This window comes from Ruegeria sp. AF5, assembly GCF_056541905.1.
In genome coordinates this window covers 57672-112918 of the sequence record NZ_JBQFYZ010000006.1, presented here as the reverse complement: position 1 = coordinate 112918, position 55247 = coordinate 57672, and the positions used below count along the sequence as shown (strand labels likewise).

Genomic DNA, 55247 nt, shown 5'->3' with positions numbered 1-55247 from the left:
CGCACCTTGTCGTTGCTGTCCGCCTCTTCCAGCGCGGTACACAACTCACCCAGCAACTGGGAGTTCAGCGCATTCAACGCATCCGGTCTGTCGAGTTTGATTAAGGCGACGTGGTCTTCGATTTCGACGATGATCGTCTCAAAAGCCATGAGAAAAAAGCTTCCGGTTGTTCCGTTCAGTTACGAGTCCTTACCACGCGAATTCTCTGGATCAAGCTATCTTTGGCATTGCGCACAGTAGAAGGATGAGCGACCGGACTGGGTGATTCTCTGGATCAGACCAGTGCAACCTTCGGTGCGGCAGGGCTTTCCTTCGCGACCGTAGACATCAAAGCTGTGCTGAAAATATCCAAGTTCTCCATCAGCTTGGCGGAAATCCCGCAGGGATGATCCGCCTGCTTCGATCGCGTCCTGCAACACCCTCCGAATGATGGGAACCAGCGATGCGACACGTGCCGCAGATATTTGCCCTGCTTTGCGACGTGGCGACACCTTGCCGCGATAAAGTGCCTCGCAAACATAGATATTCCCCAATCCGGCAACGATTCCCTGATCCAGCAGAGCTGATTTGACAGGGGTATTCCTGCCTTTGAATGCTTCAATCAGGTGTTGCTCATGGAAATCATTACCCAAGGGCTCTGGTCCCAGAACCGCCAGAAGCTTGTGATCTTCGGCCGTGGCTGTGGGCAGTAGGTCCATCGCCCCGAACCGGCGTGGGTCGTTAAAGGTGATACGCGCCCCGTTGGCCATGTGAATAACAACATGGTCATGTTTCTCAGCGGCAGGATGTTCGCGCAGGAAATGACCCAGTGGGTCCCCTGACACCGTCATTCGCCCCGACATCCCCAGATGTATCAACAAGGTCTCGCCACTGCTGAGATCGGCCAGGATGTATTTCGATCGCCGCCTTAACCGATCCACCCGCTGCCCGGTCAGCCGTTCTGCCATGCGTTCGGGGAATGGCCAGCGCAGATCGGGGCGGTTCACATCGGCGCGTTCTATCACCATGCCCTCCATCGCGGGAGCAAGACCCCGTCTTACTGTCTCGACCTCGGGCAATTCTGGCATTACAGGGCTCCTATTCCAAAGGGCCGCATTGTGCCCCGCTTCCAGAGCCCTATAACAGAAGCGAAATTCGACAAACGGCAAGGCTTATGTCCGACAACAGCGACAACACCACTCATTTCGGGTTCGAAACCGTACGCGAGGCTGACAAGGCCGGGCGCGTGCAGGGCGTGTTCAACTCGGTCGCCTCGAAATATGACGTGATGAACGACGTCATGTCGATGGGTATCCACCGGGTCTGGAAAGACGCGATGATGGACTGGCTGGCACCACGCCCCGGTCAGCGTTTGCTGGATGTTGCAGGCGGAACCGGTGACATTTCCTTTCGCTTTCTGAAACGTGCAGGCTATGGCCATGCCACGGTTCTTGATCTGACAGAACCCATGCTGATCGAAGGCCGGCAACGCGCAGAAGCCGACCAGATGGCCGACAGCCTGAACTGGGTGGTGGGCGATGCCATGGCCCTGCCATTCGAAGACAACACCTTTGACGTCTACACGATTTCTTTCGGCATCCGGAACGTGACCCGCCCGCAAGAGGCCCTGAACGAAGCCTTTCGCGTGCTGAAACCCGGTGGCCGCCTGATGGTACTGGAGTTCAGTCAGCTTCCCAATGACGGGCTGCAGAAGCTCTATGACCTCTACAGCTTCAATGTCATTCCACGCATGGGAAAGCTGATCGCGAATGATTACGACAGCTATCAGTATCTGGTGGAGTCGATCCGCAAGTTCCCCGATCAGGAAACCTTCCTGAACATGGTCCGAACTGCTGGCTTCGAAAACGCCAAATACCGCAATCTCAGCATGGGTATCGCCGCGCTGCATTCCGGCTGGAAGATCTGACGCATGCGTGGTCCCCACAACATCATCCGCCTGATCCGTACAGGCGCAACGCTTGAGCGCACCGGTGCCATGAACGTGGTCCTCGACGCGTTCGAGGCGCCAAGGGCTATCCGGTTTCTTGCCCACGCTCTAGGCAAACCGTTTTGGTGGCTGGGGTACAAGGGCGACCCGGAAATGCCGCCTGCAACACGTGCACTCACCGCTTTGGGCCCGGCCTACATCAAGTTTGGTCAGGTGCTTTCGACGCGCCCGGATGTAGTAGGCGATGAACTGGCTGTGCAACTTCGTGTTTTGCAGGACAAGCTGCCGCCGTTCTCGAAAGCCGTGGCTTTGGCCGAAGTGGAAAAGGAACTGGGGCAGCCTGTTGCCGAGATATTCTGCGATTTCAGTGAACCCATTGCAGCCGCGTCCATTGCTCAGGTCCACAAAGCCAAACTTGTTAGCACGGGCGAGGATGTCGCCGTCAAAGTTCTGCGCCCAGGGATTGAGCGCGCATTTCGCAAGGACGTGGACGCGTTTTATTTCGCCGCTCGCATAGTCGATTTGTTTGCGCCCGGTGCTCGCCGATTGCGTCCGATGGAGGTCATTGAACATTTCGATGGCGTTGTACGGGGCGAACTGGATCTGCGTCTGGAAAGCGCTGCCGCCTCGGAATACGCGGCCAACACAAAAGACGACACAGGGTTCTGGCTGCCGCCCGTCTTGTGGTCACTGTCGGCACGGCGCGTGATGACACTCAGCTGGGCCGACGGTGTTGCATTGGGTGAAAATGACGCACTGGACGCCGCAGGCCACGATCGCCGCGACCTGGCTGAACGTGTGCTGCGTCTATTCCTTCTTCACGCCTTGCGCGACGGCTATTTCCACGCCGATATGCATCAGGGCAACCTAAAGGTCGCCGCCAACGGTGACATCATCGCTTATGATTACGGTATCATGGGCCATATCGACGAATACACGCGCCGGGTCTATGCCGAGATCCTGTTCGGTTTCATCCGCCGCGACTACAAGCGCGTGGCCGAAGTGCATTTCGAAGCCGGTTACGTTCCTGCACATCAGGACGTCGATGAATTCGCCCGCGCCCTGCGTGCGGTTGGCGAACCGATCTTCGGTATGGATGCCTCGCATATTTCGATGGGCCGTTTGCTAAGCTATCTGTTCGAAGTGACAGAGCGTTTTGGCATGGAGACACGTACCGAGCTGATCCTCCTACAGCGCACGATGGTCGTGGTTGAAGGTGTTGCCCGGTCACTGGATGACCACATCAATATCTGGGAAGTCGCCCGCCCCGTGGTCGAAGATTACATTAAACAATCCATCGGCCCGCGCGCCGCGCTTCGTGACTTTGCCAAAACCGCTTTGGTTCTGGCACGCTTTGGTCCGCGCCTGCCGACATTGGTCGAAAACGCGTTGATTGCACAGACACACAAAGAAGAACCGGAAAACTCGGGTCTTTTGCCAAAAATCCTGCCAGCCGCTCTCGGTGCAGTTGCCGGCGCAGCCATAGTTTTGTTGATCACGACACTCGGCTGGTTGTGATCCGCAAGCTTCATCTGGCTGAAAACATCCTCGGGGGGAATCGCGCCTTGCGCGATGGGGGGGCAGACAGCCCCCCTTGCCCAAACCTGGATCAGAGCCGCTCGATGGCAATGGCTATCCCCTGACCGCCACCAATACACATGGTGATCAACCCTTTTGATCCGCCTGTGCGCTCCAACTCATAAAGCGTCTTCATGGTAATGATGGCGCCCGTCGCACCGACAGGATGCCCCAGCGCAATCGCACCTCCATTCGGGTTCACCTTCGCTGCATTCAACCCAAGCTCCTGGTTGACTGCCAGCGCCTGCGCGGCAAATGCTTCGTTGCTTTCGATCACATCAAAGTCTTCCGCCGACAAACCCGTCTTCCTGAGCAGGTTTTGCACGGCCGGTACCGGGCCAATACCCATGACTTCGGGGCGCACGCCAGCATGTGCATATCCGATCACGCGCGCTTTTGGCTTCAACCCGGCCTTTTCCGCCGCTTCCGCCGTTGCCAGCACCATCGCCGCCGCGCCATCGTTGATGCCCGAGGCATTGCCCGCCGTCACACGCCCATCTTTCTTGAACACTGGTCGCAACCCGGCCAGCGCATCTGCGGTTGTCGCTTTGGGATGCTCATCAACTTTGAAATCCACCATGTCGCGCTTAACCTTCACCTGAACGGGCACGATCTGGCTTTCGAAATATCCGGCTTCAATTGCGGCTGCCGCGCGGGTCTGGCTGGTCAGGGCGAAGTCATCCATCTGTTCACGGCTGATCTGGTGTTCATCGGCAACGTTCTCGGCCGTCACACCCATGTGCCCTGTGCCAAAGGGGCAGTTCAACGCACCCAGCATCATGTCCAGCGAAGTGACATCACCCATTTTCGCGCCCCAGCGCGCCTGTGGAACAATGTAAGGGCTGCGCGACATGCTTTCTGCGCCACCTGCCACAGCGAAATCGGCATCGCCAAGCATCAAGGACTGCATCGCCGACACGATCGCCTGTGCGCCCGAGCCACACAGACGGTTTACATTCATCGCAGGGGTGCTGTTCGGAATCCCGGCCTGCATCGCGGCAACACGCGACAGGTACATGTCCCGAGGCTCGGTATTGATGACGTGGCCAAACACAACATGCCCGATTTGCGCACCTTCTACCCCTGACCGTTCCAAGGCCGCTTCGGTGACCACCGTCGCCAGATCAATGGGGGCGGTTGACGCAAGCGCGCCACCGAAAGTTCCAATCGCGGTGCGCGCACCATCCAGCAATACGATGTCTGTCATGTCTTTCTCCTCTTGGAATCGTCGTCAGTATGCACATGCAGCATGATCCTGTCCTATAGGACGTGCCGTCACGGATGGAATTGACAAGCCGGGTCCCAACACGCATGGATTCCGTCATGACGGAGAACACAGACGATATCCTGAACCTTTTGCCTGCTCGCCTGAAAGAAGCACGCCGGGCCAAAGGACTGTCGCTGGAAGCAGTCGCAAACCTGAGCGGCGTATCCAGGTCCATGGTAAGCCAGATCGAACGCGGTGAAAGCAGCCCGACGATCTCGACCCTCTGGAACCTGACCCGTGCATTACAGGTGGATTTTGCCGGTCTTCTGGAAGGATCAAAAGCCAGTGATCAGATCGAGGTGCTGCGCGCGTCCGAAGTGCCCAGCATCGACAATATGGGGCAGAACTGCCGCATTCGCATCCTGTCCCCACCGGAAGAGGCCGGTGGTCATGAGGTTTATGATATCGAGTTCGACAAAGGCGGGGCCTTGAACAGCCAGCCGCATGCGCGCGGCGCGCGTGAGCAGCTGACCGTGCTGGAAGGCGCCGTCAAAGTTAAATCGGGCAGTGCCGTGTCGGATCTGAGCCAAGGGGACACCGCCCGCTATGCCGCGGATATCGTGCATTCCATCTCAGCCAAAGAACCAGCGCGGGTGTTTTTGATCGTAAAGAACGCCTGACGTCAGCAAATTTCCGCCTTCACGGAAAATTTTCCTGTATATTGAAATTCCCCTATTTGGGAAATTCATCCGCTATGTTAGATGTGCGACTCAGTTGAACGGAGGTCGCCATGGCAGATGCATTCCTGTCCCACATCACGGACACACTCGCACAGATCGAATCCGAGGGGCTGTATAAGCGCGAACGAATGATCACCTCGCCTCAGGGCGGTGAGATTACGGTGGGCGGCAAACGGGTGATCAACCTGTGCGCCAACAACTATCTGGGTCTTGCGGATCACCCCGCGCTGATCGAGGCCGCAACAAATGCGATGGGTCCGAAAGGATTCGGCATGGCCTCGGTCCGGTTCATCTGCGGAACACAGGATATTCACCGTGAACTGGAACAGCGGTTGGCGAAATTCCTGAACAAGGATGATGCGATCCTGTTCGCGGCCTGTTTTGATGCCAATGGCGGGTTGTTCGAACCGTTGCTGGGGCCTGAAGATGCCATCATTTCGGACAGTCTGAACCACGCCTCTATCATTGACGGGGTGCGGCTGTGCAAGGCCAAGCGCTATCGCTATCTGAACAATGACATGAATGACCTTGAAGCGTGGCTGAAGCAGGCGCGCGAGGATGGCGCGCGTCATATCATGATCGCAACCGATGGCGTGTTCTCGATGGATGGCTATCTGGCCAACTTGCCGAAAATTCGCGAACTGGCTGATAAATACGATGCCATCGTCATGGTCGATGATTGCCATGCAACAGGCTTCATCGGGCCGCGCGGCGCCGGAACACCGGATCACTTTGGTGTTGGTGTCGACATTCTGACAGGAACTTTGGGCAAGGCACTTGGGGGGGCAATCGGCGGCTACATCGCCGGGCCGCAGCCAGTGATCGACCTGCTGCGGCAGCGGGCGCGGCCCTATCTGTTCTCGAACTCGCTGCCGCCATCCATCGTCGCCGCAGGGCTTGAGGCGATCCGCCTGGTCGAAGAAGGCGACATTCTACGCGCGCAGTTGTTCGGAAACGCAAAGTACTGGCGTGCCGGTCTGGAAAAGCTTGGCTTTGACCTTTTGCCCGGTGAACATCCGATCATCCCTGTCATGCTGGGCGATGCGACGCTGGCACAAGAGATGGCCGCCAAGCTGTTTGACGAGGGCGTGTATGTCTCGGGCTTCTTCTTTCCTGTTGTTCCCCGCGGACAGGCGCGGATCAGAACGCAGATGAACGCCGCCCTGACGCGGGACGAACTGGACCGCGCGCAGGCGGCCTTTGGCAAGGTCGGCAGGGAACTGGGGGTGATCTGATGCGACCCAACACGATGAAAGCGCTGGAAAAGTCGAAGCCTGAAGAAGGGTTGTGGATGGTACAGGCCCCGGTTCCCGAAATCGGGCCTGATGAGGTGCTGATCAAGATCAACAAGACCGGAATTTGCGGTACCGACATTCACATCTGGAACTGGGATGAGTGGGCCTCTCACACCGTTCCGGTTCCGATGATCACTGGTCATGAGTTCGCCGGGGAAATCGTCGAAGTCGGGCGCAACGTCACCGGGCTGGACGTTGGGCAGCGCTGTTCCGGCGAAGGGCATCTGATCGGCACTGAAAGCCGTCAAAGCCGCGCAGGCAAATTTCACCTCGACCCCGGCACGCGCGGGATCGGGGTGAATGAACAGGGCGCGTTTGCGCAATACCTGAAACTGCCTGCTTTCAACGTTGTTCCCCTGCCGGACGATATCCCGGATGAGATCGGGGCAATCCTTGATCCGCTGGGCAATGCTGTACACACCGCGCTAAGCTTTGACCTTCTGGGGGAGGACGTCCTGATCACCGGCGCAGGACCCATCGGCATCATGGCGGCCGCCGTTGCCCGCCATGCAGGTGCCCGCAATGTTGTGATTACGGACATTAACGCTGAACGATTGAAACTGGCTGAACATGTGGTGCCGTCGGTGCGGACCGTTGATGTTTCCAAACAAGATTTGCACGACATCATCGCACAGCTTGGAATGAAAGAAGGCTTTGATGTGGGGCTTGAAATGTCCGGCTCACAAGCCGCGCTTGACCAGATGGTCGAGGCGCTTGTGATGGGTGGGAAAATCGCCCTGCTGGGGATACCGCCGGGGAAATCTCCGGTCGACTGGTCGCGTATCGTTTTCAAGGCGATCACAATCAAGGGTGTCTATGGTCGCGAGATGTTCGAGACCTGGTACAAGATGATCGCCATGCTGCAAAACGGTTTGGATGTGTCCCGCGTGATCACGCATCGCTTTGAGGTTGATGATTTTGCGGATGGATTTGCCGCGATGAAATCCGGCCTCTCTGGCAAGGTTGTCCTTGACTGGACCTAACCCGCTGGAAAGTTACGAACTCAACGCCTAGACAGGTGCAAGGATCGCACAAGGGAGGCATGAGATGGGCGAGAACAAAGACGATCGTCTATTGCAAAGAGGTGTCGAAGACACTCTGGTCACTGATTTCGCCGAGACACATCGCAAAAGCTATGGAGATTTTCTGCAACTCAAAACACTGCTGAATCTGCAAAAGACTTTTCAGGACCCCGCGCAGCCAGACGAGATGCTGTTCATTATCATCCATCAGGTCAGCGAACTGTGGCTGAAACTGATGCACCACCAACTGGTCGAGGTGCGCCGTTTTCTGCAACAGGACGAGTTTGGCCCAGCCATGAAAAACCTCGACCGCATCAAGGCCATTCAACGGCAGTTGATTGCGGCTTGGGAAACCCTGCTGACCATGACACCTGCCGACTATATGACTTTCCGGCAGGCTCTCGGCAACTCGTCAGGGTTTCAGAGCTACGGCTACCGGCAGATTGAGTTCATTCTTGGCAATAAGGATGCCTCAACACTGAAGGTCCATGCGCATGACCCAGAGGTGATGGAGATGCTGAATGCCGCACTGACCAAACCGTCACTTTATGACGAAGTGTTGCACATGTTGGCCCGCCAAGGATTCGATGTGCCCAAAGATCTGGTTGAACGCGACTACGCCCAACCCTATTCCGGCGATTCGCGCGTGGTAAAAATCTGGGTCGAGGTATTCCGCAACACTGAAAAATACTGGGATCTTTATGCTTTGGCCGAAAAACTGATGGATGTGGAAAGCCTGTTTCAACGCTGGCGCTTTGATCATGCCACCGCAGTTGAGCGCGTGATCGGGATGCAACCCGGCACTGGTGGCTCAAGCGGCGTGGCCTTTTTGCGAAAGGCGCTAGAGCTGCGGTTTTTCCACGACCTTTACGACGTGCGCACCGAATTGATGTACAGCGGGCAGACCTAAGACATGTTGTATCGAGGATTTTCGCAATCCGAGCTGGAGCGGGAGTATTCCCCCAGCACAATGATCGGTGGCGACCTGAGCCCTTATCTTGCCAGTTATGAAGCACTGAGCGCTCAGGCGCGGGCCGACTTTCCGGTACGGGAAAATCTGGCTTATGGTGATAGCCCCGTACAAGTTCTGGATTTCTTTCCCGCTCGCGATGACAAGGCACCTCTGCACGTCTTCATTCACGGCGGGTACTGGCAGGCGCTCAGCCAGAATGAATCGTCTCTGATGGCACCGGGTCTGGTAGAACACGGGCAAGCTTTTGCGACTGTGAACTATACGCTGGCACCCGATGTCCGGATTGGTGGCATGATCGATGAATGCCGTGACGCGTTGCTTTGGCTGGCGGCCCAGGCGGAGGAGCTGGGATTCGATCCGTCGCGGATCACCCTGTCAGGTCACAGTGCAGGCGCGCATCTGGCGGCGATGGTGATGGCAACCTCATCAGATGCCCTTGCCAAAGCGGGGCTCCGGGTGCGGGATGTGATTCTGATCAGCGGAATATACGACCTGGAACCGATCAGCCTGATGTCGGTGAACGATCCGCTGCAATTGACACCGGTCGAGGTCAACGATCTGTCACCCATCCGCAATCTGCCCCGGCCCGGTCCTCGATACCATGTTTCGGTAGCCGAACGGGATACAGGTGAGTTCATTCGCCAAAGCCGCGACTATGCTGAAAGACTGCGAAAGGCCGGACACTCTGTCAGCTTTATGCTCGCGCAAGGAATGCATCATTTCGATATCATCATGCATTCAGATACGTTTCTGCCCCAGACAAAATAAGCGCTTCGGTAAAAGAAAACAGCGGCCTATGGGGGCCGCTGTTTTTCGTTTCATCCTTTGCCGGGTTAGTCCAACGTGCGGGTGACTTCTTCGCGCTCGAAGATTTCGATCACGTCGCCTGCGCGGATATCGTCGTAGTTTTCGAACGCCATACCGCATTCCTGACCCGACTGAACCTCGGCCACTTCGTCCTTGAAACGCTTCAGCGTCTTTAGCGTGCCTTCGTGAATCACCACGTTGTCGCGCAGCAAGCGCACACCGGCAGAACGACGCGCCACGCCTTCGGTGACCAGACAGCCAGCAACCTTGCCAACGCCTGTAACCTTGAAGACTTCGCGAATCTCGGCGTAGCCGATGAACTTCTCGCGAATTTCGGCGCTCAACAGGCCGGATGCGGCTGCTTTCACGTCGTCTACGAGGTCATAGATCACCGAGTAATAGCGAATCTCGACGCCCTTCTGGTTTGCGGTATTCCGTGCCGAGGCATTTGCCCGAACGTTGAAGCCAAAGATCGGAGCTCCAGACGCTTCGGCCAGACCGACATCCGTTTCGGTAATGGCACCAACACCCGAATGCAGAACGCGCACGCGTACTTCTTCGTTGCCGATCTTCTCCATCGCCTGAACGATGGCTTCCGCCGAACCCTGAACATCTGCTTTCATCAGAATAGGCAGCTCGGTGACGTTTTCGTCTTCCTTGGCCTTCTGCATCAACTGCTCAAGGGTCGTTGCGGCACCGGCGGCGGCGCGTTTGTCCTTAGCGGCCTGTTCACGGTAGGCGGCGATCTCACGGGCCTGTGCTTCGGTTTCGGTCACGTTCAGAACATCGCCTGCTTCAGGCGTACCATTCAGACCAAGAACCTCAACGGGAACCGACGGGCCAGCCTCCTTGACGCGCTCACCCTTGTCGTTGATCAGCGCGCGGACTTTACCATACTGCTCACCCACGACAAAGATATCGCCCTGACGCAATGTACCGTTCTGAACCAGAACCGTTGCGACCGGGCCGCGGCCCACGTCCAGCTGTGCCTCGATCACGGCACCCTGGGCAGCGCGATCAGGGTTGGCTTTCAGTTCCAGAATCTCGGCCTGCAATGCGATGGCTTCCAGCAACTCGTCCAGACCTTGACCGGTGATGGCAGACACTTCTACGTCCTGAACCTCACCCGACATTTTCTCGACGATCACTTCGTGTTGCAGCAGATCGGTGCGCACCTTGTCCGGATTTGCATCATGTTTGTCGATCTTGTTGATCGCCACGATCATCGGCACCTTGGCTGCCTTCGCGTGATTGATCGCCTCAATTGTCTGCGGCATGACCGCGTCATCGGCAGCGACGACCAGAACCACGATGTCGGTCACCTGGGCACCACGCGAGCGCATCGAGGTAAAGGCTGCGTGGCCGGGAGTATCCAGGAAGGTCAGCGTCGAGCCACCATCGGTTTTCACCTGATAGGCGCCGATATGCTGGGTGATGCCACCGGCCTCACCAGCCACAACACGCGCATCGCGGATTGCATCCAGCAGCGATGTTTTCCCGTGGTCGACGTGACCCATGATGGTGATGACGGGCGGACGAGGCTTCAGATCGTCCTCGCTGTCTTCGACCTCTTTGATGACGTCCTCAACATCCGAATCAGAGACGCGGGTGACCTTATGGCCAAACTCTTCGATAATCAGCTCGGCGGTATCAGCGTCGATGGTCTGGTTCTGCGTGACCATCATGCCCATCTGCATCAGTGATTTGACCACGTCAGCCACGCGCTCGGCCATACGGTTGGCCAGTTCCGAGACCATGATCGCCTCAGGCAGTTGTACGTCGCGGATCACCTTTTCCCGCTCGACCGAACCGCCCATGGCTTTCTGACGGGCGCGTTCCTGCTTGCGCTTCATCGCTGCCATCGACCGCTGGCGGCTGCCTTCGTCACCGGTGGCCTGACCCAGTGTCAGTTTGCCCGAACGACGGTTGTCTTCACGACCCTTGCCACGACCGCGCTGTTCGCGTTCGCGATCCTGCTTGCGAGGTGCGGCAACAGGCGCAGGTTTGCTGGCCGGGCTGCGTGCAGCTTTGGCTTCTTCAGGGGCCGGCGAAGCGGCAGCAGCAACAGCGGCACGCTTGGCTTCTTCTTCAGCCTCCACGCGCTTGCGCTCTTCATCTTCGGCTTTCTGACGCGCGCGCTCTTCCGCTTCACGCTGCTCGCGTTCTTTCGCTTCCTGTTCCGCGCGGCGGCGCACGCGCTCTTCTTCGCGTGCCTTTTCAGCGGCTTCGCGTTCAGCGGCCTCTTCGACCTCGCGGGCCTTGGCAGCCTGCAAAGCCTTCATACGGCGCGCCATTTCCGCGTCCGAAATACCTGCGGGACGACGCGACGGATCACCCGAAGGGGCGGCACCGCCACCCGGCTTTGCCGCGCCCGGCTTGGGGACCACCACGCGCTTGCGTTTGGTTTCCACCACGACATTCTTGGTGCGTCCGTGGCTGAAACTCTGTTTCACATTTCCGGGGCGTGCCCCGCCACGAAGACCCAATGTCTTTTTGCCGTCACTATCGCTCATAAAGCTTCTTACCCTTCCGCGCGGCCCTTGCCGCCGTCATCCGTTTCGCGCAAGCCACGCAGGCGCTGCGCTTCCTCTACAACACGTTTGGCGAGTCCGCCAGAGGCCAAGGCCGCATGAATCACCGTTTGGCGCCCAAATGCCTGCCCTAATTCGTCTGCCGTCAGCCAACCGATGTATTTTCCGAAGTGCGGCGTACTGAGCTTCGACTTGCCGCGCCCCGATCCATCAGTGGCCTGAATCAGCACCTGAGCCTCTTCCCGGTCCAGCCACGACTTGACCTTTTCATACCCGGCAACCGCGTCGCCGGACTTGCGCGCCAGACTGAGCAACTCAATCACACGGCGCGCGATCTGCTTTTCAACTTCTGTCGCGAGGTTCTGAGGCACAGTCACCTGTGCCTTGAACCCCCGCGCAAACAGTTTCTTACCAATGGCCTTGTCCAGCGCAGCACGATCCGCCGCCACATAAACGCCCCGTCCCGGCAACTTTGCCGCGACATCCGGAAAGACCTGACCGTCCGGGCCCGTCACAAAGCGGATCAAGCCATATTTAGGCTGAACCTCGCCTGTGGCGATGCACTTGCGTTCGGGTCCGTCAGACCGATCCTTATGGACGCCACCGCGACCCATACGCGCCACCCGAGACCTGAGATCAGGCCTCGACCTCCTCGTCTGCTGCGTCGCCGTCGATGTCTTCTTCCGCCTGCTCCAACTCGGCCGGATCAACCCAACCCAACAGGATACGCGCAGTCATGACCATGTCTTGTGCTTCTTCGAGCGTGACGCCAAAGGGCTCCAGCACGCCATCATCCTTGACGCGTTCACCGTCGACCGTGGTCCAGCCACCGGCCAGTTCCCAGTCTGCACAGGTTGCGAAATCTTCCAGCGTCTTCACATCGTCCTTGGCCAGCGCCTCTACCATCTGGGGGGTCAGGCCTTCGAATTCAATGAGGCTGTCCTCGGCACCCAGTGCGCGCGCCGCATCCAGAGCGGCTTTGGCCTGGGCTTCCAGGAACTCGCGCGCCCGGGTCTGAAGTTCCTGCGCAGTGCCTTCGTCGACGCCGTCAATGACCAGAAGTTCATCAATCTCGACATAGGCAACTTCTTCGAGGTTGGTGAAGCCTTCGGAAACCAGCAGTTGCGCAAAGAACTCGTCCAGATCCAGACTGTCCATGAACAGTTTGGTACGAGATTCGAATTCCTTCTGACGACGCGCCGATTCTTCAGCTTCGGTCATGATGTCGATATCCAGCCCGGTCAGTTGGCTTGCCAGACGCACGTTCTGACCGCGACGACCGATTGCAAGAGACAACTGCTCTTCCGGAACGACAACCTCGATCTTGCCTGCTTCTTCGTCCAGAACAACCTTCGAAACCTCGGCAGGTTGCAGCGCGTTCACCAGGAAGGTCGGTTGGTCTTCGTTCCACGGGATGATGTCAATCTTCTCACCCTGCAGTTCGTTCACAACGGCCTGCACGCGGCTGCCGCGCATACCAACGCAGGCGCCAACAGGGTCGATCGAGCCGTCATACGAGATCACGGCGATTTTGGCGCGAGAACCGGGGTCACGGGCCACGGCCTTGACCTCGATGATACCGTCATAGATTTCCGGCACTTCCATCTTGAACAGCTCGGCCATGAACTCTGGCGCGGTACGCGACAGGAAGATCTGGTGGCCACGCACTTCGCGGCGGACTTCCTTGATATACGCGCGCACACGATCATTCGGGCGATAGCTTTCGCGACCGATCTTGTCATTGCGGCGCAGAACAGCCTCGGCACCGCCGAGATCGACGATGACATTGCCGAATTCTTCGCGCTTGACGGCACCGTTGATGATGGTGCCCGCACGATCCTTGAATTCCTCATACTGACGATCACGCTCGGCTTCGCGGACCTTTTGCAGGATCACTTGCTTGGCGGACTGCGCCGCAATCCGGCCCATTTCGACCGGCGGCACTTCTTCAACGAAAACGTCACCGACCTGCGGATCTTCCATGTACTGCTTGGCTTGTTCGACGGTGAACTCGGCCTGATAGTTCTCAAGCTCCGCATCCTCGACCACGGTGCGCACACGGGTGAAGGTCGCCTTGCCGGTCTTGCGGTCGATGGACACGCGGATGTCCATCTCGGCACCGTAGCGGCTCTTGGCAGCGCGGGCGAGCGATTCCTCCATCGCTTCGACAACCAGACCAGGGTCGATCATCTTTTCGCGGGCCACGGCCTCGGCAGTCTGCAGCAGCTCCAGCTGGTTGGCTGAGGTAATTGCCATCAGTTCGTCTCCTCTTCGGACCCTTCGGTCTCAATCTCGTCGAAAGCGTTTTCGTTCAGGGCACCCGCATCTTTGCGCTGGCGCAGCATTTCCTTAATCAGGTCATCGGTCAGGACCAGCTTGGCATCACTCAGCCAGTCGAATTGCAGGCCGATGGTGATCGTCTCGGACCCTTCGGGGATATTGATCAGAACCTCTTCCCCTTCAATCCCGGCCAGTTCCCCTTTGAACCGGCGGCGGCCATCGATCAGTTCAGAAGTTTCGATCTTGGCCTCATACCCCTCGAAAGTCTCAAAATCCTTGAGGCGGGTCAGGGGGCGGTCGATACCGGGGCTGGATACCTCGAGCGTATAGGCGTCAAGGATCGGGTCCTCGACATCCAGGGTGGCGCTGACCGCATTCGAAATCTCGGCGCAGTCATCCACTTCGATGCCGCCTTCGGGTTTGTCAGCCATGATTTGCAGCGTGGTCTGCTTGCCACTCATCAGCCGGACACGGACCAGCTCATACCCCAGGTCTTCGATCACCGGGGTGATGATCTCGGCAAGTCGCCGGTCGATGGCAGCTTTGGCTATTAGGTCGTTTGTCATCAGGTTCTCTACCCTGTCAATCGGGCACAAAAAAACGGGCGCGCGGCCCGTCGAATTTTCCGGTGGAGCCTTGGACCGGAAGTCCAACGCGCCGCTGTTGAAACTGCATATACGCAGGATGATCCGAGTCTGCAACCCCCGACAGAAGTGTCACCCGGAATTACACGATCCACCACCGTTCTGCGATACGACCGTCGTCCAGAACCGTGCGTCCGGCAATCTGCCGCGGCAATCCCACCGTCCCAGAGACGGCCAGTGCCATATCGGTCTCGGAAGGATGGAAGCGAAGACCGCGCGTACTGCGGATCTCGGACGGATCTGGGAAAGCCGCAATATCGACGTAGCCATCGCGCAATGCCTCGGCGCGGACACGGGCATCGGGAATAACGATCACTTCGAATGCATCGACCCAACCGGCCTGACCGTCCTTGTAATGTCCCGAAACACGGCGACCCAGGAAATGTCTCCCGTCTTCGGCGCGCTCGACACGGTAGCAACCCGTACCGTTGGCCCTGTGTAGCGGCGTGACGCCTTCGCCATTGCGGGCAATGACAAAACGACTTTCCGCCAAAAGGAATGGAAGGCCCGGATTTGCCTCGGCCAGTTCCAGCCGCAAACGGTTGGCGGTCAATGCCTCGGTATACCCGACCTCGGCCAATACGGTCGCAACGTCTGAGATGTCCAAAGGCGCGCCGTCGTGGAACACCGCATCATTGCGCAGATCAAAGCTCCAGACCTTCGCATCGGCGTTGGTTTGCCAGCCCGTCGCAAGCTCGCCCCGCAAAGTGCCATCTGGGGCGATCTCGGTCAGCGTGTCGAAAACAGCACCGCGCGCCACCTGCTCAAGACTGTCGTCGCGCGGCACGGCCAATCGCAGCGTGCCGCCTTTCTCGGGTCTGTCCGCCAGGGACGCGCCTGTCGCGGCAAGCAGCGCGGCGGCGGCACCCGAAGCAAACAAGGCACGGCGGTCGATGCGTGTCATGCCAAACCCTCCGCCACGCGATCCATGATCCGGATCAGTTCTGCGCTGATCCCGGGTTCAGAAAGCGCATGACCGGCCTGACGTACCATCTTGATCTCGGCATTCGGCCAGCGTTCGCTCAGCGACCAGGCGGCCTGCGGCGGGCAAATCATGTCGTATCGCCCCTGCACGATGTGACCCGGGATATGAGCAATCCGGTCCATTTGATCTAGAATCTGCCCATCCGTTTCCAGGAACGCCTTATTGTAGAAATAGTGATTCTCGAGCCGGGCAAATGTACGGGCGTATTCGCCGGGGCTTTCGCCCACTGATCCGTTCGTGTGGATCGACGCCAGCGCATTTTCCCAGTGCGACCATGCCCGCGCATACAGGGTCTCGGTCGCGCGGTCCCCCGAGAACAGGCGTTTATTGTAGGCGGTGATGGTGTCCTTCAGCTCCACCTCGGGCAACAGTGAGGTAAATTTCTGCCACTGTTCCGGCCAGAAACGTCCCGCTCCGCCGCCATAAAACCAGTCAAGTTCAGCGTCAGTTGCCAGGAACACACCGCGCAGCACCAATCGGCTGACCCGGTCTGGATGCGACTGCGCGTAGATCAACGCAAGGGTCGCGCCCCAGCTGCCGCCAAAAGCAATCCATTCATCAATCTCGAACAGGTCGCGCAACCGTTCAATATCGGCCACCAAATGCCATGTCGTGTTGTTTTCCACCGAAGCCGTGGGGCGAGACCGGCCACACCCACGCTGATCAAATAGAATCACCCTGTAGGCCTGTGGATCAAAATAACGCCGCATTGCAGGGCTGCAGCCACCGCCTGGGCCGCCATGCAGGATCACCACCGGTATGCCTTCGGGGTTGCCGCATTGTTCCACATAGATACGGTGCCCGTCGCCCATATCGACCATACGCTGGTCGAACGGATCGATCGGCGGGTACAGATATTGAACTGCGCGCTTTTGGTCCGGGTACTTGTCCATTATGGCCCTATATAGTCCTTAAGCGTAAAAGAGCATACGGAGACAGGAATGCAAGCGCATCCGAACACGGTGGATCCATCCGAGATCGCAAAATTCGAAGCGATGGCGGCGGAATGGTGGGATCCTCATGGGAAATTCAAACCCTTGCACATGCTGAATCCTTGCCGTTTGGATTATATCACACAGCAGATTGCCGGTGAATTCGACCGTGATCTGAAAGCACGAAATCCGTTCGAGGGGCTGCGCCTGCTGGATATCGGTTGTGGCGGTGGTCTGCTGAGCGAACCCATGGCACGTCTGGGGGCCGAGGTCGTTGGGGCCGATGCCGCCGGAGGCAACCTGCCTGTTGCGCGTATCCATGCCGAGCAATCCGGTTTGGAGATCGACTATCGCCACACCACAGCCGAAGACATGGCCGCCGCGGGTGAGCAGTTCGACGTGGTCCTGAACATGGAAGTGGTCGAGCATGTGGCCGACCCGGCGGGTTTCCTGACCGCCTCGCAGCAGTTGCTCAGGCCCGGCGGGCTGCTGATCTGCTCAACCATCAACCGCAACCCGAAATCTTATGCGATGGCTATTTTCGGGGCCGAAGTGGTAATGCGCTGGCTGCCGCGCGGCACGCATGAGTGGCACAAGTTCATCACCCCTGACGAGTTGTTCGACCTGCTGCGCCAAGCGGGGGTCGAGCCGGTGGACCGCAAGGGTTTCGTGTTCAACCCGATCCTGTGGAGCTGGTCGATCTCGGACCGGGATCTAAGCGTGAACTATGTGACGGCGAGTGTGAAACCGGGCTGAGGGTTATTCCCCTTCCAGCTGTTTTCTCAGATCGCGCAGCACTGGCAGTGTCGACCGAACACGGTCGTCCCCCAACTCTCCGACCACGCGGTTGATCAACGGAGCAATCGAGGAAATCGCCTGATCCCGCGCGCGTTTACCGGCGGGGCTGATCGCGACCATCTTGCGGCGGGCATCGTCCCAGTCGGGGCGGATGTGGATGTATCCGGCCCATTCCAGCTTGGCCAAGGTGTTGGTCATCGCCCCTCGGGTCACGTGGAACGTGTTGGCCAGCTGCGCCGGGCTACGCTCATCCGCGACAAAAGCCAAGTGGTTCAGAACCGAGAAATGCGAGATTTCCATGCCCTTGGGCAGCACCCGGCTAAGCCGGTTCCGCAATAGCTGGTCGGCGGTCAGGATCTCGCTGAACAGCGTGACCGCAAGGGCATTGGTGTCGTCTGTCATTGTTCCGTTCTGTCAGGGTCCGTCGAAGGAACGGCGGTGGTGCAGTGAAGGGACACGTCGCCGTGCCTCAGTCACAGAACTATCATCCAAATCGAAAATGTGAATGCCTGGATCGGTCCCTGCGTCGATCAGCACCTTTCCCCACGGGTCGACGACCATGCTGTGACCGTGAGTATAGCGTGTTTTACCGCCGGTTTTTGGATGTTCCCCTGTTTGGGCCGGGGCCAGCACCCAGCACCCGGTTTCGATTGCACGTGCGCGCAGCAAGGCTTCCCAATGCGCGGCACCTGTGACCGGCGAGAACGCGGCCGGGACGGTCAGAATGCGCGCGCCCGCCTGCGCCAGTGCCGCGTGCAAATATGGAAAGCGGATATCGTAACAGATGGTCAGACCAACCTTGCCGAAATCCGTATCTGCGATAACCGCTTTTTCGCCTGGGCGGTAATTCTTTGATTCGCGGAACGTCTCGGTCTCGGTGACCTGCACATCGAACATATGGATTTTGTCATACCGCGCCACGATCTGACCTTGCGGTCCGATCATAAAGCAACGATTGGCAAAGCGACCGTCACTCTCATGGGTCTTGAGCCCCAACGAGCCGATCAGAAGCCACACACCCAGATCAGCAGCCTGTTCGCGCAGGCCCGCCAAGGTGATGTCATCTTCTTCATGTTGTAAAACCGCGCGCTGCCGTGTGGTGCTGGTCGAAACGCAATTCGTAACCTCTGGTGTCAGAACAAAGCGGGCGCCCTGTTCTGCCGCTTCGGCCATCATGCCTCGGACCATCCCGAGGTTTTCTGCCGGATCGTCCGACGAGGTGATTTGCAGCAGCGCGGTTTTCATCAGGCCGCAAGCAGACGGTCAAGCTTGCCCTGACGCTCCAACTCGTACAAATCATCACAACCGCCGACATGCGTGGCGCCGATGAAAATCTGGGGGACCGTGCGTTTGCCTCCGGCACGTTGAATCATTTCAGGTTTGCGTTTGGGGTGCATCAGCACGTCGATCTCCTTGAACTCGACACCTTTCTGCTTCAGCAGGCGTTTGGCTGCATGACAATACCCGCACAGTGGCGATGTATAGATCTCTACCGACTTCATTTTCCGTTCCCTTCGGATTTCGCGCAATCTTGGGCGAATTAGACATCCTTGGCAACGCGCGCCAGAGCCAACACGAAAATATGATTTGCCCCCGCCGCCTGACAGGCACGAGTGCATGCGGCCAGTGTTGCCCCGGACGTCATCACATCGTCCACCAGCAAAACGTTCCGGCCCGTCAGATGGCGGGCATTTCGGGGGTGAAGGCATATCGCGTCGCCCAAAATCTGTGCCCGCTCGGCAGCTGTTTTGCCGTCCAGTACCGGCGTCTTGTTTTTGCGAATCAACAGATCGGGCACACATTCCAATCCTGTCTCGCGCGCCAGGTTCTGCGCCAACAGCGCTGACTGGTTGTATCGCCTTTTCAGCAATCGAGACCAATGCAAAGGAACCGGAACAATCACCATATCCGGTCGCAACAATGGGCGCCCTGCCTGCACCATCCACTGCGCGGCAGGGCGGGCCAGTTCGGGCCGATCACCATGTTTCAACGCCAGGATCAGTGACCGCGCCTTGCCGTCATACAAAAGCGCGGCGCGGCCTGCCCTCCAGGGGCGCGCGGTCTTCAGGCAATCATCGCACTCGGTCCGAAACTCGTCCTGCCCCCCGATCAGGGGCAGACCGCAACTTTCACAGACCGTGCCGCCAATGAATGGCGTTTCCCGCCAGCATGGACCACACAGGCCAAAATCGGACTCGGTCAGGTCGCCGCACCCCATGCAACGTGGTGGATAAATCAGCGCAAGTGCGGTTTGAATCCGTTGCGCGATGCGATACTTGCCAGCTATGAAACTGCCCGAACCCACTGCACCCTCACTTTTTGACCGTGCCGCCATTCTGCGTCATCGCAGCCGCGTGCAGGATGACGCCCTTTTTCTGCACCGCGCCGCGATGGACGAGGTTCAGGATCGGCTCTCCATGGTTAACAAAACCTTTACGGCGGCAGCGATCGTGACCGCATACCCGCAGCTTTGGACGGACGCGTTTCCCGAAGCCTCGATCATTGCGGATGACGACGTGCTGGCACTGCAACCCGGCGTACATGACCTTGTGATCCACGCCATGACACTGCACTGCGCAAACGATCCGGTGGGCCAGTTGATCCAATGCCACCGCGCGCTGAAACCCGACGGGTTGTTGCTGGTTGTTTGTCTGGGCGGCGAAACGCTGCACGAATTGCGCGCGGCGTTGGGTCAGGCCGAGATTGACGTTACCGGTGGCCTCAGCCCCCGCATCGCCCCGATGGCCGGGTTGCGAGACATGGGCGGTTTGTTGCAGCGGGCAGGTCTGGCCTTGCCAGTCGCAGACTCGGTGCCGCTCACGGCTGAGTACCGTGACATCTGGCACCTGATGCACGATCTGCGGCATATGGGTGAGGCCAATGCGTTATCCGGGCGACTGAAACACCCGACCAAACGCGCAGTATTTGAGGCCGCGCAAAACATCTACGCGTCTCATTTCACCACAGTATCGGGACGTCTGGCAGCCACGTTCGAACTGATCTGCCTGACCGGATGGTCCCCCCACGACAGTCAACCCAAACCACTGCGTCCTGGGTCGGCGCAAGCACGTTTGGCTGACGCCTTGCGCACGGACGAGGGCAAACTGCCCGATTGACGCGCGACCAAATCCCCTTATTTCAGGCCCTAACGCAAGAAATTCAGGAAGCCTCATATGTTTGATGCCACGCGACCCGCTCACGCTCCTACGGATCACCCCAAGATCAGGATGGGGCGCGTCGGCATATTGCTGGCCAATCTGGGCACGCCGGACGACTACACATATTGGCCGATGCGCCGATATCTGAATGAGTTTTTGTCGGACCAGCGTGTCATCGATTATCCAAAGTGGAAATGGCAACCGATTCTACAGGCGATCATCCTGACCAAGCGACCTTTCAGTTCCGGCGAGGCTTACAAATCGATCTGGAACCAGGAAAAAGGCGAAAGCCCGCTGATGACCATCACCAAGGACCAGACCGCCAAGCTAAGCCAGACGATGCACGCACGATACGGTGATCAGGTCATGGTCGATTTCTGTATGCGTTACGGCAACCCGTCGACCAAATCCAAAGTGCGCGCGATGGTAGCGGCAGGGTGCGATCGCATCTTGTTTTTTCCGCTTTACCCTCAATACGCTGGCGCAACGACGGCCACCGCCAACGACCAGTTCTTTCGCGCACTGATGGACGAAGCCTGGCAGCCCGCGACGCGAACCGTTCCGGCCTATTTCGATGAACCCATCTATATCGATGCGCTGGCACAGTCTGTTGAACGCGCATACGAGGCTATGGAGACAAAGCCCGACATTCTTGTCTGCTCATATCACGGGATGCCCGAGCGGTATCTTCAGCAGGGCGATCCCTATCACTGCCAATGCGCTAAAACGACGAGGCTGTTAAAGGAGCGGCTGGGCTGGACAGATGATCAATTGGTATCGACCTTCCAGTCGCGCTTCGGCCCCGAAGAATGGTTGAAACCTTACACGGTGGATCACGTGGCCGACCTGGCGAAGCAAGGCAAAAAGAACATTGCAGTTATTGCCCCGGCGTTTTCTGCTGACTGCATCGAAACACTTGAAGAGATTAACGAAGAAATCAAAGAAAGCTTCGAAGAAGCAGGCGGGGAGGCGTTTACCTATATATCATGCCTTAACGATGACGACGCCCATATCGCGGCACTTGGAAAAGTGATCGAAGACAATCTGTGCGGGTGGCTGGAGTAAAGCGTTTACAGAACGCAACCCGCATTTCCTATGAGAACGTTAGGCTCGGCTTGATACTGGCCTGTCAGTATCCCCCGGCGCGCAACAGGCTTGAAGACCTGTTGGAATTAAAAAAGGCGGTGGATTGCTCCACCGCCTTTTTCATGAATTCCGTGTCGGATTAGCTTGCAGCAACAGCAGCAGCAACAACGACCAGCAGGATCAGCGGCAGCAGAATGCCCTGCGACGAACCCTGAGTTTCTTCAACAACAACTGGTGCTTCAACAACCGGCTCTTCCAGGTTGCCAGCATATGCAGTCGAAGCTGCTGCAGTCAGAGCTGCGGCGAGAACGAGTTTCTTCATATTAACCTCCAGAATTTGCACGGCTCCAATATCCAGAGCCGCACATCTAAGACTTACCTCGTAGTTTTTTCTAATCAGCATTAGAGCGGGAATGCAATTGCAACTTGACCGGTGAGCGGGTTCGTACACGAAAATGTCGTCAAATTAGCAACACTTGCGTGCCAACCTTCGCCATCGAAAACAGCTCGGCGATGTCTTCGTTGAAAAGGCCGATGCAGCCGTTCGAAGATCTGCGGCCGATTTTGCGTGTATCGTGCGTCCCGTGAATGCGATAATACTTCCAGCTCAGGTATAAAGCGTGTGTTCCCAATGGGTTATCAGGACCCGGAGGAATGTAGTCCGGCCATTCCGGATTTCTCTTCTTCATCGACGGCGTCGGAGACCAGCTTGGGCCTTCGACCTTGCGGATCACACTGGTGCGCCCGCGCCGGGTGAGTTCTTCGGTCAGCGGAACCGACGACGGGTACAATTTATAGACTGTTTGGTCATCCGACCAGTAATGCAGCGCTCTTGAGACGGTGTCGACCAATATGGCGCCATTTCTGGTGTTCGAGAAATACGGTTGCCAATCCAATGCCCGGAACCCGGATACGTTGCGGCGAACCGCCGGTTCGGTTTCGGGTGCAGGGCGCAGCGGGTCGCCCGGGATATATTGCGCCAGTGCCGGTGTAGCCAGAGTGGCGGTAGCCCCTGCCAGAAACCCCCTGCGGGTGGGCGAATGAATGCGCTTCTTGACCATGACGACGGGTCCTGTGTTTAGGTGAGGTCTGAAATCAGAGGCATTCTATTGCCAGAATGCTTCAGTCGCAAACCAAACCGGCAGAATCACGCAAGTTGTGGCCATTGCGCGTTTGCTCAGAACAAGCAGGCGCGCTATGCCCTGTTGAGATACAATAATCAGGTCGAACATGACGCGCATCGTTTCTTTACTGTTGATTTGCTTTGTCGCACTTGCGGCATGTACCAACACTGGCTCAACCACTCTGGGATCTGATGGTCGCCCATTGCCGACCGTGTACAAGATCCGCGGCAATCCGGAAAAGCTGCAGTTCCGCATGCTTGATTCGGTCAATGCTTTGCGTCAGGCTCAGGGGTTGCAGCCCGTACAGCTGAACGCGCAGCTGAACGCAGCGGCAGCGACACATTCGAAGGATATGTCGCGGCAGAACCGGCCCTGGCATTTTGGGTCAGACGGTTCATCACCAATCGACCGGGCAGCGCGTGTCGGCTATTTCGGAACGTTCCTTGGGGAAGCCATTTCCGAAACCTACGAGACCGAGACGGAAACACTTGCCGCATGGATGCAGGAACCTGGACCAAGGTCTGTCATCATGGACGCCAAAGCCACCCAAATGGGATTCGCCTGGCATCAGGAAGGCGGTGGTAAAATCTGGTGGACGCTGGAAATGGGAACCGGTGGTTGATCCGGTCAAATGAAAAGAAAAAAGCCCCCGGTTTTCGGGGGCTTTTTTTGTTAATCAGGCGGCTTGCATAGACTGCGCCTCAGTCAGGATCGCATAGAGCTTTACCGGATCAGGGTTCGCCCGGAGCTTGGTGCAAACCGAAGTATCCCGCAATGTGCGAGACACCAGCGCCAGAGCTTTGAGGTGATCAACACCCGCCTCTTCCGGTGCAAACAGCGCGAAGGCGATGTCCACAGGCTGGCGATCAACTGAACCGAAATCGATGGGCTTCTCAAGCATGACAAAAACACCTGAAACCGAATCAAGATCGGGCAGGCGCGCATGCGGCAGCGCCACACCATGGCCGACACCGGTCGGTCCAAGGCTTTCCCGCTCCAGCAGGAAATCAACTGCTTCCTGAGGATCGATGCCCAGCGTCGCCGCGGCGACGTCACCGATTTCCTGAAACAGCCGCTTCTTGCTGGAAGCCGCGGACAATACACGCACCGCTTCAGGCTTCAGTATGCTCGAAAGCTCCATGATCACGCTCCATGGCACGCACCCGCATCAGCGGGTGCAGCCCCGTATCCTTGCCTGTTACGGATCAATCCAGCCGATATTACCGTCTTCGCGACGATAAACGACATTCAATCCGTCCTTGTTTTCATTTCTGAACACCAGTACTGGCGCACCGGCAAGTTCCATTTGCATAACGGCCTCTCCAACGCTCAAAGATGGGATTTTTGTTTCCATCTCAGCCACAATCATTGGCTGAAGCGATTCGGGTTCTTCGACCGACTCCGATTCATTAGAAGCGAGGATATAAGAGGACGCCCCAAAGAGTTCAACCGGTTCGGCCCGATCCTTGTGGTGGTCCTTCAGGCGGCGCTTGTAACGACGCAACTGTTTTTCCATTTTATCACAGCATGCCTCAAATGCCGCGTAGATCTCGGTTGCATGGGCCTTGGCCTGCGCCGTCAGGCCAGTGGACAGGTGCACCGTTGTTTCGCATACATATTCATGCGCCGAACGGGAAAAGACGACGTTGGCATCCGTAGGCCGCTGCGCATACTTGCCCACGACCTCATTCAGTTCGGTCTGCACGTGTGTCTGCAACGCCGCACCGATGTCGATCTGTTTTCCGCTGATTTGGTAACGCATGTGATCTCCTTCACAATTCACACCCATTCTGACGCCGCGAAACGCGGCGAGCTTGTTTTTATCGGGTGGGGGGTAGAGACATTTTCCGCGGTTGCCTTGTTTCCAGCCCTTCGAAGAAGGGACATCGAGATCCAGACTGGAACCGGGTAAATGCCATAAGCCAATTGAGGCAAGAGACGAGGGAAGAGTCAATCAAAACAGATGTGTATATACGCGATTTCCGCCATGCAATTGGCACAACTCCGCGCAAGGTTATGAAATGCGGAAATTCTCGCCCAGATAGACGCGGCGCACATTCTCGTTTTCGACAACCTCATCAGGTGTGCCGGACATCAAAACCTGACCGTCATGCAGGATATAGGCCCGGTCGACAATTTCCAGCGTTTCCCGGACGTTGTGATCGGTGATCAGCACACCAATACCGCGTTTTTTCAAATCCGCGACCAGATGGCGAATATCCCCAACACTGATCGGGTCAACGCCTGCAAACGGTTCATCCAGCAGCAGGTATTTGGGGTCTGCGGCCAAACAGCGCGCGATCTCAACACGGCGGCGCTCGCCGCCTGACAACGCCAGAGCCGGGGCCCGGCGCAAGTGTTCGATCGAGAAGTCAGACAACAGCTCTTCCAAACGCTCTTTGCGCTTATGCGCATGAGAGACCGTGATATCCAGAACGGCAGCAATGTTGTCCTCGACGCTCATGCCGCGAAAGATCGACATCTCCTGCGGCAAATAGCCGATCCCCATCCGTGCCCGCCGGTACATCGGCAACGTAGTCACATTCTGGCCGTCTATCGTGACTTTTCCCGCCTCTGGGAACACAAGGCCCGCAACTGAATAGAACGTTGTGGTTTTACCAGACCCGTTCGGCCCCAGCAGCGCCACCACTTCGGACCGGCCCAACGTCATCGAAACATCGCGGATCACCGTCTTTTTTTTGTAGGACTTCCGCAGCTTCTCGATGCGCAGCCCGGAACTGCCCTCGGTCAGTTTCAGGTCGGGACGCGCCATCAGTTGTTTCCCTGCTGCAAGATCGTTTTGACCCGCCCGGTCATTGTCGCAGTGCCCGATGTCAGGTTGGCGTTCATCTGATCGCCACTGATGATGCTGGGGCCCTGTGTCAGCAGGACATTGCCCTTCATGACAATCTCACCCGAGCCGATCTTGTATTCAGCCCAGTCGCCTTCCGCTGCATCCGGCGGGCTGACCAGAACCACATTCTCGGTCGCCTCCATTCGCTCGATCGCCGAGCGTTCCTGATTGTAGATAACCAGCACGCGTTCGGCTGTCAGGCGCATTTCACCCTGTACGACGATGACATTCCCGATGAACTCGGCCGATCCGTCCTCTTGATTGACGTTCAGGGTTTCCGATGTCACCTCGACCGGCAGGCTCGGATCGGCATTCGCGGACCCAAAAGCCACCTGCGCCTCTTGCGCAGTCACGGGCGCGGCGCCCGCGATCAAGGCGAGGCACAAAGGAACAAATCGAAAATCGAACACAAGTTATCTTTCTGCTTTTTCAGGCTCGTATACCAGCTTCACACCATCTGTAAAAACAATATGGACCGGCCCGTCCGTTTTTTCAGTGCCAAAGGTCATACGCCCCGCGGAAAAGTTACCGATCGGACCGGTTCCGTTCACCTGCCCCGGCGTATCGCCCCGGACTTCGTCCAACGAGGTATTGAGCAGATCCGTCGTAACCTTGAGCCCATCCGCCGTGGTGATGACCACGTCACCAACAAAGGTAGCTGTTCCACTATCCGGACGGATCAGGCCGGAATTCGAATCCAGCGTAATTGTGCCGCCATTGAGCAGCCCAAATCGGCCGCGAAACTCGGACGCGGTCGGAACCGACGCCTCGGTGCCCTGCGTGGCTTGCACCGCCTCGATATGCACGGTCTCTCCCTTGCGGGTCGTTCCGCGGTAATCCGGCCGCGTTACCACCTGTTGTGCCAGTCTCTCATCAATGTCTTTCTGCGCGAAAGGCACGGAAACGTTTGTTTCGATGCTGCGGGACAGCAGGAATACCGTGGACAACATCACAATAGCCGCAAGCGGCAACAGCACCTTCAGGAACTGCACCATGCGGGAATATCTGTCCACTTCAGCCTCCCTCAGCCCAGACCGACGCGCAGGCAATCGTGGATGTGAAGCAGCCCCAAAGCCTGACCTGATGTCGCCTCGTCAACCACGAAGAGCGAGGTGATCTTACGGTCATTCATGATTGCTACCGCTTCTTCCGCCAACGCACCCGGGGATATGGTTGTGGGGTTGGGGGTCATGACCTGCTCGGTCGTTTTGTTCAGCAGCCCATCCATGTGGCGCCGCAAGTCACCGTCTGTAATGATCCCTGCCAATTGACCCTGCGGGTCTGTTACGCCAGCAACACCAAACCCCTTCTGGCTGATTTCGATCAGCGCATCGCTCATCGGAGTATGTGCCGCAACCAGAGGCAGGGCCTCTCCGACATGCATCAGATCCTGTACTGTGCTCAGCCGAGCGCCCAGTTTGCCACCGGGATGGAAGGCACGGAAATCCTCGGGCCGGAAATCGCGGTATTTCATGAGGGCAATCGCCAGTGCATCCCCCATGGCAAGGGTCAGCGTTGTGGAGATCGTCGGCACCATACCAAAACCGCAGGCCTCGCCCATCGACGGGATCAGAAGATGTACGTCGGCCTGTTTCATCAATGTGCTGTCAGGTTTGCTGGACAATCCAATCAGCGGAATGCCAAAGCGGCGCGTAAAGGCCAGCAGATTGGCAAGTTCCGGTGCCTCGCCCGAATTCGAAATCGCCAGAACCACATCACCCTTGGAGACCATGCCAAGATCACCATGGCTGGCCTCGGCCGGATGCACGAAATAGGCAGGCGTTCCGGTGCTGGCCAGCGTGGCCGCAATCTTGTGACCTATGTGGCCTGACTTGCCGATGCCGCTGATTATGATGCGCCCGGTGGCCTGAAGGATCAGCTGCACGGCTTCAGCAAAATGCGCGTCCAGACTGTCGGCAAGTACGTCCAGCGCGCGGGCTTCGTCAGTCACCACCTGACGGGCGGTTTTCAGGAATGCTTCGGTATCGGTCATGAGTGCGCAAAGATATCCGTTTCGGGCCAACCGGCGAGGTCCAGTTTCGCACGCATCGGCAGGAAGTCAAAACAGGCCTGCGCCATTTCAGCCCGGTCCTCGCGAGCCAGCCGGATGTTTAGCGCATCGCGCAGCTGATGCAGATAGAGAACGTCTGACGCAGCATAATCCAATTGAGCGTCCGTAAGTGAGACTGCGCCCCAGTCGCTCATCTGTTGCTGTTTGGAAATATCGACACCGATGAGTTCCTGACACAGGTTCTTGAGCCCGTGCCGGTCGGTATAGGTCCGCACCAGGCGGCTGGCGATCTTGGTGCAATAGACCGGCGCGGCCAGAGCGCCAAATGTATGGTACATGGCGGCGATGTCGAAGCGCCCGAAATGAAACAGCTTCAGAACGTCAGGGTTTTCCAGCATGGCGCACAGGTTCGGCGCCTCAGCCTGGCCTTTTTCCACCTGCACAATATGGCTGTTGCCGTCTCCACCCGACATCTGAATCACGCACAAGCGGTCACGATGCGGGTTCAGGCCCATGGTTTCACAGTCAATGGCCACAACAGGGCCCAGATCTAACCCGTCCGGCAGGTCGTTTTTGTACAAATGGTTCGCCACCCGACTATTCCTTTGTGCGGTATCGCCTCCGAGATAGGCGGTTTGGTCCATAAACTCAACGCCGTCCAAAAGTCACGGGCAAATCCCCGCACCAGGATTGACAATATCCCCATGGGGGGGATAGGGATAAACCATGACAATTGTACCCCGCGAGTCGCATCCGCATATCACGGCAAGGCTGAAACGGGCCCACGGGCATCTGGCAAAGGTCATTGCCATGCTTGAAGGTCAGGCCCCCTGTTCAGACATTGCCCAACAGCTGTTTGCCGTTGAAAAAGCGGTTACCAATGCCAAGCGCGCCTTGATCCATGATCACATCGACCATTGCCTGTCTTCTGATGGCGATAGCGGCGGGATCGAGGATTTCAAAGCCATCACGAAATACCTCTGAACGATGCTGAGCATTCTAAAAAACCGGACCTACCGCCACCTGTTTGCCGCCCAGATCGTCGCCCTGACCGGAACCGGACTGGCCACAGTCGCGCTGGGGCTGCTGGCCTTTGATCTGGCCGGAGACGCTGCTGGCCTTGTGCTGGGCACCGCACTGACGATCAAGATGGTGGCCTATGTCACCGTGGCCCCACTGGCGGCAGCTTTTGCCGAACGGCTGGACCGTCGGAAGATGCTGGTTTTTCTGGACCTGATCCGCGCCGCAGTCGCCGTATGCCTGCCTTTCGTGACCGAGGTCTGGCAAATCTATGTGCTGATCTTCTTACTCCAATCCGCCTCGGCTGGCTTTACGCCTGCCTTTCAGGCAACGATCCCGGACGCCTTGCCGAACGAAAACGAGTATACCCGCGCTTTGTCACTGTCACGTCTTGCCTACGACATGGAAAGCCTGCTGAGCCCGATGTTTGCCGCGGCACTTCTGTTGCTGGTCAGCTTCAACAGCCTGTTCTGGGGCACAGCGCTGGGGTTTGTTGCCTCGGCATTGCTGGTAGTCTCGGTCGTCCTGCCCTCGCCCAAGCCCAGCAAACCACGCGGGATTTATGACCGCACGACACGCGGAATTCGCATCTATCTGAAAACCCCCCGGCTGCGCGGGCTGCTTGCGCTTAACTGGAGCGCCGCGGCGCTGAGTTCGATGGTGATCGTCAACACAGTGGTCATCGTGCGGGCCACCCTTGGCCTGTCAGAAAGCGCCGTGGCCATTGCACTGGCCGGATTTGGGGGTGGGTCGATGCTGGCGGCGTTCACTCTGCCCCGCGTGCTGGATCGGATCGAGGATCGCAAGGTTATGCTGTTCGGAGCTATTCTTGCGTCGGGCGCTATGGCCGTCGCCTCGGTTCTGACCGCGACGATCCCACTTACGCTGAGTGTCCTTGCCGTTTTTTGGGCCTTTACCGGCTTTGGGTATTCTACAACCCTTACGCCTTCGGGTCGTTTGTTGACCCGTTCGGCCCATCCCGAAGACCGCCCAGCTGTCTTTGCCGCACAGTTTACTCTGTCACACGGTTGCTGGTTGGTGCTGTATCCGCTGGCTGGGTGGATAATGACCGTTTATGGGCCGACTGTCGCGCTCTGCAGTATGTCTATTCTGTCCATGGCAGGCGTAATTGTGGCAGTCAGCCTTTGGCCGCGTGACGATCAGGAACCGGTTGTTCACAATCACCCCGATCTACCAGCAGATCATCCGCATCTGGCCGGGGCGGGCCCGCACGCGCACCCGATCATTATCGACGACCTGCACCCACGCATGCCGCGTGAGCCTTGAGAAAGGGCGCCAATCTGATCTAAACCCGGACTTGCGCAAACCGGAGCCCCAATGGACCAGCTAGACCGCCGTATCATCGCCGCCCTGCAAGCCAATGCGCGTGCCTCGACCACGCAGATCGCGGCATCGCTGGGTGTGGCCCGCACGACCGTGCATGAACGGATCAGTCGTCTGGAACATCGCGGCGTAATCACGGGATACACCGTGCGCCTTGGGTCCACGGAAGACACGCCCAAAGTGCAGGTCATCGTCATGCTGGAAGTGCAGCAGAAGGAAACCAACCGGATCCTTAAACGGCTCGAGGCTTATCCCGAGGTCAAACTGTGCCTGTCGATCAATGGCGAATTCGATCTGATGCTGACCGCAGATGCCCCGAGGCTGGAGGATCTGGACATTCTGGTGGACGATCTGGCGAAGATCCCCGGCGTCCTGCGCACCAATACAAGCGTTGTTTTCGGGCGCAGGATCGACCGAAACTGAGGCTGCGATAACCCTCTGTAAACCGATCAGTGTCTAGCTTGGACGGGAACACCAGAATCCCGGACCGGCAGAATGCCAATTCACAGAATACCGATTGCTTTCATAATACTGCATGTGCTTTTGGCGCAGACGGGTTCCGCCATGCACGCATCACAAACAGGCGGGCTTTGTGATCAGGCCGCGCGCCGTGCGGCACTGTCCGAAGATGTTCCGTTGGACGTGTTGCGCGCCATAACCCGCGTCGAAACCGGTCGACAGATAGACGGGCAGTTGCAGCCCTGGCCTTGGGCGATAAATGCCGAAGGTCACGGGTATTGGTTCAAGTCCGAGGCCGAGGCCAAGGCCTATGTTTTCAAAATTTTCAAAGCGGGCTCTCGCAGCTTTGACGTCGGGTGTTTCCAGGTCAATTATCGCTGGCATGGCAAGGCCTTCCGCTCGATCGATGCGATGTTCGATCCGGATGCGAACGCAACCTACGCCGCCCGCTTCCTGAAAGACCTTTATTTCGAGCTTGGTTCGTGGCCTGCTGCGGCCGGGGCGTATCATTCCCGCACGAATGCTCTGGCCGAGGCTTATCGTGGTCGGTTCCAGACAGTGATGGCCCAGTTGGATAACCCGCCCTCACAGGGGTTTTCTGGTATGTCACGCAATCCGTTCACAAGAGCCGGAGCGCCCTTGATTCCGATGCTAGTGGCCACACCCGCCACCACTGCCCTGGGCTCTCTGGTGCCGACCAACGGCACAGTTACTGCCTTCATCCCTTTCAATTAGGAAACCTGCGTGCCCCAGTTTGACATCCGGTCCCTGTTTTCACCCACTGTCCTGTTGGCGCTGGCGCTGATGACCGTCATCGTCATGATGATCCTGCCCATGCCCGCCGGGGTGCTGGACGTTGGGCTAGCCGCCTCTTTCGCGCTGGCCATCCTGATTTTCACTCTGACGCTGTTCATCGAACGTCCACTGGATTTCTCGTCCTTCCCAACGATCCTGCTGGCATCGCTGATGCTGCGCCTGTCGCTGAACGTCTCTTCGACCAAACTGATCATCGGTCAAGGGCATACCGGACCCAACGCAGCGGGTGACGTAATTGAAGGGTTCGCCAATTTCGTCATGGGCGGCAGCATCTTTCTGGGCCTTGTGGTTTTTGGCGTGCTTCTGATCGTGAACTTCATGGTCATCACCAAAGGGGCCGCCCGTATGGCCGAGGTCGGCGCGCGCTTTGCCTTGGACGGGATGCCGGGCAAGCAGCTTGCCATCGACAGCGACATGTCAGCCGGGGCCATCGACCATCAGCAAGCCAAGGAACGGCGGGAACGCGAACAGCAGGAAACGACATTCTTCGGCTCGCTCGACGGTGCGTCGAAATTTGTCAAAGGTGATGCCGTTGCTGGCCTTCTGATCACTCTTTTGAACCTTGTTATGGGTTTGGTCATGGGGGTGATCGTGCACGGAATGCCGGTGGCTTCGGCGTTCGAGACTTATGCAATCCTGACCGTCGGTGATGGTCTGGTCTCGCAGATCCCCGCGGTTATCATCTCGATTGCCTCTGCATTGCTGCTGGCGCGCGGCGGAACACAGGGTGCCACCGACAATGCCATTTTCTCCCAACTTGGGCGTCATCCGGCTGCGCTGTCTACCGTGGCGGTTCTTATGGTCCTGTTTGCGCTGGTGCCCGGCCTGCCTTTCCTGCCGTTCATCCTCGGTGCAGCTGTACTTGGTTATGCGGCCTACAGAATTCGGAAAAAGCAGAAAGAAACAGATCCGTCATTGCATTCGCAGGCGACCGAAACCGAGGTGTCGGTCTCGCAGGCTATTGGTGATATTCTGGATCTGGATGACGTGCACCTTGAATTCGCACCCGATCTGGTAAGTCTGGTGTTGAATCCCGGAACCGGGTTGGATGCCCGCATCGCCAATATGCGCAACTACGTGGCGTCTACCTTCGGATTGATCCTGCCCGAAATTCGCCTGACTGATCGAGCCGACCTGCCAACCGGAACCTACGTGATCAAGGTTCAGGGGGTCGAACAGGCGCGCGGCGTTCTGAACCCCGATCTGGTTCTGGCTCTGGTTCAGGACGGGTTCGATCTGTTGCCCGAAGGCAATGACGTGACCGAGCCGGTTTACGGCGCGCCTGCCCGCTGGATCCTGCCCAAACATCAGGAGGACGCAGCGTTGAACGGGGCCACTATCGTCTCACCGCCCGAGATCCTGGCCACGCATCTGCTAGAGATTATCAAGCAGAACTTCTCGCGCTTGCTGACGTTGAAATCCCTGCGCCGCCTGCTGACCGAAATGACCCGCCTGAGCGACCCAGTTCGGGCTGAGGCAAACCGCAAGTTGCTGGATGAATTGATCCCCGACAAAGTGCCAATGGACACATTGCACGCCGTTCTGCGACTGCTTCTGGAGGAACGGGTTTCGATCCGGAACATGGCCCTGATCCTTGAAAGCGTTGCCGAAGCACGGCTGACAACCACCCAGCCTGAGGGCATCTGCGAATTGGTGCGCCAGCGTCTCGGATTTCAACTGGTCGCCGATATGAAGCGTGAGGATGGCTCGATCCCGCTGATCCAACTGGCCCCCGAATGGGAGGAAACGTTCACCACCTATCAGGTCGACGCGCCCAGCGCCGGACTGGATGTCGCACTGCCGCCGAACCTGTTTAACAAGCTGGCCGACGGCATGGTCAGCAGTATCGCCAGATCGGCTGATAACGGTCTGTTTCCTGCTGTCGTGACCTCGACCCGGCGACGCCGGTTGTTGCGTACGATCATGCATGCGCGCGGCGTTCCAAACCCGGTCCTTTCTTTTGAGGAAATCGGGTTGGAAGCCAAACCCGCGCTGGTAGGAACTGTTCCCGCGTGATCGCTCTGCCGCCAGAATTGTTGACGCAGCTGGCCGAACCGCTCTGGCAGGCCTTCGCGGTTTTTCTGCGCGTCTCTGCTTTGGTTTCGCTGCTGCCTGCTTTCGGCGAGCGCAGCATTCCAACACGGATGAAACTGGGGATATCCGTCGCCTTTACCCTGATCATTTTTCCGGCAACCCAACCTTTGGACCTGTCTCTCAACCTGTGGACGCTGGGGCGGTTGGTTGGGACAGAAATCCTGATTGGGCTGGCGCTTGGAACCGGGCTGCGGCTGTTTGTTTTGGCGCTGCAAACCGCCGGATCCATTGCCGCGCAATCCACGTCATTGTCGCAATTGCTGGGTGCGGCGGCCACTGATCCTGTTCCGGCAATGGGATACCTGCTAACGATCGCGGGACTAACGCTTGCCGTCATCATGGGCTTGCACGTACGGGCCGCGCAATTCCTGATCCAGAGTTATGCCCTATTCCCCATAGGGTTGGTGCCAAGCTCGGCAGATTTGTCCCATTGGGGTGTGCGACAAATCTCACGCAGCTTTGGGTTGGCCTTCTCACTGGCAACGCCATTCGTCATCGCCTCGTTGATCTACAATCTTGCACTTGGGGTTATCAACCGGGCCATGCCGCAATTGATGGTCGCCTTCGTGGGCGCGCCAGCAATAACATTTGCCGGGCTGTTTCTGCTGTTTACGGGCGCACCATTGATCCTCTCTGTTTGGTCTGACGCGCTGATTGCCTTCTTCATGAACCCGATCGGAGGCCAGCGATGAGCGGTGCCGATGACGACAGCGACAAGTCATACGAGCCGACGCCGCAAAAGCTCCAGAAAGCCCGTGAAAAGGGTGAAGTTCCCAAGTCCAACGACTTGTCGGTTGTTGCGGCATATACCGGACTGCTGATCGCATTGTTGGCGGCAGGGCAGTACGCCGTCGCGCAATTGGGAACTCTGTTCATGGTCCTGATCGACCAATCCGACCAGATCGCGAACCTTCTGAAAATGGGACCTGCGACAGCGACGGTTGCCGGAATTCTGAGTGGCGCGGTGACACCCATTGCCGTGCTTTTCTGCCTGCCCGCGGTGGCCGTTCTGCTAAACCTGATTGCCCAACGCACGCTGGTGTTCGCCCCCAGCAAACTGAATCCAAAGCTTTCGCGGATTTCCCTTGTTTCGAATGCCAAAAACAAGTTCGGGCGCGGTGGCTTGTTCGAGTTCGCCAAGAGCGCAACCAAACTGGCGATTTACAGCCTGTGCCTCGCACTTTTCATCAAGTCGAATCTGGCCGAAATTCTGTCTGCCAGCGCGGCCCCGGCAAAGTCATCCATACTGCTGATGATGAACCTGTTGTTTCGCTTCCTGTTCATTGTGGTTGCCATCGCACTCGGCATTGGCGTTATCGACTTTCTGTGGCAATACGCCGAGCACATGCGCAAGAACCGCATGTCGCGCAAAGAGATCCAGGATGAAACTAAGGACGCCGAAGGCGACCCCTATGTAAAGCAACACCGCCGTCAACGTGCACAGGAGATCGCCTCGAGCCAGATGATGGCAGATGTTCCGGGCGCGGATGTTGTTATCGTAAACCCCACCCATTTTGCCGTTGCACTGAAGTGGTCCAGGGCTACTGGCAGCGCACCTGTTTGTGTCGCCAAAGGTGTGGATGCAGTAGCCGCTTCCATCCGTTCCGCTGCGGCTCAGGCTGGCGTTCCGATCCGCTCGGATCCTCCGACGGCGCGCGCGCTTCACGCAACTGTCGACATCGGGCAGGAGATCGCCGAAGAACATTTCCGCCCCGTTGCCGCTGCAATCAGGTTCGCCGAAGCGATGCGGAAACGTGCAAAGGAGCAGATCCGATGAAGGACACTCAGTTAAGCGGGCTGGACAAAATAGCCGACGTCGCTTTCCAGAAGCAATTTCAGACACTCCGCCCAATCCTCGAGGCCGAGGCCAGAATTCAGAACCAATTGGCGAAACTGGATCATCAGCTTGACCAGGTGCGCAAAGCCAGCGGTTGGACAGAAGGATATCAGATATCCGGGGCCGACATTCTTTGGAATGGCTGGGAATCTGCCACGCGCCGCGCGTTGAACATGCGACTTGCCCAAACGCGCGCTCAGAAACTGGCCGGTCTGGAGGCGCTCAGAATTGCATTTGGCCGCAAACAAGCCGTCGCAACCCTGCGGGAGCAGCAGCTAAAAAGCCATCGGCAGGCCGTTGCTCGAAAGCAAACCCGTTAATGCTGACCGGATCCGTGCCGTGAAGCGACCTTCGTCAGGTATCTTGACGGTTCACGCTCATGATCAGCACTTTTGAAACATCTTCACCCAGCTCTTTTTTCGCCACTTCCAACAAGGACTTACGCAAGACATCCAGATTCCGGGATTCTGTGAACGTCCCATCAAATCCCCCGGTATTTGCGTGATCAAACAGAACCTGAAGAAAGCCATCCCGCAGCTTTGGTTCGATGGAATAAAAAGTTTCTTCAATTGCTGTGTTCGCCTCAAGGCTGAGGGACAAAGTGACCATCGCTTCGATTTCGTCATCCCCAACCACCGGAACGACAAAATGCTTGGTCAACTTTAGATACCCATAGGCTGGCTTTTTTTCCTTGGACTTTTCAGACTTCTCGTGACCGGCCTTCTCTTCTTTTGCCACTTCTTTTTCGGCGGCTGTTTTGTCGGACTTGCCCGAAGGTGACAGAAACAGCCCGGCACCGACACCCGCACCCAGGCCGACAATTAGGAGAACGACTGGAACCAGTTTTGCAATCACGGCCGCACCTCAGAATGGCAAGAGTGAATCAAGAACTTGCTGGCCGTATCGGGGTTGCTGGACATTTGTAATCTGACCTCTTCCACCATAAGACACCCGCGCCGAGGCGATCTTGTCGTAGGTGACTTCGTTTTGTCGCGAGATATCCTGAGGGCGGACATACCCGGCCACCAAAAGCTCGCGCAGTTCAAAATTGACCCGCAACTCCTGCGAGCCGGAAATCGAAAGAACCCCGTTCGGCAGAACATCCAGAACCGTCGCAGCGACACGCAGGGTTAGTTTCTCGTTTCGCCTCACAGATCCCCGCCCAGAACTTGAGGAATCCGCTTCGATGGACACGGCTTCATCCAGCGATGCCCCGTCAGGTAAGTGTTTTTGCACGCGCTGGGGCAAACCAAAGAGGCCAGGAACCTCAAGGTTTTCCGAGCCTGATCTGGACCGTCTGGTGTTGTTTGATATCTCAGCTTTTTCATCCAACTCGATGACAACTGTTAGTATGTCACCTTTCTTGATCGCCCGCTGGTCGCCCAGCAAGGATTGCTGCCCTCCGCTCCAAAGAGATGAGCGATCAACGGTGCGTTGTGGTTGCGTGTGCAAGGGCAGACCCGGCCACAGCATGGCAACCTGCTCGGGAGATTCTTCGTTTGGTGTAAAGCTCGGGGGCTTGCCAAGATGATCCAGACGACCACACGCGGCCAAAGACAAAGCTATGAGAAGGAGAGTTTTCGACAGTCCGGTCATTACTTAACCTCGACTTGGCCATCCGCGCGGATTTGGCCGGTTACAGTTGTTCTGGACGACAGGTTCATGACCCGGATGCGATCCCCAGCAGCGCCACGCCCCAAGGCGCGGCCTTCCGCGGTTATCGACAAGGCTTGGCGGTCGAATATCAGGACGACCAGATCGTTGCGGTCAACGATGGCGGGGGGGCCTACATCAACTTCTCGGACCGGCCTGCCGGGATACAGTGCCACCCGCGCCTCTTGCCCGATCAGAAAATCAGGGTCAGTCACCGCGCCTAAGACATCCGTCGGGCTTGTTTTCAAGTCAGTTGCAGAAATGATTTCCTTGGCCCGGATCGTGCGGGTTGGAACCACAATGTCAGCCTGTGCTGTTATTGGAGCCAGTAGTGCCAAACATATGCCGATCCCTCGCATCATCGCACCTGCGTTGTCGCGCTCATCATTTGATCCACAGCCGAGATGACTTTGGCATTCATCTCATAGCCGCGCTGCGCCTCGATAAGTTCGGTTACCTCGCGCACTGCATCGACCGAGCTGTCTTCCAGATAACCCTGCCGCAATGTGCCCAGCCCATCACTTCCCGGAGTTCCCAGCACCGGGGCACCCGACGCCTCGGTCTCCTTGAACAGATTGCTGCCAATGGCTTCCAGCCCCTTGGCGTTCGAAAAGCTGGCAAGGACAAACTCACCCAGCAACTGCCCCTCGGGAGAGTCGTCGAAATAAGCATAGACCTCACCCGCGGCATTGATCGAAATTGACCGTGCGTCGTCGGGAACGGTGAGTTCCGGCGAAACCGCATAACCATCGGAGGTTACAATCAGACCCTCTGCCGACCGCTTGAGGCTGCCGTCACGCGTATACGCCGACTGACCGCTGGGCAGCGTGACTTCCAGATATCCGCGCCCCTCGATCGCCACGTCCAGATCACTGCCGGTGGCTGACAAAGCACCTTGTTCCAGTTGCACGGTAACAGCTGCGGGCCGCACGCCCAGACCAAGTTGAATACCCGTCGGCAATACTGTTCCGTCCGAGGCGTTTACGGTTCCGGCGCGCGCCATCTGTTGATAATGCAAATCGGCAAATTCGGCCCGGCGGGCGTTGTAGCCGGTGGTGTTCATGTTTGCCAGGTTGTTCGAAATCGTTTCGACCCGCATCTGTTGCGCGGTCATTCCGGTGGCGGCAATTTTCAGGGCTCTCATGTCAAACTCTCCTTTTACCGTTCAGCGCATCAGCGCCTTGAGCGCCCCGCGCACGCGTTCGTCTTCGCTGTCAAGAAAGCTTTGTCCCAGCTCATAGGCGCGCTGGATTTCCACCAAGCGGGTCACCTGCTGCATAGCGTTGACGTTCGAACCTTCGAGAAAGCGATGCAAAACAACGGGTTCATCAACCGGGTCTATCGCACCATTGGCACGAAACCGCGTATTTCCTTCGCGGACCAGCTCCTGCGGATCAGCGACATTGAAAACGCCCAACTGGCCCAGAAACTGGCCGTTGACACTCAACGTCCCATCACTGCCGACATCAATCGAAGCTGCATCGGGCGGGATAAAGACCGGGGCACCGTTGGCATCCAGAACACGCGCACCATCCATCGCAACCAGATCGCCTTCGGCATTTGGCGAGAAACTGCCCGCACGCGTCAGCCGGTTGCCATCCGGGGTTTCAACCATGAAAAACCCGTCCCCTTCGATGGCGAAATCAAACTGCCCTCCGGTTTTCGTAAGCACACCTTGTTGCAACGATGTGTTGCGCGCCTCGGCCCGGCTCATGGAGAGGGACGGATTGTTCGGAATGTCCCGCACGTATTCCGAAAACACCAGCCCCTGCTGGCGATATCCGGTCGTGTTGGCATTTGCGATGTTATTCGCCACCAGTCGCATTTCATTCATTAGCCCGGACTGGCGGGACAGGGTGACGTAAGCCGTGTCCATCAGCGGCCTCCTGCAATCAAGGGAACAAGCGTTCCGGTAAAAAACGTAACAAGGGTCTGAGTCATGAACCCCATCGAAATCCAGAACACGATGACAATGGCGATCAATTTGGGAACGAAGGTCAGGGTCATCTCTTGTATCGAGGTCAGCGCCTGGAACAGACCGACAATCAGGCCAGAAACCAGAGCCACGGCAAGGATCGGGACGGATGTAATGACCGCAACCCACAACGCCTGACGAACGATGTCATAAAAAAGCCCTTCGCTGAGCATCGGGTCAGACCGGCATTCTCAGGATTTCCTGATAGGCTTCGACCACTTTGTTGCGGACGATCACTGCGGTTTCTACCGCCAGTTCGGTCTGGGCCAGCGCCTGAACCAGTGCATGGGGATCAGCCTGACCGACCATCGCAGACTGAGACATCTGTTCGCTGTGTCTGAGCGTGGCTGCAAAGTCCTGAAAGGTCGCCCTCAATCCTTGTGCCGCCCCGCCATGATCGGGATCGGCCTGTGTGGCAGAGCGTGCGCCGGCATAATTCTGCGCGGCGTTGAGTGATCGGATATCCATTCTGGCAGTCCTTATTTTCTGAGCAATTCCATCAGCGACGACGACATCTGCCGCGTCTGATCAAACATCTTTAGGTTGGCCTCATAACTGCGCTGGGCTTCCCGCGCGTCCGCGATTTCAATCATCAAATCGACGTTTGAGCCCTGGAAGTGACCACTTTCATCTGCCAACGGATGACCGGGGTCGTAGATGCGGCTCAGCGAACGCTGGTCAAGCGTCACACGGCCAGCCTGCACCATGTCCCCACCGTTTTTCTGCACGGTTTCAAACGGTACGGTTTTGCGTCGATAGCCGGGCGTGTCCGCGTTCGAGATGTTTTCGGACACATGCCGCAACCGCGCGGATTGCGCGCGCAAAGCACTGGCTGACGCAGCAAGGGAATGGGAAAAATCGCTCATACCTGCCGCCCCTTATCCACGACCCAAACTGGTGCGCAGAATGTCCATTGAGGATTTGTAGATCGCCAGCGCTCGGTCGTGCTGTCGTTTGACCTCGACCGATTTAAGCATCTCTTCCTCAAGCGACACACCATTGCCATTGGGATCACCTGATGGGACAGCTTCAACCTCAGCCCAGTTTTGCGCACCGATACTGCCATGCAGATGGCCCGGCCGCGTGGCGTCCATGGTCACGTCATGCCCGGTGGTTTCGAAAGCTTTCTGAAAGGCCTCGATATCGCGCGGCTGATAGCCCGGCGTATCGGCATTCGCCATGTTGCGTGCAATGACCGCCTGCCGTTGCCCGGCATGGGTTGCCATTGCGTACGCTGTCTTAAAGACGTTCAGGTCATAGAACATCGGGGCTTCTCCCTCGATCAATTTCAATCAAGGCTTAACCCCGATTCCTTTAGAAACCGTTTTCAGAACTCAGTTGGAGCCTCCACGATGTCTGATCTCGACCCGGTACTTCTGAAACACGAACTCGACAGGATGACCGCAGTCCGTCACGTGGGGCTGGTCACCGGCGTCGCGCAGGGTCTGATCGAAATCGGTGGTTTGAACACGCATGCCCGGGTCGGGGATTTGCTGACATTGCGGCGGCGCGTCGGGTCCGATCTTGTGGGCGAGGTGCTTCATGTCGGTTCTGGCCATATTAAAATGCTCCCCAATGCGGCCCCCGATGGGGTCAGCCTGGGGGATCGCGTCTACCTTGACCCATCACCAGATTTTGCACCGGGATTGCACTGGCTTGGACGGGTAATCGACCCCTTTGGCAGGCCCTTGGATGGAAAACCGCTGCTGAGCGGATCGCAGACGCGCGATATCATGCAGGCCCCTCCACCAGCCGTGACACGCAAACCTTTGGGGCAGAGGATGGTCACCGGCTTGTCGGTTCTCAACACTGTGTTGCCCGTCGTACGCGGGCAGCGGGTGGGGTTGTTTGCCGGGTCGGGTGTCGGTAAATCGACCCTGCTTTCCACTCTGGCCCGGTCCATGCAGTCCGATGTCGTCGTAGTCGCTCTGATTGGCGAGCGCGGACGCGAGGTGAATGAATTTGTCGCGCAGGCCATTGGCCCCGAAGCCATGAAGCGCACAATCGTGGTGGCCGCCACCTCTGACCAGTCGGCATTGGCGCGCAGGCGGTGTGCCTGGTCGGCCATGTCGACGGCCGAGTATCTGCGGGATCTGGGTCTGAACATTCTTTTTCTGGCTGATTCCGTGACCCGCTTCGCTGAGGCGCATCGTGAAATCGCTGTTTCTATGGGGGAATCCCCGTCTTTGCGGGGATATCCACCCTCTGTCACCCCCCTGATTGCCAGTCTTTGCGAACGCGCAGGTCCCGGAACGCAGGAACAGGGGGATATTACTGCGGTATTCAGCGTTTTGGTGGCCGGTTCGGACATGGATGAACCCATCGCTGACATTCTGCGCGGCGTTTTGGACGGGCACATTGTACTCAGCCGCGACATCGCCGAACGGGGGCGTTTCCCGGCCATTGACGTCAGCAGATCTGTGTCGCGGAGCCTGCCGGGAGCCGCATCCGAGGCCGAGAACCAGATGATCACAGAAACCCGAAAACTCGTGGGCAGTTACGAGCAGTCCGAAGTGATGATCAAGGCCGGGCTATACGCCGAAGGGTCTGATCCGCTGCTGGATCAGGCCGTTCGCGTTCACGAGGAATTGGACGCCTTTTTTGCCAAACCGGAAGCTGAGGGAATCGAAAACAGCTTTAACCGCTTGTCATTGATACTGCGTCGTGCATCGATCAGCTTGCCACGCTAGGCAGAATTCCAAACAGTTTTAAGTATTAAGGCCACCTTAAGACCTGCGCTGCTAGGCAAAAAGTCGGGTGATAATATAGGTGGTGGAGATGGGTGCGCAGACCAATGCGGCGCCAATCATCATCAAGAAGAAGCGTGTGTCGGGTGGTGATGGTCACCACGGCGGTGCGTGGAAAGTTGCATATGCCGACTTTGTCACGGCCATGATGGCCTTCTTCATGTTGATGTGGCTGCTGAACGCGACAACTGAACAGCAACGCAAAGGGTTGGCGGATTACTTCGCCCCGACAATCCCCCTGAGCCCCGAATCCGGCGGCGGAGACGGTGCTTTTGGCGGCGACAGCATGTTGTCGGAAAAGACATTGCTGCGGGATGGTGCCGGGGCCAGCACCAAACACGCAACTGAATCCCGTCAGGCACGCGGGTCAACCGGTTTGGATGCCATCGGTGGTGGCAAAGGTGACACCGAAGACTTCTCGACGCTTGAAGCTCAGCTTTTGGGGCGAACCGGTAAAAGCGAGGTGTCGGACAAGCTTCTCAGGCATATCGTGACACGCGTCACCGACGAAGGATTCGTTGTTGAGCTATTCGATACGGACACCCAGCCACTGTTCGACCCCGGTTCAGGGAAACCAACCGGGATCTTGCGGGCGCTTGCTTTGATCATAGCGCGTTCTTCGGATCTCGTGACCAACCCGATTGCTGTCACAGGCCATGTCAGCGCATCTCCTGTTGTGCAGGTTCGCAATACCGCCTGGGAACTGTCCACTGCCCGGGCGCAATCAGTCCGCCAGCTGTTACAGGACAAAGGCGTAGCGGCAAGCCGGATGGATCGCGTCACAGGTCATGCTGACCGAAAACTCTTCACCGACAATCCGATGGCGGTTCGGAACAACAGAATCGAAGTGATATTTCTGCGGCGACCCTAAAGGATAGAACGCATTTTACCTGTTAGCGCGCTGTTAAGGGGCAGCGCGTTACCTGTTGCATCGAAGCTTGACGCAACAGAAGGGCGCGCCAATGACAATTTCCTCTTCGCTGAATGCCGGTGTGGCGGCGTTGAAGGCCAACGCCAACAGGTTGGCAACGATTTCCGACAACATCGCAAACTCTTCGACCTACGGATACAAACGAGTGGAAACTGACTTTCATTCGATGGTCACGTCTGGCCAGGGTGGCAGTTACTCGGCAGGGGGCGTGCGCACGACCAGCCAGCGCATGATTGATCAGCGCGGATCACTGGTGACCACCAGCAACTCTACCGATCTTGCAGTGCGCGGACGCGGCATGTTGCCGGTACGATCCAGCTCGCAGGTCGGCGCAAATTCGAACGAGATGTTGCTGACGACCACAGGTTCCTTCCGGACTAACGACGAAGGATATCTGGTGACCGAATCCGGCCTTGTTCTTTTGGGATGGCGTGCTGCGGCAGACGGGTCCATCCCGCCCGTTCCACGCGACACGCCCGCCGCGCTTGAACCAATTCAGTTGAGCGTCAACCAGTTGTCCGGTGCCCCGACAACAAAGATGAACCTGCGTATGAACCTTCCCGCAACGGCAACAGATGCGGGTGCGCCGGGCGACACACAGCCTTTATCGGTCGAGTATTTCGACAATCTCGGGAAATCCGAAAGTATTGATATTCAGCTGATCCCGACCGTTCCCGCAACTGGCAGCAGCAATGAATGGACCATGGGTCTGCGCGATTCAGCATCCGGTGGCGCGATTATCGGGGAGTACACTTTGACCTTTACCGATAATCGAACGGCTGGTGGTACGCTGGCCAGCGTCACTCCTGTATCCGGTGGCGCTTACGATCCAGTAACCGGCAGTGTCATGGTCAATGTCGCTGGCGGCCCGATGGAGGTCAATATCGGACTGATCGGCGATTCCGATGGCATTACTCAGCTATCCGATACATTTGCTCCGGTTTCAATCACGCGCGATGGATCTGCCGTTGGTACGATGACCAGCGTTCAGGTCGATGAAAGTGGCTATGTCTATGCATTCTACGATACCGGTGTCAGCCGCCGAATGTTCCAGATCCCGCTGGCCGATGTTCCCAATCCCAACGGCCTGACAGCGCTGGACAGTCAAACCTACGCGCCTTCCCGCGAAAGCGGCACGTTCTTTCTGTGGAACGCGGGCGAAGGCCCAACCGGTGATATCGTTTCCTTCGCACGCGAAGAATCCACCACGGATGTGGCAACCGAGCTGACATCTCTGATCCAGACACAACGCGCCTATTCATCCAGTGCCACGGTGATCCAGACGGTGGACGAGATGCTTCAGGAAACGACCAACTTGAAGCGCTGATCCAGGCGCTGACCAAAGGAAAGGAGCGGCCTCATGAATATGTCGACGGCACTCAATAACGCATTGGGTGGGCTGACAGCGGCCAGTCGCGGGGCGGCTGTGGTCTCGGGGAATATCGCGAATGCCCTGACACCGGGCTATGCGCGCAGGTCCCTTGAACTGGCGACAAGTCCCATATCTGGCAATGGCGTGCGTGCGGTTGGGGTAATCCGGCATCAGGACCCGGTTCTGACGGCCAACAGACGGTCGTCAGACGCCGAGCTTGCCTTTCAATCCTCCATTTCGGATTTCCGCTCACGGTTCGAAAACCTTGTAGGAACAGCAGACAGCACGCCATCCCTTGCCAGCCGTATGTCTGCCTTGGAAAACAGCTTCATCACCGCAGCCAGTCTACCCGACTCGATCGAAAGACTTGATCAAGTGGCGCGCGCGGCGCGCGACCTTACGGCAGAGCTTAACGCGGCTTCTGAGGGTGTGCGACAGGCACGCTCGGACGCGGACCGCAAGATAGGCGATCAGATCGAAAGCCTGAACCTGGTTCTGAAAGACATCGAAGTTCTGAACGCAAAGATTCCGGCCATTCAAAATTCCGGCGGCGATATCGGGGCCTTGCTGGATCAACGGCAAGTCCTGATCGATCAGGTCAATACTTTGATCCCGGTCAACGTTGTGCCACGTGCCAACGATCAGGTATCGCTCTATTCAGACGGCGGGTTGATACTTCTTGAAGGTAAGGCGTCCGAGTTCACCTTTTCCACGACCGGTGAGACGAAACCCCACATGACGGTTGCAAATGGTCTCCTGTCCGGATTGGCTATGAACGGCAACCCGGTACGCACCAGCGGGGACACTGCGCAAATCCGTGGCGGCGCGTTGATGGCCCAGTTTTCAATTCGCGATGAATTGGCGGTTGAGGCGCAGCTGCAGCTTGATACCGTTGCCCGCGATCTTATCGAACGATTTGAAACGCCGGGCTTGGATCCCACGGCACTTGCGACAGATCCCGGTCTGTTCACAGACAACGGAAATCGGTTCGACCCGACAACCTTTGTCGGGCTGTCATCGCGCATTTCGATGAATTCGGTTGCGGACCCCGACAACGGCGGGAACAGCTGGAAGCTCCGCGCCGGGCTGGGTGCCGCAACGCCGGGCGATCCCGGACAAGCGTCGCAACTGCGTGCTTTCGGTGCCATTCTGAATGATGCGCGCACCGTACCTGGCGGGCTGTTTGGCACTGGAAACATGCGCGCCGCCGAGTTGACCGAGGCGCTTATGTCGAAAGCCGGGGCGCAATCCCACGCTGCAGAGCAGCGGAAGGTTTTTGCCAGCAACAGCCAACAACAAATGTCACAGATTGAGGCCGAACAAGGCGTCGATACGGATCAGGAATTACAGCGCCTCATGCAGATCGAACAGACATACGCAGCAAACGCGCGTGTCATTTCGGTCGTCGATGAGCTTATGGAAACGCTTCTGAGGTTATGAGCATGAACTTGACTGCTATCGGCGATCTGGCGCGCGGTATGACCCTTCGCACCCGCGCCACTGAAATCAAAACACAGATTGAAACTCTCTCTTACGAGATGTCCACCGGCAAAGTGCAGGACATATCCGGCCGACTTGGCGGAGATTACTCTCAGATCCTGGACCTGGACCGTTCGCTTGCCAGACTCGACGCCTTTGGCATCGCCACAGCCGAAGCGGCCCTGTTCACGGATGCCATGCAGTTGAGCCTGAAGACATTTGGAGATTCGGTTGGCGAAATAACCGCGTCTCTGTTGGCCTACGGAACGGCCAATCAGCCGGTAAATCATGCGCAGGCGTCAGATCATGCCAGGAATGAGCTCGACACGATGGTATCGGCGCTCAACACGCGAGTTGGTGGGCGCAGTCTGTTTTCGGGTACAGCCACGGATGTCTCGCCACTGCCCTCGACTGACACGCTGTTGGCTGCGTTGAAGACACAACTGACGGGGGCTGTGACCGTCGCCGACATACGCTTGGCTGCCGACACATGGTTCAATAGCCCTGCCGGGTTTGACGCCATGATTTATCAGGGTGCGAGCACCACACTCTCTCCTATGCAGATCTCGGAAAATGAAAGCGTTACGCTGCCACTCACGGCAACCGACCCGGCATTCAAGGCGGCCCTAAGGGATGTTGCAACAGCGGCATTAGCCACCGACAATACGTTGGCTCTTTCTTCCGACCAGCGCACCGCCCTGTTCACCCAGCTGGGCGTCGATCTGGCCAACGCACAGGATGCCACAGTAAACTTGCGGGCCCAGGTCGGCAGCGCCGAGGGCCGCATCGAACAGGCCGCCACGCGAAATTCGATGGCCCGAACCAGTCTGGAATTCAGCCGGAACGAGCTGATCGCAGCAGATCCTTATGAAACAGCGGCGAAATTGCAAACGGTGCAGTTTCAGTTGGAAAGCCTCTATTCGGTAACCGTTCGCAATGCGAACCTTTCGCTGGTGAATTTCCTGAGATGAGGGCGCTGATACTTCTCCTGATCCTTGTTCCCGGTATAGCCTGGGCGGGGGCAATCCGCCTCAAGGACCTTGTCGATTTCGACGGTGTACGGGGTAATGATCTTGTGGGTTATGGCCTGGTTGTCGGTTTGAACGGAACCGGCGACGGATTGCGCAACTCTCCTTTCACCGAAGAGATCATGTCCAACATCTTGGAGCGTTTGGGTGTCAACGTAACGGGCGAGGATTTCCGGCCCAAGAATGTGGCAGCGGTTTTGGTGACAGCCAGTCTGCCGCCTTTCGCCAGAGTCGGCGGCCAAATTGATGTAACGGTTTCGGCGATAGGCGATTCAAACAGTCTGTTGGGTGGGACACTGGTTATGACCCCACTAAACGCAGCAGACGGGCAAATCTATGCGGTTGCACAAGGCACAATCCTTGCAGGTGGCGTTTCCGCTGAAGGAGAGGCTGCGTCGGTCGTGCGTGGGGTGCCAACCTCGGGTGTAATCCCGTCCGGCGCGCGTGTTGAGCGTGAAATTGAGTTCGACTTGTCAACTTTAACCCAAATGCGCCTTGCGTTGAGAGAACCCGATTTCACCACGGCCGCGCGTATCGAATTCGCCATAAACACCGAGTTCAACAGAGCTGTAGCAATCATGCGCGATTCAGGCACGGTTGAACTCAACATTGCTGCAACTCAGGCAGTGTCGACGGCCCATGCCATTGGGCGTATCGAGAATATTCTGGTCGAGCCGGAAGCAAAGGCGCGTGTGGTGGTCGATCAGCGCTCTGGCACCATCGTAATGGGGCAGGAAGTCCGGATATCGCGTGTGGCTGTCTCTCAGGGTAATCTGACCCTGACAGTTCAGGAAGCACCGATTGCCGTGCAACCCAATCCGTTTGCCAGGGGCGAAACAGTGGTCGTTCCGCGCACTATTGCAGGGATCGAAGAGGAAGAAGGAACCGGCCTTGCCGAAATCCCCGAAGCTACGACCCTGTCCGAGGTTGTCGCAGGTCTAAATGCGCTGGGGGTATCGCCCCAGGATATGATCGATATCTTGAAAACCATCAAAGCGGCGGGCGCCTTGCACGCAGAATTTGTTGTCAGGTAGCCGATATCTTTGGTCCAACGGGTGTGCCACAAACACGCCCGTGACGTTAAGGCCTATTTCGATTTCCAGCTGTCCAGCCAGCGATGAAATCTGTTTCGGCGTTCTTCAATCGCGTCACCGGCCGCATAAAAGCCGTCTTCCACATTCTCGATCATCGGATCAATTCGGGCCTTTCGGAACCTGCGCCAGCGCACCCAAACCGCCCAGACCAGCGCGGCGAAAATTGTCAGGAAAATGATGTTGAACCAGGGAATAACCTGCACATCCGGCCCGTCCACATGTTTGATGAAAATGGCGTTGGGAAAGATCGACATGAACTCGTTGCGCCACCCGTAATGGGTCACGACCACCCATTTCGGGTTTTCCTTGGTCGATTTCGCATCATTGGCTTCGGTGTAAAGGTTCGCCGTGTCGAACTTGAAGTAGGGTGGCCACCCCCACCCGGTGTCTTCGTTTCGGTACACGATCGGCTTGCCATTTTCGCGCACAGCCTGAATGAATTGCACATCCCGGTTGGACAGGCTGGTGGATTGGTCTTCGGGTTCGGACCAGAAAATCCGTGTCCAGTCGTTCAGATCCTGCCGCTCTTCGTAGGTGTTTACGATACGCACAACATCATGTTGCGGCAGCGAGTATTGCAGGATCACGGCGATCGTTCCCCAGAAGATGATGATGAACGCCCATTTCACATAGGCCATGCCTAAACCCTCACATGTAATTCACGATGTAGATCAGTGCGCCAATCGCCACCCATGGCACAATATAGACACCCAGGATCAGTTTGCGCCGGAACGAATTGTCATACACATGCAATCCGCGTTCGACAAAAGCGTCCTTGTTGCCTGTCTTGCCCTTCTCATCCCACCAGCTTTCCAGTTTGCGACGGCGTATCCCGCGCGAGTAGAAAGACAGCGCGACATAGGCGATCGACTGGATCACCAACAAGATCAGCAAAAGGCGCAATAACCCGAACATTTCAGCCTTTCCTTACCGAACCCCACGGACCAACACGCGCGATTATGTCATCGCTGACCCGGTCTTCTCCGCTCATATCCGGCTCATGGCCGAACAGCGCGGCACGGGCCCCTTGCTTGTCCACCTGATACTCGCGCGCGAGGAAGTCGGCAACATAGGCTTTCTTGCTCTCGGGCCATCTGGAATAGGTGCTATAGAACAGCTCTTTGTGGCAAATGAACATCTGGCGCGGGTCCAGCGGGGCCAGTTCGGCCAGCAGCATGTTCACCAGATCACGGTTCGGCGTGTCAGCGGCGCGCAAAGTGTAGAAATAAGCCGGATGATCCGACGTGATACGCGGCCACGGCCCCCCGTCGCTTGCCCAGCGCAACAGTTGCGCAAGGCCGTGATAGGCTTCGGGCAAGCGATCCGAGTGATTGCGCGCCAACCGCCGCATATCGCTTCGATCCAGCCCGGTCAGGTCGACATCCGCATCCGCCGCCGCGTCGACAGTCAGGAAATCCATCTTCTGCTGCAGGATCGCAGCGGCGTCTACGCCGCGCGCTTTGACGATGGGTTCGACCAGATCGTTGTAATCCAGAAACTTGGCAATCTGGTTTCGCTGCGACCGGTCAATAACATATTTGATCGGCAAATCGTCAGGCTTTTCACCCATACAGATCGCCGCCGGGTGGTCCAGATCCGGGAACAGGTACAGCCCGCCGAAATGCGCCGTCCAGAAGTTGCGTTGCTCAAAATCCGTGTGGCGCAGATGGACGGGGTTGCGTGTGACGTCGCCGGTTTCTTTGGCGGTCTCGATCATCCTGGCGATCAGCACATCGTCGAACCAGGCGTCCTCGGCGGTTTTGAATTGTTCGACCATGCCTGCCAATTGCTGCGCCTTACGCAAGGTGCCGCCTGCAGTGTCGGCCTCAATCTCGATCTTGCGCAGATTGAACAGATCGCGGGGACTGCTGAGTTTGAAGACCGAATTCACCAGCTCTCCGGCCACTGCATCGGTTGCGGTCAGGGCAAACAACTGCGCCTCATTCATCTCAATGAACTCGCGCAGGATATCGCGCGAGGTCGAGAACTTGACGTTCAGCAAAGGCGCGCGTTTCTGCTCGGTCGTCAGCAGGATGAACTGCCGGTTCACCCCATTGGGGTTGAGGTAGAGCGGGTCGTCCAGCTCAATCCCCACCTCTGGCGAATAGCCCGAGATATCGACATGGAAATCCGAAAGCTGAGTGGTCTTGCCCGCCAGATGCTGCAACGCACGGTTATACCGCTCGACTAAGGCCGGGCTGGAGATGTGGACGAGGTTGCCAAACATCAGGCCTTTTTTGATGAGGCGGATCATTGACTGCTCCGAACAAAAACCGGAAGTACATCGCGGCCACCTTCCGCGACCAATTCTGTTTTCACGAAGTAGTGTGTCTTCTTAGCCTTTTTTTCTGTCCTCTCAATTACCACGCCAAATAAATCCGCTTGTAAGTGCTTTAGAAGTCTAACAACTTCCAACGACCAACTTATCCAGCTATCTGCCAGCACTTCCGGGTCTACGAACTTTTTGTCCGAATGAGCGAACCTTCGTAGACGCTCAAAGAAAACTAAACTCTCTCCCAGCACGAAATAGGAATTGCCGTCCATGGAATTAACATAAACTGAGGCGTCTGCGTCGTCAGGCAAAGTCTGTGCATTTTTGAGAGCAGTCTTATATTTGTAGTGAAAGCTAGTTTCGTTCCTAATATTTCGATTTATGGCATAACCTTCTGAAACGCCAAGTTTTTCAATTTTCTCAGTATTATTTTGAATAAGATTCAGTATCTCAGGAGCTATGCCCTTATTTTTTGCGTTAACTTCTTTGAGAAACTCAAACGCTTCGAAAAGTCGGGAAGACAGCGTCCTAAGAACTACGTGGTATTGGAGATCGGACGCGAATTTTGCTGGGCCTCGTTGACCTTCATATCGTTCAGAGAGGCTAAGAAATCGGGCGAACACGTTTAGCTCGTTGCAAATGTACGACAACATACCCAAAACTGCCGTCTCTTCCTCTGTCATTGAGGTGAGGTCCGATTTCTTGAGTTTAAACTCATAAAAGTGCACCAGAGCGTCGCTCACCCCTTCCCCTCCAGATACCGCCGCTTGGCCTCTTCCATCCGGCCCATCTCGCGCACCGCGTTGTCGATGGCGACCTCGTCGCTCTTGTCGGCATAGCGGAATTCGCTGTCGGCGTAGCGATTGATCTCCTGTATCACCATTTCCACCGTGATCGGCTGGCGTAGATCTTCGATCATCGCCTTCTTGGTGTCGTAGTCGCGGAACAGGAACAGGTCGGGGTTTTCCATCCACTCATCGGGCAGTTCGAAATCCATCGCGCGGACCTTGACCGCATCGGTGATGTTCTTGATCGCACGGCCGGTAAAGCGTTCATCCGCCTGCTGGATCGCCTTGAGGTAGGTGCCCAGCTTGGCGATTGTGTCCATCTGGCCGATCTCACCCGAAACCCGGTCATAGACCTGCAACAAAGCATCCTCATGCGGGCGGGAATGGCTCTCGAAACTGGCGGCGACGGCTTTCTTGATTTCCTGCGCGGCATAGGCCTCGTGTTCGCCCAGAGGGATGTCGTGATTGCGGCCCATCAGCAGGTGCAGGATATCGATGTAATCCTCACGCGTTTGCGGCCCGTCCACCAGAAACCGCGCTCCCGCCCGCTGGCGCAGGGCGTCGTCCACGTTCTCGGGGTAGTTCGAGAACATGCCAAAGGTGCAATTGCCGCGCACGACGGTGTTGGCACCGGCAAAGCTCTCCATCAGCACAGCGGTGATTTCCAACTGCCCGGCTGACGACTGCCGGTCACCGCGCTTGCCCGCCAGCTGGTCGATATCGTCGATGGTGCCAAAGCCGATGACCGAGGGGTCGATGATCGTGTTGATAAACGCCTTGGCGTTCTGGCCGGATTTGCCCTGATAGCTGTCGATATTGTCGGTGCTCAGATTCTGATAGCGGAACGGATAGCCCGCGTTCTGGCAATAGTCATTGATCAGCCCGGCCATCATCTGGATCAGGGTGGTCTTGCCGGTGCCCGGCTTGCCATCGCCCATGAAGGTAAAGATGAACCCGCCAAGTTCCGCAAACGGGTTCAGGCGGCGGTCGAAATCATAGGCCATCACCATCTTGGCCAGCTTCATCGCCTGATATTTGGCGATATGGTTGCCCACCACTTCATTCGGCTTCTTGAACGTCATGGTCAAGGTGGTGGATTTGGCCTTGGAGGCCGGCTCGAACCCCCGGATCGTCAGATCGTCGGCTTCTACATGCCAGGCTGCGTTCTGGAACGGGGCCAGGTAACCTGCGGACCCTGCGCGCAGGGCTGACTTCTCCATCAGTTGCTCGGCATAGGCACTGGTGGCGGCGATCAGGTGGGCATCGTCCGAGGCGTATTTGGCCAGCGTCTGGTCCAGTTCCCACAACGCGCCGTGCAGGGCAAGTTGGCCGTTGTCTGTCAGGACCTCTTCGATCTCACCAATATCAACCGTGGTCTCACCCAGATGCGAGGACAACAGATAGGCCAGCGCATTGCCGAACGTGTGCATCGTGATCAGCGCTTCGGCTGTCAGAACCTCCGAAAACTCGGTCTTCCGCGCGGCGGGCAGATCCCCGGCAAGGTTTGCGCGTTTCAGATCGGCCAACGGGGTCTGTTCCGCATAAGTGTCGGCCACGGCCAAAGCGATTGCGATGGCGCGGCGGATCGCCTGTTGTGCAGTTGCCTGCGGCGGCGAAACCAAGGCGTCACCATCGTCCGAGGCTTCGATCCTCTCAACCAGATGCACCCCGTCTGCGCGCACGGTCCGGCGTGTCACCAACCCCGGTGTCGTCGAGCGAAACCGCCGACCAGTCGAAACACCTGGTGAGCGTTCAACGGTGGTTTCCACGGCTTTGGCAATCCGCGGCGCGTGTTCGAACCCGTTCAGCAAAGCGGTTGCTGCCGGATAATGCTTGCGAATGTCGTCTTCGCGCAATTCCATCTGATCTGACGTCAAACTCATCTCAAAAACCGCCCTTGCTTCATCTTTTCTAAAATACTCTCGCCGAAGGCGAAAATTAGTACCTCAAAACCTGCCCCGCATTGCTGACGACGAACTTGCGCACATCTGCAAAGCCCGGCGGGTTACGTTCGGCCAGCACCTGAAACGGGCGCTGTGGCAGGATGATCGACCGTTGGGTGCGGGTGGCGCCGGTTTCGGCCCCCTGCCCGCCGAAAGGATCCAGCGCAAAGACCTCGCGCTCGACAGTTGAAAACCAGCCCGCGCGCTCCTCGATGACCTCTTCGCTGTGCAGCTCTTCGGTGGTCCAGGCCAGCGCCCAATCCTGCCCTTGCGGAGATTGCGCATCCTCCAACACCTGCCGCAAAGGGCCGGATTGTTCGGTATAGGCCGAGGAATACATCGGCCCCACATGGATGCGACGCAGGTGTTTGGGGTGCAGGTCATCGAAATCCTGATCAAAGCCCTTGGCGATGGTCACCAATTTCAGACCGCCCAGCGATTGCGCCATCAGATGTGCCTGCACCTCGGGCCAGCGGCGTTGGTCCTTGGGCAGGGCGGTTTTGCCTGTGTCCTCCAGCTGCATCAGATAGATGACGGGCAGGTTGACCTGACTGTCATAGACCGCCCAGTGGATCAAGAACTTGCGCCGTTCGCCCTCATTCCCGATCCAGTGACATTCGGGATCGTTGCGGGCCCAGAACAACTGACCCTTAAGCAACTCTTCGTAATAAAGCCTTTGCGACAGCGCAAATTGCAGCTTGGTTGGAATTTCCCGGTCGCCAATGATCGTCCGCACCATGTCGGTTTTCAGATCATCTTCCGAGGGCATATTCGCCAGATGCACCTGCGCCTGCTGCGCGTCATTGGCCATGGTCAAAAGCTCGGCCGCCACCGGAAACCCGCTGTCGCGCTTGTCCATTGCAAGGCTGCCAAAGAACCGCCCCGTATCGCGCCCAACCAGCAGGTATTTCATGCTAAGCGCGCGAAAGGTGTAGAGTAGCCCCGAGAGGTAGCGTGACACGATCCGCACCTCTTGCTTGCTGATCGCGCCCTCGGCCTCCATCGTCGCCGCCACGCGCAGGAGGTGGACGGTGATCACCTCGAATTTGCGGAAATAGCGGCGCGAGGCGAAGGTGTCGGTCAGGCCGACATGGTCTTGGGTGGGGTTAGTCATTTTCTTTTAGATCCAAAGTCTTGGATGCCAAACAAATTCCTTAAGGACGGCGGCCAACTAGCTGTCATTCTGTCCAAGAGTTTTAGGATGGTAACAAACACCCAAACTATCCCAAACCACGTCTGCACAAACAGATACGCAAAACCTATCGTCCATATCGCTGCGGGAATGTACCAAAGGTACTTGGCAGAACCTTCAAGTTGGAACACCGGAAGGTCTTTCGCCAAGTAAGCAAAGTAAAGCGACAAGACTAATGCTGCCAAAACTCCGATGTATTTGACTACGGGGTTTCTGAGCATTACCCACCATACAAATTCTTATCATGCTTCTCGACAATCGAGGCAAACCGGCGGGCAAAGCGTTCATCCGCCTTGGCCTTTTTCTCCAGCACATCGCGAGCAAAGACCATGTGGTCCTCGTGTGCCTCAAGCATGTCGGCCATCTTCTGGTTGGTCGCTGTGCCGATGGCGGCCATCGCCGTCTGCGCCTCTTGGTCCGTCTGCACACCGATCTCGTTGATGCGGTGGGCCACGTCCTGCTGCTGCGCGGTTTTCAGCGATTTGGTCAGGGCGTCATACAGCACCACGCGCTGCTGCGTGTCTGTCTGCAGCTTGTTGATCAGCACCATCTGCGTCGCCGCCTGGTTCTGCAGTGAATCGACCCAGGTCTTACCCTTTTCGATATAACGCTCCAGCGTCTGAGACTTGGCCAACTTGACCTGCTCTTCCTGAACCTTGGCGTTGTATTGCTTGTTCAGCTCGGCCAGCTGAGTTTCCAGCTGGGTGCGCGCGGCGGCGTCCTGTTCGACACTGATCTTGTTTTCCAGCGTGATAATCGCCGGGTCCATGCCCTGGATCTCGGCCCGCAGTGCTTCCAGTTCGGCCACGGTTGCCTCGCGATCGTCCAGCGTGCCTGTCAGGTTATCCTCGACCTTTACGCGTTGCTCTTCCAGCACAGTCAGCTGCCCTTGCAACAGCTTCACGATCACATCGGATTTGGCGATCAGGTCCTGCAATTTGTCGTCGATATTGGCCGTTCGCATCCGCTCTTGCCGGAGCGACTCGGATTTTCCCTTGGAAAAGATGCCGACAAACGACTCCCACCCGGTTTTCGAGCGCATCTCGTCGAAGTCCTTGGAAAACGCGTTGGTAACATCGTCCAGACCCATGATCAGCTCGGCGATGTTGGCGTTCATCACCTCAGTATGGGCGTGAACATCCTCAAGCGTGGCATTTTCGATGTCGATATCGGCCTCGGCCGTTCCAATCTTGGCCCGCGCCGCTTCGATCCGTGAGGTCAGCCCCTCAATCTGCGACTGGCTTTCGCGCA

The 55247-nt window shown here is 57.4% G+C and carries 63 protein-coding genes (2 of these 63 cut by a window edge); 25 read left to right on the top strand and 38 right to left on the bottom strand.

Annotation, left to right across the window (positions count from 1 at the left end):
• Together ACR0DS_RS11140 and mutM are read right to left on the bottom strand one after the other, a co-directional pair.
• A protein-coding gene (locus tag ACR0DS_RS11140; RefSeq protein WP_267363125.1) for an enoyl-CoA hydratase crosses the window boundary here: on the bottom strand, nt 1-149 show its start. 628 nt of this gene lie to the left of the window's left edge; only the first 149 of its 777 coding nucleotides appear in the window; the start codon lies at nt 147-149; its stop codon lies beyond the left edge, outside the window.
• Nucleotides 150-215: 66 nt separating this feature from the next.
• Nucleotides 216-1067, bottom strand: a complete 852-nt coding sequence (gene mutM / locus ACR0DS_RS11135; protein WP_480559406.1) for a bifunctional DNA-formamidopyrimidine glycosylase/DNA-(apurinic or apyrimidinic site) lyase — start codon at nt 1065-1067, stop codon at nt 216-218.
• 86 nt (nt 1068-1153) lie between these two features.
• Between mutM and ubiE the strand changes: the two genes are divergently transcribed.
• Complete coding sequence (gene ubiE, locus ACR0DS_RS11130; RefSeq protein WP_480559408.1) at nt 1154-1906, top strand: bifunctional demethylmenaquinone methyltransferase/2-methoxy-6-polyprenyl-1,4-benzoquinol methylase UbiE; 753 nt, start codon at nt 1154-1156, stop codon at nt 1904-1906.
• 3 nt (nt 1907-1909) lie between these two features.
• Complete coding sequence (gene ubiB / locus ACR0DS_RS11125; RefSeq protein WP_480559410.1) at nt 1910-3445, top strand: 2-polyprenylphenol 6-hydroxylase; 1536 nt, start codon at nt 1910-1912, stop codon at nt 3443-3445.
• Between the two features lie 91 nt (nt 3446-3536).
• Here ubiB and ACR0DS_RS11120 read toward each other — a convergent pair whose 3' ends face one another.
• Entirely contained in the window at nt 3537-4712 is a 1176-nt protein-coding gene (locus ACR0DS_RS11120; RefSeq protein ID WP_480483941.1) for an acetyl-CoA C-acyltransferase family protein, read from the bottom strand.
• Between the two features lie 116 nt (nt 4713-4828).
• Between ACR0DS_RS11120 and ACR0DS_RS11115 the strand changes: the two genes are divergently transcribed.
• The 5 genes from ACR0DS_RS11115 (at nt 4829) to ACR0DS_RS11095 (ending at nt 9510) form a co-directional block, all read left to right on the top strand.
• Nucleotides 4829-5392 carry a helix-turn-helix domain-containing protein gene (locus ACR0DS_RS11115; RefSeq protein ID WP_267363118.1) on the top strand — a complete coding sequence of 188 codons (564 nt, stop codon included), beginning with the start codon at nt 4829-4831 and terminating at the stop codon, nt 5390-5392.
• A gap of 110 nt (nt 5393-5502) precedes the next feature.
• Nucleotides 5503-6687, top strand: a complete 1185-nt coding sequence (locus ACR0DS_RS11110) for a glycine C-acetyltransferase (RefSeq protein ID WP_480559412.1) — start codon at nt 5503-5505, stop codon at nt 6685-6687.
• A gap of 14 nt (nt 6688-6701) precedes the next feature.
• A complete protein-coding gene (gene tdh / locus ACR0DS_RS11105) occupies nt 6702-7730 on the top strand; it encodes an L-threonine 3-dehydrogenase (protein ID WP_480559512.1) in 1029 nt (342 codons plus the stop codon).
• A gap of 64 nt (nt 7731-7794) precedes the next feature.
• The gene (locus tag ACR0DS_RS11100; protein WP_480559414.1) at nt 7795-8679 is read left to right on the top strand and encodes a tryptophan 2,3-dioxygenase; all 885 of its coding nucleotides are present in this window, start codon (nt 7795-7797) and stop codon (nt 8677-8679) included.
• 3 nt (nt 8680-8682) lie between these two features.
• A complete protein-coding gene (locus ACR0DS_RS11095; protein ID WP_480559416.1) occupies nt 8683-9510 on the top strand; it encodes an alpha/beta hydrolase in 828 nt (275 codons plus the stop codon).
• A gap of 65 nt (nt 9511-9575) precedes the next feature.
• Here ACR0DS_RS11095 and infB read toward each other — a convergent pair whose 3' ends face one another.
• The 6 genes from infB to pip form a co-directional block, all read right to left on the bottom strand.
• Entirely contained in the window at nt 9576-12062 is a 2487-nt protein-coding gene (gene infB, locus ACR0DS_RS11090) for a translation initiation factor IF-2 (RefSeq protein WP_480559418.1), read from the bottom strand.
• Between the two features lie 8 nt (nt 12063-12070).
• On the bottom strand, nt 12071-12694 hold the full coding sequence (locus ACR0DS_RS11085) for an RNA-binding protein (RefSeq protein ID WP_480488113.1): 624 nt from the start codon (nt 12692-12694) through the stop codon (nt 12071-12073).
• Nucleotides 12695-12716: 22 nt separating this feature from the next.
• The gene (nusA, locus tag ACR0DS_RS11080; RefSeq protein WP_480559420.1) at nt 12717-14336 is read right to left on the bottom strand and encodes a transcription termination factor NusA; all 1620 of its coding nucleotides are present in this window, start codon (nt 14334-14336) and stop codon (nt 12717-12719) included.
• Nucleotides 14336-14926 carry a ribosome maturation factor RimP gene (rimP, locus tag ACR0DS_RS11075; RefSeq protein ID WP_267363111.1) on the bottom strand — a complete coding sequence of 197 codons (591 nt, stop codon included), beginning with the start codon at nt 14924-14926 and terminating at the stop codon, nt 14336-14338. Before rimP ends, nusA begins: the two co-directional genes overlap by 1 nt.
• Nucleotides 14927-15086: 160 nt before the next feature.
• Nucleotides 15087-15908, bottom strand: a complete 822-nt coding sequence (locus tag ACR0DS_RS11070) for an ABC transporter substrate-binding protein (RefSeq protein WP_480559422.1) — start codon at nt 15906-15908, stop codon at nt 15087-15089.
• Nucleotides 15905-16882, bottom strand: a complete 978-nt coding sequence (gene pip / locus ACR0DS_RS11065; RefSeq protein WP_267363109.1) for a prolyl aminopeptidase — start codon at nt 16880-16882, stop codon at nt 15905-15907. Before pip ends, ACR0DS_RS11070 begins: the two co-directional genes overlap by 4 nt.
• A 48-nt stretch (nt 16883-16930) precedes the next feature.
• Here pip and ubiG point away from each other — a divergent pair, with 48 nt between their 5' ends.
• Nucleotides 16931-17677 (top strand): bifunctional 2-polyprenyl-6-hydroxyphenol methylase/3-demethylubiquinol 3-O-methyltransferase UbiG, encoded by a 747-nt coding sequence (ubiG, locus tag ACR0DS_RS11060; RefSeq protein ID WP_480559423.1) that lies wholly within the window; start codon nt 16931-16933, stop codon nt 17675-17677.
• 3 nt (nt 17678-17680) lie between these two features.
• On the opposite strand, the gene ACR0DS_RS11055 is transcribed toward ubiG, so the two are convergent.
• From ACR0DS_RS11055 to ACR0DS_RS11040, 4 genes are read right to left on the bottom strand one after another with little or no spacing between them, the layout of a single operon-like run.
• Nucleotides 17681-18121 (bottom strand): MarR family winged helix-turn-helix transcriptional regulator, encoded by a 441-nt coding sequence (locus ACR0DS_RS11055; protein WP_267363106.1) that lies wholly within the window; start codon nt 18119-18121, stop codon nt 17681-17683.
• A gap of 12 nt (nt 18122-18133) precedes the next feature.
• On the bottom strand, nt 18134-18964 hold the full coding sequence (locus tag ACR0DS_RS11050; protein WP_480559425.1) for a carbon-nitrogen hydrolase family protein: 831 nt from the start codon (nt 18962-18964) through the stop codon (nt 18134-18136).
• A complete protein-coding gene (gene grxC, locus ACR0DS_RS11045) occupies nt 18964-19221 on the bottom strand; it encodes a glutaredoxin 3 (protein WP_480483930.1) in 258 nt (85 codons plus the stop codon). The genes ACR0DS_RS11050 and grxC overlap by 1 nt, the downstream gene beginning before the upstream one ends.
• Nucleotides 19222-19259: 38 nt before the next feature.
• Nucleotides 19260-20024 (bottom strand): double zinc ribbon domain-containing protein, encoded by a 765-nt coding sequence (locus ACR0DS_RS11040; RefSeq protein ID WP_480488121.1) that lies wholly within the window; start codon nt 20022-20024, stop codon nt 19260-19262.
• Between ACR0DS_RS11040 and ACR0DS_RS11035 the strand changes: the two genes are divergently transcribed.
• Both ACR0DS_RS11035 and hemH read left to right on the top strand, forming a co-directional pair.
• A complete protein-coding gene (locus ACR0DS_RS11035; RefSeq protein WP_480559427.1) occupies nt 20005-20835 on the top strand; it encodes a methyltransferase domain-containing protein in 831 nt (276 codons plus the stop codon). The genes ACR0DS_RS11040 and ACR0DS_RS11035 overlap by 20 nt on opposite strands.
• Before the next feature lie 57 nt (nt 20836-20892).
• Nucleotides 20893-21942, top strand: a complete 1050-nt coding sequence (gene hemH, locus ACR0DS_RS11030; RefSeq protein ID WP_480488125.1) for a ferrochelatase — start codon at nt 20893-20895, stop codon at nt 21940-21942.
• Between the two features lie 160 nt (nt 21943-22102).
• On the opposite strand, the gene ACR0DS_RS11025 is transcribed toward hemH, so the two are convergent.
• Together ACR0DS_RS11025 and ACR0DS_RS11020 are read right to left on the bottom strand one after the other, a co-directional pair.
• Nucleotides 22103-22285 (bottom strand): hypothetical protein, encoded by a 183-nt coding sequence (locus ACR0DS_RS11025; protein ID WP_117870963.1) that lies wholly within the window; start codon nt 22283-22285, stop codon nt 22103-22105.
• 139 nt (nt 22286-22424) lie between these two features.
• On the bottom strand, nt 22425-23024 hold the full coding sequence (locus ACR0DS_RS11020; protein ID WP_267363097.1) for a L,D-transpeptidase: 600 nt from the start codon (nt 23022-23024) through the stop codon (nt 22425-22427).
• A 169-nt stretch (nt 23025-23193) separates the two neighbouring features.
• Between ACR0DS_RS11020 and dalA the strand changes: the two genes are divergently transcribed.
• Nucleotides 23194-23709 carry a divisome-associated lipoprotein DalA gene (gene dalA / locus ACR0DS_RS11015; protein WP_267363096.1) on the top strand — a complete coding sequence of 172 codons (516 nt, stop codon included), beginning with the start codon at nt 23194-23196 and terminating at the stop codon, nt 23707-23709.
• 54 nt (nt 23710-23763) lie between these two features.
• Here the strand turns inward: dalA and ACR0DS_RS11010 are convergent, their stop codons facing one another.
• From ACR0DS_RS11010 to ACR0DS_RS10980, 7 genes are all read right to left on the bottom strand, one after another.
• Complete coding sequence (locus tag ACR0DS_RS11010; RefSeq protein ID WP_267363095.1) at nt 23764-24228, bottom strand: PTS sugar transporter subunit IIA; 465 nt, start codon at nt 24226-24228, stop codon at nt 23764-23766.
• Nucleotides 24229-24285: 57 nt separating this feature from the next.
• Nucleotides 24286-24849 (bottom strand): ribosome hibernation-promoting factor, HPF/YfiA family, encoded by a 564-nt coding sequence (gene hpf, locus ACR0DS_RS11005; protein ID WP_480483926.1) that lies wholly within the window; start codon nt 24847-24849, stop codon nt 24286-24288.
• A gap of 252 nt (nt 24850-25101) precedes the next feature.
• Nucleotides 25102-25860: an LPS export ABC transporter ATP-binding protein gene (gene lptB / locus ACR0DS_RS11000; protein WP_480474775.1), complete on the bottom strand. Its 759-nt coding sequence runs from the start codon at nt 25858-25860 to the stop codon at nt 25102-25104.
• Nucleotides 25860-26351: an LptA/OstA family protein gene (locus tag ACR0DS_RS10995; RefSeq protein ID WP_480483925.1), complete on the bottom strand. Its 492-nt coding sequence runs from the start codon at nt 26349-26351 to the stop codon at nt 25860-25862. The genes lptB and ACR0DS_RS10995 overlap by 1 nt, the downstream gene beginning before the upstream one ends.
• Before the next feature lie 3 nt (nt 26352-26354).
• Nucleotides 26355-26954, bottom strand: a complete 600-nt coding sequence (gene lptC, locus ACR0DS_RS10990; RefSeq protein ID WP_267363092.1) for an LPS export ABC transporter periplasmic protein LptC — start codon at nt 26952-26954, stop codon at nt 26355-26357.
• A gap of 11 nt (nt 26955-26965) precedes the next feature.
• On the bottom strand, nt 26966-27934 hold the full coding sequence (locus ACR0DS_RS10985; protein WP_480559429.1) for a KpsF/GutQ family sugar-phosphate isomerase: 969 nt from the start codon (nt 27932-27934) through the stop codon (nt 26966-26968).
• Complete coding sequence (locus ACR0DS_RS10980; RefSeq protein WP_480507203.1) at nt 27931-28545, bottom strand: ribonuclease D; 615 nt, start codon at nt 28543-28545, stop codon at nt 27931-27933. Before ACR0DS_RS10980 ends, ACR0DS_RS10985 begins: the two co-directional genes overlap by 4 nt.
• A gap of 133 nt (nt 28546-28678) precedes the next feature.
• Between ACR0DS_RS10980 and ACR0DS_RS10975 the strand changes: the two genes are divergently transcribed.
• The 8 genes from ACR0DS_RS10975 (at nt 28679) to ACR0DS_RS10940 (ending at nt 35842) form a co-directional block, all read left to right on the top strand.
• The gene (locus ACR0DS_RS10975; protein ID WP_209599209.1) at nt 28679-28936 is read left to right on the top strand and encodes a metal-sensing transcriptional repressor; all 258 of its coding nucleotides are present in this window, start codon (nt 28679-28681) and stop codon (nt 28934-28936) included.
• Between the two features lie 3 nt (nt 28937-28939).
• Nucleotides 28940-30259, top strand: a complete 1320-nt coding sequence (locus ACR0DS_RS10970; RefSeq protein ID WP_480559431.1) for an MFS transporter — start codon at nt 28940-28942, stop codon at nt 30257-30259.
• Between the two features lie 51 nt (nt 30260-30310).
• A complete protein-coding gene (locus tag ACR0DS_RS10965; RefSeq protein ID WP_480474766.1) occupies nt 30311-30739 on the top strand; it encodes an Lrp/AsnC family transcriptional regulator in 429 nt (142 codons plus the stop codon).
• Nucleotides 30740-30880: 141 nt separating this feature from the next.
• A complete protein-coding gene (locus ACR0DS_RS10960) occupies nt 30881-31510 on the top strand; it encodes a transglycosylase SLT domain-containing protein (RefSeq protein WP_480559433.1) in 630 nt (209 codons plus the stop codon).
• Nucleotides 31511-31579: 69 nt separating this feature from the next.
• A complete protein-coding gene (gene flhA / locus ACR0DS_RS10955) occupies nt 31580-33607 on the top strand; it encodes a flagellar biosynthesis protein FlhA (protein ID WP_480559514.1) in 2028 nt (675 codons plus the stop codon).
• Nucleotides 33604-34377, top strand: coding sequence for a flagellar biosynthetic protein FliR (locus ACR0DS_RS10950; protein ID WP_480559435.1), 774 nt, complete (start codon nt 33604-33606; stop codon nt 34375-34377). Before flhA ends, ACR0DS_RS10950 begins: the two co-directional genes overlap by 4 nt.
• Nucleotides 34374-35462, top strand: coding sequence for an EscU/YscU/HrcU family type III secretion system export apparatus switch protein (locus tag ACR0DS_RS10945; protein WP_480559437.1), 1089 nt, complete (start codon nt 34374-34376; stop codon nt 35460-35462). The genes ACR0DS_RS10950 and ACR0DS_RS10945 overlap by 4 nt, the downstream gene beginning before the upstream one ends.
• The gene (locus ACR0DS_RS10940) at nt 35459-35842 is read left to right on the top strand and encodes a hypothetical protein (protein WP_480483918.1); all 384 of its coding nucleotides are present in this window, start codon (nt 35459-35461) and stop codon (nt 35840-35842) included. Before ACR0DS_RS10945 ends, ACR0DS_RS10940 begins: the two co-directional genes overlap by 4 nt.
• A 34-nt stretch (nt 35843-35876) precedes the next feature.
• Here ACR0DS_RS10940 and ACR0DS_RS10935 read toward each other — a convergent pair whose 3' ends face one another.
• Genes ACR0DS_RS10935 through ACR0DS_RS10895 form a run of 9 tightly spaced genes read right to left on the bottom strand, consistent with a single transcriptional unit; the run spans nt 35877 to nt 40415 of the window.
• Complete coding sequence (locus ACR0DS_RS10935) at nt 35877-36377, bottom strand: flagellar basal body-associated protein FliL (RefSeq protein WP_480559439.1); 501 nt, start codon at nt 36375-36377, stop codon at nt 35877-35879.
• 9 nt (nt 36378-36386) lie between these two features.
• Nucleotides 36387-37118, bottom strand: a complete 732-nt coding sequence (gene flgH, locus ACR0DS_RS10930) for a flagellar basal body L-ring protein FlgH (protein ID WP_480559441.1) — start codon at nt 37116-37118, stop codon at nt 36387-36389.
• Nucleotides 37118-37534, bottom strand: a complete 417-nt coding sequence (flgA, locus tag ACR0DS_RS10925; protein WP_480483964.1) for a flagellar basal body P-ring formation chaperone FlgA — start codon at nt 37532-37534, stop codon at nt 37118-37120. Before flgA ends, flgH begins: the two co-directional genes overlap by 1 nt.
• Nucleotides 37534-38319 (bottom strand): flagellar basal-body rod protein FlgG, encoded by a 786-nt coding sequence (gene flgG, locus ACR0DS_RS10920; protein WP_480483915.1) that lies wholly within the window; start codon nt 38317-38319, stop codon nt 37534-37536. Before flgG ends, flgA begins: the two co-directional genes overlap by 1 nt.
• 21 nt (nt 38320-38340) lie before the next feature.
• Nucleotides 38341-39051: a flagellar hook-basal body complex protein gene (locus ACR0DS_RS10915; RefSeq protein WP_480483914.1), complete on the bottom strand. Its 711-nt coding sequence runs from the start codon at nt 39049-39051 to the stop codon at nt 38341-38343.
• Nucleotides 39051-39323 carry a flagellar biosynthetic protein FliQ gene (locus tag ACR0DS_RS10910; RefSeq protein ID WP_480488141.1) on the bottom strand — a complete coding sequence of 91 codons (273 nt, stop codon included), beginning with the start codon at nt 39321-39323 and terminating at the stop codon, nt 39051-39053. The genes ACR0DS_RS10915 and ACR0DS_RS10910 overlap by 1 nt, the downstream gene beginning before the upstream one ends.
• 4 nt (nt 39324-39327) lie before the next feature.
• Nucleotides 39328-39618 (bottom strand): flagellar hook-basal body complex protein FliE, encoded by a 291-nt coding sequence (fliE, locus tag ACR0DS_RS10905; protein ID WP_480483912.1) that lies wholly within the window; start codon nt 39616-39618, stop codon nt 39328-39330.
• 11 nt (nt 39619-39629) lie between these two features.
• Entirely contained in the window at nt 39630-40016 is a 387-nt protein-coding gene (flgC, locus tag ACR0DS_RS10900) for a flagellar basal body rod protein FlgC (protein ID WP_480507182.1), read from the bottom strand.
• 12 nt (nt 40017-40028) lie between these two features.
• On the bottom strand, nt 40029-40415 hold the full coding sequence (locus tag ACR0DS_RS10895) for a FlgB family protein (protein ID WP_480488145.1): 387 nt from the start codon (nt 40413-40415) through the stop codon (nt 40029-40031).
• Between the two features lie 87 nt (nt 40416-40502).
• Here ACR0DS_RS10895 and ACR0DS_RS10890 point away from each other — a divergent pair, with 87 nt between their 5' ends.
• The 6 genes from ACR0DS_RS10890 to ACR0DS_RS10865 all read left to right on the top strand — a co-directional run bounded on the left by ACR0DS_RS10890 (nt 40503) and on the right by ACR0DS_RS10865 (nt 47741).
• Nucleotides 40503-41840, top strand: a complete 1338-nt coding sequence (locus ACR0DS_RS10890) for a FliI/YscN family ATPase (protein ID WP_480559443.1) — start codon at nt 40503-40505, stop codon at nt 41838-41840.
• Between the two features lie 88 nt (nt 41841-41928).
• Nucleotides 41929-42768 carry a flagellar motor protein MotB gene (locus ACR0DS_RS10885; RefSeq protein ID WP_480559445.1) on the top strand — a complete coding sequence of 280 codons (840 nt, stop codon included), beginning with the start codon at nt 41929-41931 and terminating at the stop codon, nt 42766-42768.
• A 91-nt stretch (nt 42769-42859) separates the two neighbouring features.
• Complete coding sequence (locus tag ACR0DS_RS10880; RefSeq protein ID WP_480559447.1) at nt 42860-44155, top strand: flagellar hook protein FlgE; 1296 nt, start codon at nt 42860-42862, stop codon at nt 44153-44155.
• Between the two features lie 33 nt (nt 44156-44188).
• On the top strand, nt 44189-45640 hold the full coding sequence (flgK, locus tag ACR0DS_RS10875) for a flagellar hook-associated protein FlgK (RefSeq protein WP_480483907.1): 1452 nt from the start codon (nt 44189-44191) through the stop codon (nt 45638-45640).
• 2 nt (nt 45641-45642) lie between these two features.
• The gene (locus ACR0DS_RS10870; protein WP_480483906.1) at nt 45643-46650 is read left to right on the top strand and encodes a flagellin; all 1008 of its coding nucleotides are present in this window, start codon (nt 45643-45645) and stop codon (nt 46648-46650) included.
• Nucleotides 46647-47741: a flagellar basal body P-ring protein FlgI gene (locus ACR0DS_RS10865; protein WP_480483905.1), complete on the top strand. Its 1095-nt coding sequence runs from the start codon at nt 46647-46649 to the stop codon at nt 47739-47741. Before ACR0DS_RS10870 ends, ACR0DS_RS10865 begins: the two co-directional genes overlap by 4 nt.
• A gap of 53 nt (nt 47742-47794) precedes the next feature.
• On the opposite strand, the gene ACR0DS_RS10860 is transcribed toward ACR0DS_RS10865, so the two are convergent.
• From ACR0DS_RS10860 to ACR0DS_RS10830, 7 genes are all read right to left on the bottom strand, one after another.
• The gene (locus tag ACR0DS_RS10860) at nt 47795-48439 is read right to left on the bottom strand and encodes a DUF1523 family protein (RefSeq protein WP_480559449.1); all 645 of its coding nucleotides are present in this window, start codon (nt 48437-48439) and stop codon (nt 47795-47797) included.
• Between the two features lie 10 nt (nt 48440-48449).
• Complete coding sequence (locus ACR0DS_RS10855; protein ID WP_480483903.1) at nt 48450-48716, bottom strand: hypothetical protein; 267 nt, start codon at nt 48714-48716, stop codon at nt 48450-48452.
• Nucleotide 48717: 1 nt separating this feature from the next.
• On the bottom strand, nt 48718-50055 hold the full coding sequence (locus ACR0DS_RS10850) for a DUF6638 family protein (protein WP_480559451.1): 1338 nt from the start codon (nt 50053-50055) through the stop codon (nt 48718-48720).
• Nucleotides 50052-50816: a hypothetical protein gene (locus ACR0DS_RS10845; RefSeq protein ID WP_480559453.1), complete on the bottom strand. Its 765-nt coding sequence runs from the start codon at nt 50814-50816 to the stop codon at nt 50052-50054. Before ACR0DS_RS10845 ends, ACR0DS_RS10850 begins: the two co-directional genes overlap by 4 nt.
• Entirely contained in the window at nt 50813-52744 is a 1932-nt protein-coding gene (locus tag ACR0DS_RS10840; protein ID WP_480559455.1) for an AAA family ATPase, read from the bottom strand. The genes ACR0DS_RS10845 and ACR0DS_RS10840 overlap by 4 nt, the downstream gene beginning before the upstream one ends.
• 55 nt (nt 52745-52799) lie before the next feature.
• Nucleotides 52800-53918 (bottom strand): hypothetical protein, encoded by a 1119-nt coding sequence (locus ACR0DS_RS10835; protein WP_480559457.1) that lies wholly within the window; start codon nt 53916-53918, stop codon nt 52800-52802.
• 298 nt (nt 53919-54216) lie between these two features.
• Nucleotides 54217-55247 carry the 3' portion of a coiled-coil domain-containing protein gene (locus tag ACR0DS_RS10830; RefSeq protein ID WP_267365200.1) on the bottom strand. It continues 49 nt past the right edge of the window, so the window shows 1031 of its 1080 coding nt (coding positions 50-1080); its start codon lies off the right edge, out of view; it ends in the stop codon at nt 54217-54219.

Excerpts from the sequence above, each read along its gene's own strand:
- mutM (WP_480559406.1), bottom strand. The coding sequence starts at position 1,067 with ATGCCAGAATTGCCCGAGGTCGAGACAGTAAGACGGGGTCTTGCTCCC.
- ubiE (WP_480559408.1), top strand. The coding sequence starts at position 1,154 with ATGTCCGACAACAGCGACAACACCACTCATTTCGGGTTCGAAACCGTA.
- ubiB (WP_480559410.1), top strand. The coding sequence starts at position 1,910 with ATGCGTGGTCCCCACAACATCATCCGCCTGATCCGTACAGGCGCAACG.
- ACR0DS_RS11120 (WP_480483941.1), bottom strand. The coding sequence starts at position 4,712 with ATGACAGACATCGTATTGCTGGATGGTGCGCGCACCGCGATTGGAACT.
- ACR0DS_RS11115 (WP_267363118.1), top strand. The coding sequence starts at position 4,829 with ATGACGGAGAACACAGACGATATCCTGAACCTTTTGCCTGCTCGCCTG.
- ACR0DS_RS11110 (WP_480559412.1), top strand. The coding sequence starts at position 5,503 with ATGGCAGATGCATTCCTGTCCCACATCACGGACACACTCGCACAGATC.
- tdh (WP_480559512.1), top strand. The coding sequence starts at position 6,702 with ATGAAAGCGCTGGAAAAGTCGAAGCCTGAAGAAGGGTTGTGGATGGTA.
- ACR0DS_RS11100 (WP_480559414.1), top strand. The coding sequence starts at position 7,795 with ATGGGCGAGAACAAAGACGATCGTCTATTGCAAAGAGGTGTCGAAGAC.
- ACR0DS_RS11095 (WP_480559416.1), top strand. The coding sequence starts at position 8,683 with ATGTTGTATCGAGGATTTTCGCAATCCGAGCTGGAGCGGGAGTATTCC.
- infB (WP_480559418.1), bottom strand. The coding sequence starts at position 12,062 with ATGAGCGATAGTGACGGCAAAAAGACATTGGGTCTTCGTGGCGGGGCA.
- ACR0DS_RS11085 (WP_480488113.1), bottom strand. The coding sequence starts at position 12,694 with ATGGGTCGCGGTGGCGTCCATAAGGATCGGTCTGACGGACCCGAACGC.
- nusA (WP_480559420.1), bottom strand. The coding sequence starts at position 14,336 with ATGGCAATTACCTCAGCCAACCAGCTGGAGCTGCTGCAGACTGCCGAG.
- rimP (WP_267363111.1), bottom strand. The coding sequence starts at position 14,926 with ATGACAAACGACCTAATAGCCAAAGCTGCCATCGACCGGCGACTTGCC.
- ACR0DS_RS11070 (WP_480559422.1), bottom strand. The coding sequence starts at position 15,908 with ATGACACGCATCGACCGCCGTGCCTTGTTTGCTTCGGGTGCCGCCGCC.
- pip (WP_267363109.1), bottom strand. The coding sequence starts at position 16,882 with ATGGACAAGTACCCGGACCAAAAGCGCGCAGTTCAATATCTGTACCCG.
- ubiG (WP_480559423.1), top strand. The coding sequence starts at position 16,931 with ATGCAAGCGCATCCGAACACGGTGGATCCATCCGAGATCGCAAAATTC.
- ACR0DS_RS11055 (WP_267363106.1), bottom strand. The coding sequence starts at position 18,121 with ATGACAGACGACACCAATGCCCTTGCGGTCACGCTGTTCAGCGAGATC.
- ACR0DS_RS11050 (WP_480559425.1), bottom strand. The coding sequence starts at position 18,964 with ATGAAAACCGCGCTGCTGCAAATCACCTCGTCGGACGATCCGGCAGAA.
- grxC (WP_480483930.1), bottom strand. The coding sequence starts at position 19,221 with ATGAAGTCGGTAGAGATCTATACATCGCCACTGTGCGGGTATTGTCAT.
- ACR0DS_RS11035 (WP_480559427.1), top strand. The coding sequence starts at position 20,005 with ATGAAACTGCCCGAACCCACTGCACCCTCACTTTTTGACCGTGCCGCC.
- hemH (WP_480488125.1), top strand. The coding sequence starts at position 20,893 with ATGTTTGATGCCACGCGACCCGCTCACGCTCCTACGGATCACCCCAAG.
- ACR0DS_RS11025 (WP_117870963.1), bottom strand. The coding sequence starts at position 22,285 with ATGAAGAAACTCGTTCTCGCCGCAGCTCTGACTGCAGCAGCTTCGACT.
- ACR0DS_RS11020 (WP_267363097.1), bottom strand. The coding sequence starts at position 23,024 with ATGGTCAAGAAGCGCATTCATTCGCCCACCCGCAGGGGGTTTCTGGCA.
- dalA (WP_267363096.1), top strand. The coding sequence starts at position 23,194 with ATGACGCGCATCGTTTCTTTACTGTTGATTTGCTTTGTCGCACTTGCG.
- ACR0DS_RS11010 (WP_267363095.1), bottom strand. The coding sequence starts at position 24,228 with ATGGAGCTTTCGAGCATACTGAAGCCTGAAGCGGTGCGTGTATTGTCC.
- hpf (WP_480483926.1), bottom strand. The coding sequence starts at position 24,849 with ATGCGTTACCAAATCAGCGGAAAACAGATCGACATCGGTGCGGCGTTG.
- lptB (WP_480474775.1), bottom strand. The coding sequence starts at position 25,860 with ATGGCGCGTCCCGACCTGAAACTGACCGAGGGCAGTTCCGGGCTGCGC.
- ACR0DS_RS10985 (WP_480559429.1), bottom strand. The coding sequence starts at position 27,934 with ATGACCGATACCGAAGCATTCCTGAAAACCGCCCGTCAGGTGGTGACT.
- ACR0DS_RS10975 (WP_209599209.1), top strand. The coding sequence starts at position 28,679 with ATGACAATTGTACCCCGCGAGTCGCATCCGCATATCACGGCAAGGCTG.
- ACR0DS_RS10970 (WP_480559431.1), top strand. The coding sequence starts at position 28,940 with ATGCTGAGCATTCTAAAAAACCGGACCTACCGCCACCTGTTTGCCGCC.
- ACR0DS_RS10965 (WP_480474766.1), top strand. The coding sequence starts at position 30,311 with ATGGACCAGCTAGACCGCCGTATCATCGCCGCCCTGCAAGCCAATGCG.
- ACR0DS_RS10960 (WP_480559433.1), top strand. The coding sequence starts at position 30,881 with ATGCACGCATCACAAACAGGCGGGCTTTGTGATCAGGCCGCGCGCCGT.
- flhA (WP_480559514.1), top strand. The coding sequence starts at position 31,580 with ATGACCGTCATCGTCATGATGATCCTGCCCATGCCCGCCGGGGTGCTG.
- ACR0DS_RS10945 (WP_480559437.1), top strand. The coding sequence starts at position 34,374 with ATGAGCGGTGCCGATGACGACAGCGACAAGTCATACGAGCCGACGCCG.
- ACR0DS_RS10940 (WP_480483918.1), top strand. The coding sequence starts at position 35,459 with ATGAAGGACACTCAGTTAAGCGGGCTGGACAAAATAGCCGACGTCGCT.
- flgH (WP_480559441.1), bottom strand. The coding sequence starts at position 37,118 with ATGACCGGACTGTCGAAAACTCTCCTTCTCATAGCTTTGTCTTTGGCC.
- flgA (WP_480483964.1), bottom strand. The coding sequence starts at position 37,534 with ATGCGAGGGATCGGCATATGTTTGGCACTACTGGCTCCAATAACAGCA.
- flgG (WP_480483915.1), bottom strand. The coding sequence starts at position 38,319 with ATGAGAGCCCTGAAAATTGCCGCCACCGGAATGACCGCGCAACAGATG.
- ACR0DS_RS10915 (WP_480483914.1), bottom strand. The coding sequence starts at position 39,051 with ATGGACACGGCTTACGTCACCCTGTCCCGCCAGTCCGGGCTAATGAAT.
- ACR0DS_RS10910 (WP_480488141.1), bottom strand. The coding sequence starts at position 39,323 with ATGCTCAGCGAAGGGCTTTTTTATGACATCGTTCGTCAGGCGTTGTGG.
- fliE (WP_480483912.1), bottom strand. The coding sequence starts at position 39,618 with ATGGATATCCGATCACTCAACGCCGCGCAGAATTATGCCGGCGCACGC.
- flgC (WP_480507182.1), bottom strand. The coding sequence starts at position 40,016 with ATGAGCGATTTTTCCCATTCCCTTGCTGCGTCAGCCAGTGCTTTGCGC.
- ACR0DS_RS10895 (WP_480488145.1), bottom strand. The coding sequence starts at position 40,415 with ATGTTCTATGACCTGAACGTCTTTAAGACAGCGTACGCAATGGCAACC.
- ACR0DS_RS10890 (WP_480559443.1), top strand. The coding sequence starts at position 40,503 with ATGTCTGATCTCGACCCGGTACTTCTGAAACACGAACTCGACAGGATG.
- ACR0DS_RS10885 (WP_480559445.1), top strand. The coding sequence starts at position 41,929 with ATGGGTGCGCAGACCAATGCGGCGCCAATCATCATCAAGAAGAAGCGT.
- ACR0DS_RS10880 (WP_480559447.1), top strand. The coding sequence starts at position 42,860 with ATGACAATTTCCTCTTCGCTGAATGCCGGTGTGGCGGCGTTGAAGGCC.
- flgK (WP_480483907.1), top strand. The coding sequence starts at position 44,189 with ATGAATATGTCGACGGCACTCAATAACGCATTGGGTGGGCTGACAGCG.
- ACR0DS_RS10870 (WP_480483906.1), top strand. The coding sequence starts at position 45,643 with ATGAACTTGACTGCTATCGGCGATCTGGCGCGCGGTATGACCCTTCGC.
- ACR0DS_RS10865 (WP_480483905.1), top strand. The coding sequence starts at position 46,647 with ATGAGGGCGCTGATACTTCTCCTGATCCTTGTTCCCGGTATAGCCTGG.
- ACR0DS_RS10860 (WP_480559449.1), bottom strand. The coding sequence starts at position 48,439 with ATGGCCTATGTGAAATGGGCGTTCATCATCATCTTCTGGGGAACGATC.
- ACR0DS_RS10855 (WP_480483903.1), bottom strand. The coding sequence starts at position 48,716 with ATGTTCGGGTTATTGCGCCTTTTGCTGATCTTGTTGGTGATCCAGTCG.
- ACR0DS_RS10850 (WP_480559451.1), bottom strand. The coding sequence starts at position 50,055 with ATGATCCGCCTCATCAAAAAAGGCCTGATGTTTGGCAACCTCGTCCAC.
- ACR0DS_RS10840 (WP_480559455.1), bottom strand. The coding sequence starts at position 52,744 with ATGAGTTTGACGTCAGATCAGATGGAATTGCGCGAAGACGACATTCGC.
- ACR0DS_RS10835 (WP_480559457.1), bottom strand. The coding sequence starts at position 53,918 with ATGACTAACCCCACCCAAGACCATGTCGGCCTGACCGACACCTTCGCC.